We start from the raw sequence: 57,430 nt of genomic DNA on the forward strand, positions 1-57,430 counted from the left end.
GTCAAAAATCTCACCCGCTCAACAAACCCGCGATCATCACTCAACCCGAAGGTCAAATCCTCATCAGCGCCTCGTCTGCGGTGCCGGGCTTCTAGATCAGTCAAACCAACCTGTCAACCACTTTTTTTAGAAGAAAATCACAAACTTAATCGAAGCTCTTTTCTTCCAACATCAACAGAACTTCCGCCCCGTCAACGTCGCCAGCCTACTCAAATCAAACATCGCTGCCCAACTCTTTCAACCAACTCCAAGGACGCATCAGCCTGCCGCTTGCGGCGCCGCCGCCCTCGTTGTGGAGGCGTATATAGGGGTGACCTCTCCTATCTGTCAACAGCATCGAAGAAGTTTTTTGATGTTTTTTTGACAGCTTTCCACAAGCCGTCGGATTTCCACGTATTGGACTTATATTATAGGGCCCTCATTGCCCCGCCAGTACGTGGGAGGGCCTTAAACCGGCCTTATTGCCTGAATAGCTTCTGCCCAAATCTGGTGACTGGCAATCGACAGGCCCTCCCGGGCGATTGTGGATATCGTAGTCCGGCAGGCTTGTCGTTGACTTACGTTTCTTCGGCAGGCAAAACTCGTTTACCCTTTAGGGACCCGTTTGGGAGCCTTCCGGCAGATTGGAAGACACCTTGATACCGGATTGGCGGCTTCTCCGCTTCTCCGGCAAACGATTTCAAGCACATTTTGTGCTGTCAGTTGTAAAGAAGGACCGGCTACAGCGGTATGAAAGAGATGGGGCCGAACAATCTCGATCCGGGTGACGAGCCCCCGCTCAGCGTGGGTGGACGGCGTCGTCCCCCGGATCGTCGTGAAGTTTCTGCCCGCTGGCTCGCCGGAACCTTCCTGACCGGTGTGACGTCATGCATGCTGATCGGTGTCGCGTTGTTCGCAGCTCTGGATGGGCGCGAACAGTTGGCCACCCCGCCCGAAATCCTTGCCCGAAACGATATGCCGGGCGCAACCGACGACATTGACATTACTAAGGGCGGGCGTCTGGTCAGCGCCGTTTCCCAGCAAAAACCGCGCGACCGGCGCCGTTTCGATCTTTCCACGATGCAGAAGGTGGGCGAGCGCGAGGTTATACGAAGCCGGCCATTCGAATTCGTCCGCATGGCCCTCGCCGTCGATCATCCGACGAACCGCAAATATCCGGCCTTCGACGCATTGACCGTATTCTCGGAAGGCCCGACGACCCCACAACCCGCCGATGCCGGCCAGATTTACGGCGCAAAGGTCGAAAGCGAAGTCAGCCTGCACGTCGTTGATTTCCCGATGAACAGCACGACTTTTGACGCTTCCAGCGACCTTACCGTCGACGAGGTCGAAAAGGTCGTGCGCGATACCGGCGGCCTCCTGACGGACGGCGACGTGCAGGTCGCCTCACTTCATTATGTCGACCCCGCCCGTTTTGGCGGTTCGGACTCTCCCTTCGCGCTCGGACCCGCGCTTGGCGTGAAGATTACGCAGGAGAATGTCAGCGTCGCACAGCGCGGCGATCAGGATACGGTCAGCGAAGGTTTTTCAGAAGAACTGATTCCTTTCCGCCAGACCGCCGAAATTACGCAGGCGCTCGAAGATGCGGGCTATACCGGCGACGAAGCCGGAAACATGGCCGATTCGCTTGCCAAGCTGATGAATTCCCCCCGGTTGAAGGAAGGCAGTGTCCTGCGGGTAGGCACAGAATCCCGTGACGGCGTGGACCGGATCGTGCGTGCCAGCATCTATAACCGCACCACCCATCTGGTAACAGTCGCCCTCAACGACCGCGGACAATATATACCGTCGGACGAACCGGAACAGACCCCGCTCCTGCAGACGGCTTTCGACGGCAATGCATTGCCAACGGCAATTCGTGGCAACCTGCCCAGTGTCTATGACGGGATCAGCCGGGCGGCGCTGGCCTATGGCATGTCGGAAACGATGCGCGAGCAGCTCATCAAGATGCTTGCAAGCGATGTCGACCTGCAATCACGTCTGTCGCCGAGCGACCAGATAGACGCATTCTTCTCACTGCCGGACGATCCGGATAAGCCCGAAGCCGATTCGCAGCTCCTCTATGTGGCGGCCAATTTTGGCGGGACAACCCGCAAATTCTATCGCTACCAGGCTCCGGACGGCAGCGTCGATTATTTTAACGGCGACGGAAAAAGCGCGAAGCAGTTCCTGTTGCGCAATCCGGTTCCCAATGGCGTCTTCCGCTCGCCATTCGGCATGCGCCGACATCCGATTCTCGGCTACAGTCGCATGCATACCGGCGTGGACTGGGCCGCGCCGCGCGGCACGCCGATCATTGCCGCCGGCAATGGTGTTGTGGAAAAAGCAGGCTGGACCAATGGCTACGGCAACCAAACCCTCATTCGCCATGCCAATGGCTATGTGAGCAGCTACAGCCACCAGAATGCGATAGCCCGCGGCGTTACGGCTGGCGCACGCGTGCGGCAGGGACAGGTGATCGGCTATGTGGGCTCGACGGGCCTTTCGACCGGTCCCCATCTTCACTACGAACTGATTGTGAACGATACCAAGGTCGATCCGCTGCGCATTCGCCTGCCGGACAACAAAGCGCTTTCCGGCAAGGAACTCGAAGCGTTCAAGCAGGAACGTGACCGCATCGACGCACTTTTGAACAGCGATGAGAACAGCACCAAGCTGGCTTCGAACGGATCGACCAAGAGCTGATAAAAGCCGGGGCGGTGCCCGGCTTTTTCTGTAATACTTATTCGGTAAATTCGACCGTCACGCCGGGCTTCACCAGCTTTGCCAGTTCTTCCGCATCCCAGTTGGTCAATCGCACACAGCCATGGCTCGACGTCTTGCCGATCCTCGACGGCTCAGGCGTGCCGTGAATGCCGTAGGTCGGCTTGGAAAGCGCAATCCAGACCGTGCCAACCGGGCCGTTCGGTCCGGGCGGAATGGTCAGAACCTTGTCGTTGTTACCCTGCTTGAAGTTGATCTTCGGATTATAGGTGTAATTCGGATTGATAGCGATACGTTCGACCTGAACGGTGCCGGACGGTGACGGGTTGTCCGACGAACCGATGGTCGAAGGATAGGCAACGACCAGCTTGCCGGTTTCGTCATAGCCGCGAACCTGCTTGCGCCCCTTGTCGGCAATGATGCGAGCCACTTTGGTCCGAACCGGCTTGCCGAGATTGGGAACCTTCACGACCGAGCCGGGCTGGTTGAAGTTGACGCCGGGATTGATCTCTTTCAGATAGGCCTCGTCGATATGAAACTTCTCGCCCAGCATTTCTGCGACCGATGTGTAGGCCATCGCAGGAAGCTGCGCCTTGTGGGCGTAATCTTCCGGAATGGAGGCGACGTATTGGCGCCCGACATCTTCGTTGGTGATGGTGTACTCGGTGAAAGCCGGTCCGCCCGTGGCTTCAAGCTCCGCGTTGACCGCTGCTTCGTCCGTAGGATTGATCGACTTGCCGGTCAGCTCGCCATAGGCAGCCGCGGCCTTGTCGACATTGCTTCCCGAACGACCGTCGATGACGCCGGGCGATGCGCCAGCACGGTCGAGAAGCACCTGATAGGCTGCAATCTTTGCTTTTGCGCCCTGCCCTTTCGGCATTTCGATGGCAGGAGCCATATCGCTCGGATTGGGCACACCGCGCGGCTGCTCATAACCGGGCTGGCCGTAATCCTGCTGGCCGTCATAGCGGGGGTCGACACTGGCTGAGTTGGTATTGTCCGGATACTGATCGCCCGCCGGTGGCAGTTCCGACCGCTGCACCTGTCCATCCCGGTTGCCGCGATATTGCGGCGCCGCCGGAGCATCAGGATAATAGTTCGGATCTTCGGGCACATTGCCGAAACCATCATAGGGCGCACCACCATCGACCGGGCCATCCAGCGTCCAGTTGTCGTCCGGTGGCGGCGCGCGACGAACCCGGCGGTCGTAGGCATTCGGATCGTAATTGTTGGCGTCCTCGACACTGAGGATACGCCCGCGACGATCCATGGTGATGCGACGACCATACTGGTCGATGAACACCCGCACGCGGCGATCGTGATAGATTTCTTCACCGGGATCATAAAGCTGCGCAAGCTGTACCGGGCGCTCAGTGACCATTGCAGACCTGCTTTCATCAGCGTGCGCAGGACCATTGACGGCAGTTGCCGCAACGGAACCAAACAAAGCGAAACGAAGCATGCGTATGTAATGCGCCATGAAGAATGCCCTGGGTGATCGAGAGATCATGGATGCCGCGAATATGGTTAATAACTGATTAGCTGATAAAGCAGATGCCAGATGAACTGGACATGAAAATGGCCGAGATCGGCGGAAAACCGGAAAACTTGTCAGGGCTTATGTGAAAAAGGCGCCGCAACCTGTCCGGTTGCGACGCCCCTGTCTTTCAACTCATGAACGTTCAGGCGTTCTCGCTGACCTTGTGGCTTTCATCTGCTTGCGCGCCACGGATCGGACGGAAGTTGAGCCTGTCCGAACCCGCCGTGATCTTGACGATGGAACCATCCAGAATATCGCCCAGAAGAATGCGCTCGGCCAGTGGGTCCTGAACTTCCTTCTGGATGACGCGCTTCAACGGACGCGCGCCATAGGCCGGGTCGTAACCCTTATTCGCCAGCCACTCGCGTGCATCCTCCTCGAGTTGCAGCACGATCTTGCGATCGCTCAGAAGCATCTGGAGACGCTGCATCTGGATATCGACAATCGCACCCATGTCCTCGCGGCGCAGCCGGTGGAACAGGATGATTTCATCGACGCGGTTCAGGAATTCCGGACGGAAGGCTGCCCGCACCACGCCCATCACTTCTTCACGCACCGATTCGACATCGTCCTTCTCGCCAAGATTGACGAGATATTCAGCACCGAGATTGGAGGTCATGATGATGACCGTATTGCGGAAATCGACCGTGCGGCCCTGCCCGTCGGTCAGGCGTCCGTCATCCAGCACCTGCAACAGCACGTTGAACACATCTGGATGCGCCTTTTCGATCTCGTCGAACAGGATCACCTGATAGGGCCTGCGGCGCACGGACTCCGTCAGAACGCCGCCTTCCTCATAGCCGACATAGCCGGGAGGCGCACCGATCAGCCGGCTCACGGAATGCTTTTCCATGAATTCCGACATGTCGATACGAACCATGGCCGTGTCGTCCTGGAAAAGGAACGCGGCGAGCGCCTTGGTCAGTTCCGTCTTGCCGACGCCTGTGGGGCCGAGGAAGATGAACGAACCGATCGGACGGTTCGGGTCCTGAAGTCCGGCACGCGCACGGCGAACAGCCTTCGAGATGGCCTGCACGGCTTCGCCCTGTCCGACGACGCGTTTTGCAAGCTCGTCTTCCATGCGCAGCAGCTTTTCACGCTCGCCTTCCAGCATTCGGTCAACCGGAATGCCCGTCCAGCGAGAAATGATCTGCGCAACGTGATCAGGCGTAACGGTTTCCTCAAGCAGGGAGCCTTTGTTCTCCTGACTTTCCGCTTCGACGAGCTGCTTTTCCAGTTGCGGAATTGTGCCATAGGCAAGCTCACCCGCCTTCTGGAATTCCCCGTTGCGCTGCGCAATGGCAAGAGCGTTGCGCGCCTCTTCAAGCTGGCGCTTGAGATCGGCGGCAAGCCCGAGCTTCTGCTTCTCCGCCTGCCATTTCGAGGTCAGTTCCGCCGATTCTTCTTCCAGATCGGTCAGCTCCTTTTCCAGGCGCTGGAAACGATCCTTGGAAGCCGCATCGGTTTCAACTTTCAGCGCTTCACGCTCGATCTTCAGCTGCATGATGCGGCGATCAATTTCATCGAGCTCTTCCGGCTTGGAATCGACCTGCATGCGCAGGCGCGACGCCGCCTCATCGACAAGATCGATGGCCTTGTCCGGCAGGAAGCGGTCGGTGATGTAGCGGTTCGACAAGGTTGCCGCTGCAACCAGAGCCGAATCCGAAACGCGCACCTTGTGATGCTGCTCGTATTTTTCCTTCAGGCCGCGCAGGATCGAAATCGTATCCTCAATGGTCGGTTCGTCCACGAATACCGGCTGGAAGCGGCGAGCAAGCGCTGCATCCTTCTCGACATATTTGCGGTATTCTTCCAGCGTCGTCGCGCCGACGCAGTGCAGCTCGCCACGCGCAAGGGCAGGCTTCAACAGGTTCGACGCATCCATCGCGCCATCGGACTTGCCCGCACCGACGAGCGTATGCATTTCATCGATGAACAGGATGATCTGTCCGGCAGCCGTCTGCACTTCCGAAAGCACTGCTTTCAGACGTTCCTCAAACTCGCCACGATATTTGGCACCGGCAATCAGCGCGCCCATGTCGAGCGCCATCAACTGCTTGTCCTTGAGCGATTCCGGCACGTCGCCATTGACGATGCGCAGCGCCAGACCTTCCGCGATTGCGGTCTTGCCGACGCCCGGCTCGCCGATCAGAACCGGATTGTTCTTGGTGCGGCGCGACAGAACCTGGATCGTGCGGCGGATTTCCTCGTCGCGGCCGATCACCGGGTCGAGCTTGCCCGAGCGCGCATCCTCGGTCAGATCGCGGGCATATTTCTTCAACGCATCATAATTGCTTTCAGCAGACGCCGAATCGGCGGTGCGGCCTTTGCGCATGTCGTTTATGACCTTGTTGAGCGCCGTCGGCGTCACACCGGCAGCGGAAAGAATTTCAGACGTCTTTGCGGATTTTTCCATCGCCAGCGCCGTAAGAAGGCGCTCGACAGTGACGAAACTGTCACCGGCCTTGCTGGCAAGCTCCTCGGCAAGCGAGAAGACCTTGGCAAGGGGCTGCGAAAGATAAAGCTGATCGTTGCCGCCCGACACTTTGGGCAGCTTTTCGAGCGCGGCCTGCAAGCCGATGCGCACATCGGCAATCCGTCCGCCTGCACGCTCGATCAGCGACGCGGCAAGTCCCTCGTCATCATCGACAAGAACTTTCAGCACATGTTCCGGCGTAAACTGCTGGTTGCCGGACGACAGCGCGAATGTTTGTGCAGACTGAATGAAACCGCGAACGCGTTCCGTGTATTTTTCGATATTCATGATGTCTCCTTTGCCTTCCGGCCCGTCATGCGGCACCAGAAGATTTATGGTGACGAAGCCCCCACATTGGGCGAGCTTCTTTCCAAGACAGATATGGGACGAGGCCCGGGTTTCGGCAAGGGTTACAGGCACTTGCAAAACCAAATAAAAATGGCGCGGAAACCGCGCCATTTTGAATTCAATCCGAAGAAGCAATCAAGCGTCGGAATTCGCCGTTTCCGTTACCGGCGTTTCGTCACCGCTATCCTTTGCGGCACGGCGCGGACGGCCCGGACGGCGCGTGGCGCGGCGCGGTGCTGCTTCTTCCGCCGGTGCTGCATCGGCAGCAGGAGCAGCCTCGGCGACAACCGGCGCTGCCTGCTCGGCAACGGCTTCAACCGGAGCCGGAGCCTCTTCAGCCGCTGGCTGAGCCTGCGTTTCCTGCGGCTGTTCGCCGGAACGCTCGTCAGCGTTGAAACGCTCACGCTGCGGACGGCGACCGCGACCGAGACGACGGTCGCGATTGTCGCGTTCACGCGGCTGCTGGCGACCTTCGCCGGATTTTACCGGTTCGCCGCTCTCTTCACCGTAGACAACCTCAGCTGGCGTGCCTTCGATAACCGGCTGCGGGCCGGAACCGTTGACGGGCTGCTGCACGGCGGCAGGCGTGAAACCTGCTTCCTCGTCGTCCGCGCCGTCATCGTCGAAGGTTTCTTCGCGCTGGAACGGCACCGGATTCTGCGCCATGGCAGCCATGATGATGCGATTGTAATGTTCAGCGTGCTGAAGATAGTTTTCTGCCATCACGCGATCGCCAGATGCCTGTGCGTCGCGGGCAAGTGCCGAGTATTTTTCTGCAATATGTTGCGCATTGCCGCGGATCTTCACATCCGGACCATTGCTTTCATAGTTGCGCGACAGAGGATTGGGGCCCTTGCGGTTATTGTTATTATTGTTATTCCCCCGTCCGCGCATGCGCCTGTTCTGCTGTGCTGGCCTCATATTCATCTCTTTTCAGATTAAAGGGCGTAGAAACTCCACAGCCATAAAAGCTGCCGGTTTCACGCTATCGAGCCATGGAGGAAGTACGCCCTAAAAACTTCCCACAAATCGACTGCTCCTGAGTTTGGCACACCCTTTGAAGGTCACCGAAACTCCGCGGTTGCATTAATGCATAACCATTCCGAAAAGCCGTGCTCTTCGAGATTATGCTTGAAAGTCGTGTACTTCCGTACAAGCCATCCCCAAAGAACCCTCCAGGGAGCATGACCAAAAATCGTCATGGAGCATTTCCGCCACCGCCCATCAGCGGGCAAAACCAATCTGGCTGTATACGGTGGCCGGAAACTAAACGGCTTCGCCGCAAATTCCAAGTGTTTTTTAGCGGTTCGCCGCATCAAAATTGCGTAATCGATCCGAGCGCGAAAAGCATGGCCCTTCTATGGCCACCGAGATCACTTGCATGTCCTGCGAGTGAAAAACCTGCGCTTTCGAACAGCGCTTCAACATCCTGGAATTGTCCGGCGCCGATCTCTACGGCAACCATTCCATCCCTATATAGGTGATCTGCCGCCTTCTGTGCAAGGGCCCGGTAGAAATTCAGCCCATCGGCGCCGCCATCGAGCGCTGCAAGCGGATCATGTTCACGCACTTCACGCGACAGTCCCGCGATGTCGTCATGCGGAATATAGGGCGGATTTGAGACGATGAGATGAAATCGGCCGCTTACATTCTGGAACCAGTCGCTTTTAAGCGCTGCGAAGCAGTCGCCCACCCCATTGGCAATAGCATTGATTCGCGCCATCGCCAGCGCGCCTTCCGCCATATCGAGACCGATGCCACGCGCACACTCGAAGCGGTGCAGAAGCGAGACGATGATCGCGCCCGTTCCGGTTCCCATGTCGAGGAGCTCAAGCGTACCCTCCTGCTCCGCAAGCACTTCCAGAGCCGGAATGACCAGTTCCACCAGCGCTTCCGTATCGGGACGCGGTTCCAGCGTTTCAGGCGAAAGCCGAAAAGGCAGCCCGAAAAATTCGCGCACGCCCATGATCCGATGAACCGGCTCGCCCTTTGCGCGCCGATCCAGCGCATCGGAAAGCGTCGCAATGGCGGCGGCATCCACCAGTTGCTCAGGCGCGGATATCAGATCGAGCCGCGTCTTGCCTGTCGCCCATTCGACCAGAAGCCGCGCGTCGATGTCCGGTGTGTCAAGGTCCGCCGCACGAAGCCTTGTCCGGGCATCGGCCATCAGGCTGTCGAGGCGCATCTCGCTCACCTTACTGGCCCAGTTCGGTAAGAAGTGCAGTCTGGTGATCGGAGATCAGCGCATCGACCAGTTCATCCAGATCGCCTTCCATGACCCTGTCGAGCTTGTAGAGCGTCAGGTTGATACGGTGATCGGTAACGCGACCCTGCGGGAAATTATAGGTGCGGATACGCTCGGAACGATCGCCCGAACCAACCTGGCTGCGCCGCGATTCCGACCGTTCGGTTTCGGCCTTCTGACGCTCCATGTCATAAAGGCGCGCGCGCAGGATCTGCATGGCGCGGGCGCGGTTCTGATGCTGCGATTTTTCAGCCTGCACCACCATGATGCCGGTCGGAATATGCGTAATGCGCACGGCCGAGTCGGTCGTGTTGACGTGCTGGCCGCCCGCACCTGATGCACGCATCGTATCGATACGGATATCCTCATTGCGGATTTCGATATCGATGTCTTCTGCTTCCGGCAAAACCGCGACCGTCGCGGCAGAGGTATGGATGCGCTCGCCAGCTTCCGTTTCGGGCACGCGCTGCACGCGGTGCACGCCTGATTCGAACTTGAGCTTGGAGAACACGCCCTTGCCCGAAACGGTAGCAATGATTTCCTTGTAGCCCCCGGCATCGCCTTCGCTGGCCGAGACCAATTCAACCCGCCAGCCCTTTTCGGCGGCATAGCGCTCGTACATGCGGAACAGGTCACCAGCAAAGAGCGCGGCTTCCAGACCGCCGGTGCCGGCGCGAATTTCGAGGATCGCATTCTTCTCGTCGGCAGCATCCTTGGGCAGAAGCAGTATCTGGACTTCCTGCTCCAATGTCTCAATGCGCTTTTCGACTTCCGGCAGCTCTTCCAGCGCCAGCGCGCGCATCTCTGCATCCGTGGCCGCATCGTCACGCATCGCCGCCAGATCAACTGCTTCCCTGCGGACGTCGGTCAGCTCGCGAATCTTGCCGACCACCTCCTGCAATTCGGAATATTCCGATGCAAGCTTCACATAGGTTTCCGAATCCGGATTGTTGGCCATCTGGCTTTCGATCATGGAGAACCGCTTCAAGAGCTGGTCCATCCGGTCCTGCGGCAATGCGATCATGTTATGTCCTAAAAATTGTCAGCAGCCTGCGAGAATGCAGAACGAAACGCCGTGCTATCCTGCACCGCGACCGTTTGGTCAGGTCAATCTGCTTCGCTATAACGGAATATCGTTGTCTTCGGCAAATCTCATCAGCAGTTCGCGGAGCGAATGCGCGCTGTTGGGCTTGTCCAGCTCTTCCTTCAGCAAGGCGGTGAGCTTGTCCGCATCCAGCGCGCCAAGCATGGCCTTGACCGGACCGATCGCCGCTGCCGACATAGAAATCGACCGGAAGCCGATACCGACCAGCGCCATGGCGGGAAGCGGCCTGCTGGCCATTTCACCGCACAGGGTCACCGGCTTGCCATGGCGATTGCCGGTCTCGACGATGTGGCGCAGCGCGCGCAGGAATGCGGGCGAAAGCTGGTCAAAGCGACCTGACATCAGCGAATTGCCGCGATCCGTCGCCATCAGGAACTGGAACAGATCGTTCGAGCCGACGGAAATGAAATCGACAAGCGACATCAGTTCCTCAAGCTGCCAGAGCAGCGACGGCACCTCGACCATCGCCCCGAGCTTCAGGCACATCGGCAACTGATGAGCAAAACGCGACAGGTGACGGACCTCCCGGTCGATGATCTCGCGCGCGGCCTTCACCTCGCTCACTTCCGTGATCATCGGCAGCAGAATTTTCAGCTCGCGCCCGCCCGCCGCCTTCAAAAGCGCCCTAATCTGGGTGCGCAGCAGGCCCGGACGATCAAGCGTCAGGCGAATGGCGCGCCAGCCAAGCGCCGGATTTTCTTCCTGCACGGTCGAACTGAAATAGGGAAGAACCTTGTCTCCGCCGATATCCAGCGTCCGGAAAGTCACCGGCTTGTCGCCTGCCGCCTCGATGACCGAGCGATAGAGGCGTTCCTGCTGCTCGGCGCGCGGGAAAGTGGAAGCCACCATGAACTGAAGCTCGGTGCGAAACAGGCCGATACCCGCCGCACCCGATGCCGACAGCTGCGGCAGATCGACGAGAAGCCCTGCATTCATCAGGAGCGAGATGTCGACGCCGTCCTTCGTGACGGAGGGCTTGTCCCGCAATTCGCGATAATGGGCCTGACGCCGTGCCCGGAAGCGAACCTTTTCGGCATAAGCCGTTTCCAGATCGGCTTGCGGGCGCAGATGCATGATGCCTTCATCGCCGTCGACAATGGCCGCATCGTTGTTTTCAGCCATGGACACAACGCCCTTGGCCTGACCGACGACGGGGATGCCCATGGCGCGGGCAACGATCACCACATGGCTCGTGGCCGCGCCATCTTCAAGAACAACACCGCGCAAGCGCTCGCGCGGATAGTCCAGAAGTTCGGCGGCTCCCATGGACCGGGCGACGATGATCGCGTCCTTGACCAGTGATTCGGCGATGGTCTTGATGTCATGGCCCATAAGCTGGCGCAGCAGACGGTTCGCAAGATCGTCGAAATCCGACAGGCGCTCGCGCATATAGGGATCGGTCAGGTGCACCATGCGCGCGCGCGTGTCGCTCTGTACCTTTTCGACCGCCGCCTCGGCGGTCAGGCCGTTATGGATGGCTTCTTCCAGCCGCCGCACCCAGCCGCGGTCATGGGCAAACATGCGATAGGCTTCCAGCACTTCGCGATGCTCGCCTTCCACCGCCACGTCGCGGCGCGAGAGCATGTCATCGATGGATATGCGCAACGAGCCGAGCGCTTCGTCCAGCCGGTTCAGTTCCGCCTGGCTGTCCTCGTTGAAAAGATTGGTGACGACGATGCGCGGCTCATGCAACACCACATGGCCAAGGCCGATGCCGTCGTTGAAAGCATGTCCTGTCACGCTCATCGGGCGACCGAGATCGAGCTCTATGCCCGGGCGAGCCAGACGCAGACCGTCGCCGGTCGCGATGATTTCGGCAAGGACCATGGCGGTGGTTTCAAGTGCTTCAACCTCGTCTTCCCGATACGCCCGCTTGGTCTTGTTCTGGACGACAAGAACGCCCAAAGTGCGGCCAGCGCGAAGGACGGGGACGCCAAGGAAGGAATTATAGGCCTCTTCACCTGTTTCCGGCAGATAGGCGAAGGCCGGATGGCTTTGCGCATCGGTCAGGTTGAGCGGACGGGCGCTTGCGGCAATCGTGCCGACGAGACCCTGGCCGAGACGAAGTTGGGCGAGGTGAACAGCCTGCGGATTGAGACCCTCGGTAGCATAGAGTTCGAGAACGCCATCGGCGCGCAATATATAGAAGGAGCAGACTTCCGCGACCATGTTCTGCGCGATTTCACGGACGATCCGGTCGAGGCGCGCCTGCGGTTCCAGCGGCTCCGCCATCAATTCGCGCAGCCGCTTGAGCAGTACGCGGGGACCGGTTGTCAGCTCACGCATGATCGTCGGGGGCTCCTTTCAGCTTGCTGGCACGCCTTCGCCAGCCGATTCCCAATACCTGCCCGCGATGCGTTACGCCAATCCCTTTGTGAGCATTTTTGACACCCGCGTCCAGAACAAATAGTCGCGCATGGCAAAATGTTGCAATGCCGCGCACCCTTTCGGCTGCGCGGCATTGCTCAAAAGCGGATGCTAATCCTGTTGATTATTTGTCGAGACCGTAGACCGCGTGCAGTGTGCGAACGGCGAGTTCCGCATATGGACCGTCGATCAGGATCGAAATCTTGATTTCAGACGTCGTGATGGCGCGAATATTGATGCCTTTTTCGGCAAGCGCCTTGAAGGCGGTCGCAGCAACGCCGGCATGGCTGCGCATACCGATGCCGATGACGGAAATCTTGGCGAGGCCGGTTTCCGACTGGATATTGTCAAAGCCGATCTCGCCCTTGACCTTGTCCAGCACCTTCAGCGCCTTGTCGATGTCGCCGGTCGGAATGGTGAAGGTCATGTCGGTCTTGGAGCCGTCTTCCGACACGTTCTGCACGATCATGTCGACATTGATGTGCTCTTCGGCGAGCGGTCCGAAAATTGCCGCCGATACGCCCGGCCGGTCGGCCACGCGCCGCAGCGAAATCTGAGCTTCATCCTTCGCAAAGGCGATACCTGTGACGACCTGCTGTTCCACGATTTCATCCTCGTCGCAAATAAGGGTTCCGGGCGGGTTGATCGGATCACCCATGCCCGGCGCATCTGGGTCCGTAAAGCTCGAGCGCACGAAAGTGCGTACTTTGTGCACCATGGCGAGTTCGACCGAACGCACCTGCAAGACCTTGGCGCCGAGCGACGCCATTTCCAGCATTTCCTCGAAGGAAATCTTCGAAAGACGCTTCGCCTTCGGCTCCAGGCGCGGATCGGTGGTGTAGACGCCATCCACATCCGTATAGATATCGCAGCGATCAGCCTTCACACCGGCCGCAATGGCGACGGCAGACGTATCCGAACCGCCGCGTCCAAGCGTTGCCACGCGATTGTCCGGGCCGAGCCCCTGGAAACCGGCGACAACTGCAACCTGTCCCATTTCCATGCGGCGGATGATTTCCGTACCGTCGATTTCCTGAATACGGGCGGCGCCGTGGGCGTTGTCGGTCTTGATCGGAATCTGCCAGCCCTGCCACGAACGCGCATCGACGCCGATGGACTGAAGCGCAATCGCCAGAAGACCGCTCGTCACCTGCTCACCGGAAGCGACGATGGTGTCGTATTCGCGGGCATCATAAAAGGGAGAGCTTGCGCCGCAGACTTTCGGCATGTTCTGCACCCAGCCGACCAGCTCGTTGGTCTTGCCGGACATGGCCGAAACGACGACGGCAACCTGGTTGCCCGCCTCGACCTCGCGTTTGACGTGGCGCGCCACATTATAGATGCGTTCCAGATCGGCCACCGAGGTGCCGCCGAATTTCATCACGATGCGCGCCATTTAAGGTTACGTCCCGCTGTTTAGAAAAATTACACTCTTGCCTGCCCAAACCTTATATTGTTGCGACAGGCAAACCCGGGGTCACATAGCTAAAATACGGTAGTTCCGCAAGGCCGCGATTCGCATCGGAGCTTTCGAGAGTGAATTTGATTTGTTCCCCGACTTTGGAGTACTACCTTGAAAGCAGAACTGCACGCTTCCGCCGCTGGAGAATGAAATGACCGAGACAGCCCGCACCACCATCGACGCTTCGGAAATCGAGCATTTTTCGCGCATCGCTGCGGAGTGGTGGAACCCGCAGGGCAAGTTTCGCCCCTTGCACAAGTTCAACCCGACGCGGCTTGCCTATATCAAGGAAAAGATCTGCGCCAAGTTCAATCGCGATCCCAATGCGCCGCGCCCCTTTAAAGGCCTGCGCCTGCTCGATATTGGGTGCGGCGGCGGGCTTCTCTGCGAACCGATGGCGCGTCTTGGCGCAACCGTGATCGGAGCGGATGCCTCCACCACGAACATTGAGGTGGCGAAAATCCACGCGGCACAAAGCGGCGTCGAGGTGGACTACCGCGCAACGACAGCGGAAGCGCTGGCCGAAGCCGGTGAAAAATTCGATGTGGTGCTGAACATGGAAGTGGTCGAGCATGTTTCCGATGTCGACCTGTTCATGTCGGCAACGAGCGAAATGGTGAAGCCCGGCGGACTGATGTTCGTCGCCACCATCAACCGCACGCTGAAAGCCTATGGCCTCGCCATCATCGGCGCGGAATATGTCCTGCGCTGGCTGCCGCGCGGCACGCACCAATATGAGAAACTGGTGCGCCCGGAAGAGCTGGAAGCTGCCCTTGCGAAAGGCGGCCTGCGGCTCATCGACAAGCTTGGCGTGACCTATAATCCGCTGGCCGACAGCTGGAACCGCTCCCGCGATACCGATGTGAACTATATGGTTCTGGCCGAACGGCCCGTTTGATCTGTCTTGCTCTCAGCCTCTTTGCGCGCGCGTTGTCATGGCAACGCCTGCACAGATGACCAGCGCACCGATCCAGGTCAGCGGCGGATAGTGTTCGCCCAGGAACAGGGTTCCGGAAATCAGTCCCAATGCGGCCGCGACATAGCCGATCTGGCTGAGATAGACCGGCCCACCAACCGCCTGTAGCCGGAAGAACAGGGCGAACATGCCCGCCGATGCAATCGACTGAACAAGGGCAGCCCACGGCGCAAAAGTGAGTGTTTCGATCGGAAACTGGCCTGTGAGCAGGACTATACCGGCACAAAGCATCAGCGCAGACGCCAGATGGCTTCCGGCGGCAAGCTCGGTCGGGTCGGAATTTTTCGGCCAGTCGAGCGTGCGATAGACATTGCCAATCGCCAGAAACACCGGAATGAGCAATGCGGCGGCGATCCATAGCGGATCGGCAGGCTTTCCCACTTCACCGCGCGTCATCGCCACCATCACCGCGCCGATAAAGCCCATAGCTATACCGCCGATCCCCAGCGCATTGGGGCGCCGCAACCCGAACCCCATCGACAGGACAAGCGTGATCACCGGCGAGAGCGTATACATGATGCCGGTAAAACCTGCGCCAAGCCGCGGAATAGCGGAAAGAATGAGGAGGTTGGGCAGGGCATAGGAGATGAAGGCGGTGCAGATATAATAACGCAGCCGCCCGCCTGAAAAGCCGATCTTCTTTCGCTGCAAACGAAGAACGGCGAACAGAATAATTCCGGCACTTGCCGAGAACAGAAAGGTCCAGATTGCGGGCGGGATACCCGCCTGCGCCGCGATCTTGCCAAGCGGCAGAATGAGACCAAGCAAAGTGCCGGTTGCGATCAGCAAAAAAGGCGCAGAATCCATCAGTTTCATGCGCCTCGTCTCCGTGCGGCAATCAGTTCTTGTCTTCAGGGAACACCGGCAGCGGCAGGACGTCGACACCGTCTTCAAGCAGCGAATGCACATCTTCGCGGGAGGCTTCGCCGTATATGCCACGCGTTTCGGTTTCGCCGAAATGAATCTTCCGGGCTTCCTCGGCAAATTTATCGCCGACATAGTCCGCATTCTCGCGAACCTTCCGGCTCAATTCCCGCATTTCATCCAATATCTGCTTCTGCTTGTCACCCAGCGCCATGGCAATCTTTTCCTTGCTGCGGCTTGTCGAAACAGCCGGCGCCATCAGCGATTTCTGGACAGCTTGCGAATCGCATACCGGGCAAGCGACAAGCTTCATTTTCGACTGCCGGTCGAAATCGGCATTGTCGCGAAACCAGCCCTCGAATTCATGGCCCTGATCGCAATGAAGCGAAAAGCGGATCATGGACTTATGCATCCTCATTCTGTTTGGCGGTTACCGTCTTCACGGTGAACTCGCGAGCATTCTTCAAATTCGGCACCTTGCCGCGCGCCGCAGCACTTTCGGCCACATCGATATCGGCAACGATCAGAGCCGGTTCGTCATGATTGGCTTCGGCCAGCACCTTGCCCCACGGCGAGACGATGATCGAATGACCATAGGTTTCGCGCCCGTCCTCATGCAGGCCGCCTTGCGCGGCCGAGATCAGGAATGCGCCATTTTCGATAGCCCGCGCACGCTGCAAAACGTGCCAGTGTGCCTCGCCGGTCTGCTTCGTAAATGCGGCTGGACCGGTGATCACATTGGCGCCGGCCAGTGCCTGCGCGCGGAACAATTGCGGAAAACGGATATCGTAACAGATCGCCATGCCCAGATTTGCAAAAGGCAATTGGGCAACAACGGTTTCCCTGCCCGGCTCATAGGTCGCCGATTCGCGCCAGCTTTCGCCATTGTCCAGATCGACATCGAACATGTGGATCTTGTCATAGGTTACGAGCTTTTCACCTGAGGGCGTGAAAATTCCAGCGCGATTGGCGATCTTGCCATCCCCCGCGTCAATAGCCGTCGAACCGATGTGCAGGAAGATGCCGTGCTTCGCCGCCAACGCCGAAGCCGCCCTGAAAACAAGGTCGTTGGCTTCATCGCGAAGGCTCGCCTTGAAGGCAACCCGATCGCGCATCATGGCGCCGGTCATCTCCGGCGATTGCACATAAGCCGCGCCCTTTGCCGCTGCCTCGGCGACAAATTTCTCAAGGGCCTCGACGTTGCGCACGACGTCGGTGCCCGAACGCATCTGTATTGCGGCAGCGCGGAACGTGCTCATCGGTTTCTCCTATAACCTCAGTTCAGTTGACCAGTCTTGAGCAGGCCATCCAGTTTGCCCTGATCTTCCAGCGCGTAAAGATCATCGCAACCGCCAACGTGAACCGAACCGACGAAAATCTGGGGGAACGTATTGCGGCCCGAACGCTGCTGCATTTCGGCGCGCAATTCCGGTGTTGCGCCCGCATTGATTTCGTTGAATTCCACGCCCTTGCGGGCCAGCAATTCCTTGGCCCTAGTGCAATAAGGGCAACCGGGGCGCGTGTAGATGGTAACGTCAACCATGAAAAACTCCATTCTTTGTCCCCTATATAAGCAGCAAAGCTGCTATCTGGAAGTCCCGAAGCTTTTCACGAGCCTGTGTTGCGAAGCTTAATCCGGCAGAACGCGGCTGAACGTCAGCACGTCAACGCTTCTCGCGCCGCCACGCAGCAAGGCTCGCGTCACCGCCTTGACCGTCGCACCAGTGGTATAGACATCATCGATCAGCAGGACCCGGCGCCCGCGAACATGAATCTCGTGTTCCAGCGGCACGCGGAACGCGCCGTCCACATTGCGCTTTCGTTCCTTGATGCCAAGGCCGATCTGCTGCTCGGTCCTGCGCACACGCTTCACGCCTTGCGGTGCAAAAGGTTTCTGCTCCAGTTTCGCGAGCGCGCGGGCAAGTTCCGCCGACTGGTTGAAACGGCGCTGCCAGAACCGCCAGCGATGCAAAGGAACAGGCAGGATCACATCGCATTCATCCAGTAATTCGCGGCCAGCACGCTGCATCCAGCGCGCCATCCACGGCGCCAGATCGGTCCGGTCATGAAACTTGAGCGAAACCGCCATGCGTTGCGCCGCTCCCCGATGCAGAACCGCGGAGCGGAGCCGCCGGAAAGGCGGCGGATCGGCAATCGCCTCCGCGCTCATGAAATTCTCCCCGAAATCATGACTGAACGGTATGCCGAGCACGAGACAATAGGGCTTTTCTATAAAGCGCAGTTCCGGCCAACACTTGGGGCATAGCGTCCCCGGTTCGGACACATGCGTCCGGCAGCCGATACATGTTGGCGGAAACAGCATGTCAGCCGACGAGCGAACGGCTCTTCCGGCCAGCCGTCTAAGCTCTTCGCCGGTACTGCGCAAAAAGGTTTGATGCGTTCTGTCGTCATCCGCCATTGCATTCGCCCCCGTTCGAATGCATCTATCCCCGCAACGATTGTACTGAACCTTGCTCGAAAGAGAAGACGGAATCCATGCCTGCGTCGACCGATGATAGCGCGATTTTCGATCGCGATCTCCTGCTCTCGTTTCGTCGCCGCGCTTTCGCGCGCGCCGAACCCGGCGCGGATTTCCTGTTGCAGCGCATCGCCGACGATCTCGCCGACCGCCTTGACGCGGTGGAGCGCCATTTTTCCATCGCCGTCGATCTCGCTGGCCATACCGGCGCGGCGGCTGCGGCCATTGCGCAGTCGGGCAAGGCCGACCTGATTGTCCGCCTCGAACGCGACAGGGATTTTTTGCAAGGTCCATTCCTGGCTATTGTCGGTGATGAGGAGATACTTCCGCTGAAGCCCGGCAGTGCCGATCTTGTGGTATCGCTGATGGCACTGCATGCGACGAACGATACACCAGGCACCATGGTGCAGGTCGCCCGCGCGCTGAAACCGGACGGGCTTTTTCTGGCGGCCTTGAGCGGCAGCGGAACGCTGGGAGAACTCCGCGAAAGCCTTCTTCAGGCCGAAATCGAACTAACCGGCGGTGCCTCGCCGCGCATTTTTCCGTTCCCGGACGTGCGCGATGTGGGTGGCCTTCTGCAACGCGCGGGCTTCGCCCTGCCCGTAACGGACGTCGACAATATCACTGTGCGCTATGATTCGCTGTTCAACCTGATGGCCGACTTGCGCGCCATGGGCATGCAGAACATCCTGCGCGACCGGTCCCGGAAGCCGGTTTCAAAACGTCTGTTCCTGCGCGCCGCCGAAATCTATGCAGAACGGTTCTCTGACCCGGACGGTCGCATCCGCGCCACCTTCTCCATCATCTGGCTGTCAGGCTGGGCGCCGCATGAATCGCAGCAAAAACCGTTGAAGCCGGGCTCCGCAAAGACATCGCTGGCGGAAGCGCTTAAAAAGGCGGAAGAAAAATAAAGCATGTCTCCCAAACGCGGGAACCGGTTTTGGGAGTAAGACATGCGAAAGAAAGTTAGCAATCGCCGCGATGGCTGCCGTCGGCCTCAATGATGCAGACGGAATTGGGGTTAGGTTGAAGCACGCTCTTGCGCACCGTATAGGTCTGGCCTGCTGCGTGCGGCTGGGTGTCGACACTACGCTTGATCGAACCGGTCATGGTGCGGTCGATCCCGGCTGGAAGCACTGATTGGGCTGCAACCTTGTTTGCCTGATCGTTGAGAACCGGCACGATAATAAGAGCCAGAGCGACAACGGCAGAGCCGAACAACAGAACAACGCGCAGGATTCCACGACCGGCCTTGGTTAGCGGCTTGGCCGTATATTCGTTGTGGTCGGCGCTAAAATAATTGTTGTCGAAACTCATGCTTCAAGACTCCGGGGCAACTCGCAAACGAGAATGCCTCAACGGAGTGAATCATAGATTAACCGGCCAGCGAAATCGTAAGATATTGCCAACCTTTTTCCACAGCTGGCGCAGGCAGCCGGCTCACAGAAGATCAAGCAGGAAGGGGATCAGCGGTTCGTCGGCGGGCGGCATCGGATAGTCGCGCATATCCTTCGGGCGAACCCATTTCAGCGCCTGCCCTTCGAGCCCCCTCGCAATGCCTTCATAACGGCGGCAGACATAGAGCGGCATGAGCAGATGAAAATCATCATAGGTGTGGCTCGCGAAGGTCAGCGGCGCAAGGCAGGCCGCTTTCGTGGTAATGCCGATTTCCTCCTGCAGTTCGCGGATCAGCGTTTCTTCGGGCGTCTCGCCCGGCTCCACCTTGCCACCGGGAAATTCCCACAGCCCGGCAAGCTGCTTGCCTTCCGGGCGTTGCGTGAGCAAAACCCGCCCATCCGAATCGACCAGCGCGCAAGCCGCGACCAGTAGAATGCGGCGTTCCTTCACCTCGGTCATTTCTCGCTGCTCTCCCGATAGGCATAGCGATAGGCTTCCTGAAAGCCGAAGCTCCCGTAAAGCGCAAGCCCGGCCACATTGTCCGCCTCGATTTGCAGCCACGCCGTCTTCGCGCCAAGCTTTGCCGCCCATTTGAGCGCAGAACCGACAATCGCATGCCCGTGGCCGCGACGTCTTGCGCCCGGCAGCGTTCCGACATCGAACAGACCCGCCATCACGCCGTCCTGCACGCAAAGCAGGTTGGATACGGCCCGCCCGCCTTCTTCCAGCACGAACATGCCCTTGTTCGGACGAACATTGGTAAGAAGCTCGGAAAAACCGGGGCGCATATCCTCGGGCCTTTCGTGGATGGAAAGCGAGGCATCCACGAAACGGCCAATGTCTTTCAGGGGAATCTGGTCAACGGCGTTCGACAGATCGAGTTCCTCGAGATTTGCGGTCATCACGATGGTTTCGTCCCGCCGCTTCCAGCCGAGCCCTTCGAGATAATCCTCGAGCTCGCGCGGTGCGAGCGGCGAAAGCCGGAAGCAGGGAACCCGGCCATAGGCGCGAAAACGCTGCGCCGCCAGTTCAACACGCGTTGGAATATCGCGTGTGTCGCCGGGATCGAGCGGATTGACCGAGTTGAGACGCCGGGACGGATGCGCAGCGGTCATGCGTATCGCCCATGTGCCGTCATAATGGACCGATGTGGCGGGCCAGGCACGGAAGCCGACGGCTTCCAGCTGGCGAACGATGGCGAGGCTTGGAGTGCTGTTTTGTTCCATCGGTTCGATCAACTTCTGTAATCGCCGTTGATCGCTACATATTCCTTGGTGAGATCGCAGGTCCAGACGGTTGCCTTGCCCTTGCCTATACCCAGATCGACACGAATGCGAATATCCTCGCCCTGCATATAGGCGGAGGTCGCTTCTTCCGAATAGGCCGGATCTCGCTCGCCCTGATGCGCAACGCGAATATCGCCGAACCAGATCGCGAGCCGGTCACGGTCGGCAGGTTCGCCAGCCTTGCCGACAGCCATGACCACGCGCCCCCAATTTGCGTCCTCTCCGGCGACGGCCGTCTTGACCAGCGGCGAATTGGCGATGGAAAGCGCGATCTTCTTGGCGGAACCCGCAGACTTTGCGCCTGTCACTTCCACTTCCACCATCTTGCGCGCGCCTTCGCCGTCGCGCACGACCTGCAACGCCAGCGATTTCAGGAGGCGGCCGAGCGCCTTCTTGAACTCTCCGAGCCGCTTGTCGGCAGGATCGGTGATTTCCGGGGCACCACGCTCCGCCGCCGTGCCGGTGGCAAACAGCATCAGCGTATCCGATGTGGATGTGTCGCTATCCACCGTCACGGCATTGAAGGTCGAGCCGACCCCCTTCGACAGAAGGCTTTGCAGCACATGCGCCTTGATCGGCGCATCGGTGACAACAAAGGACAGCATCGTCGCCATATCCGGCGCAATCATGCCTGCGCCCTTGGCGATACCGTTGATGGTGACCGGGACCTGACCGAGCAGCACCGTTTCGGTCGCAACTTTCGGATAGGTATCGGTGGTCATGATTGCCTTGGCGGCTTCGATCCAGAAATCCTCGACCGCATCCTTGTTCATGTCGCCAAGCAGATGGGCGAACTTGGCAGCATCGAGCGGTTCGCCGATCACGCCGGTTGAAGCGAGAAACACATCAGTCGTGGCGCAACCGACCGCTTCGGCGGCGGCTTCAGCCGTTGCCTCCGTCGCCGCGCGACCCTTGATGCCGGTAAAGGCATTGGCATTGCCGGAGTTGACGACGACGGCGCGGGCTTTTCCGTGCACGAGATTGCGGCGGCAAAAATCGACCGGCGCCGACGGGCAAAGCGAACGCGTGAAGACGCCGGCGGCTTCGGCTGGCCGGTCGAAGACCATCAACATCACATCCGTTCGCCCCTTATACTTGATCCCGGCGGCGGCAGTGGCAATGCGCACGCCATGGACAACCGGCATGGTGGGATAGTGTTTTGGTGCGAGCGGAGAAACTGACGCGGACATATGTGCCTCAATGGGATGCGGTTTCGTAGAAAATCCGGAAATCGCAATGCCATCAAATGGCTGTTACGTGTTTTCGGATTCAAAAGCCTGACGCGCGCATTGGAAAGGTTTGCGGTCTAAAATCAAGCGGGAAACGCAAGATGGAAATAAAAAACGCCCCGGCGAGCCGGGGCGTCGATGCTTGAAGCGTGATTTTACTGCTGCGGAGCAGCGTCTTCCGGCCCGTCATCCGTGTCCGCGCCTTCCTGGGCAGCGGCAGCATCCTTCATGGCCTTCTCGACGGCCGGGTCCTTGTAGTCAATCTTCATGCCGTCACGCAGCTTCTTGACGGTTTCGACATAACGCTCGCGCATGATGATCGAGCGGATCTGGTCCTTGACCTGATCGAATGCCGGAGGCTGCTTTGTGCGACGGTCTTCCAGCTGGATGACATGGAAGCCGAACTGGGACTGTACCGGTTCCTTGGTGTATTCGCCGGGCTTCAGCGCAAAGGCAGCCTTTTCAAATTCCGGCACCATCTGGCCTTCGGTGAAATAGCCGAGGTCGCCGCCGTTGGAAGCCGTGCCGTCGGTCGAGCTTTCCTTGGCAAGGTCCTCGAACTTGGCGCCGCCTTCAAGCTTCTTGATGATGGCTTCGGCTTCTTCCTTGGTCTTCACGAGGATGTGACGCGCCCGCACTTCCACCTGCGGCGGCATGGCTGCAATTTCCTTGTCGTAGCGCGCACGAACGTCGTCATCGCTGATCTTGTCGACAACGGCATCCTTGAAATATTCGTTATGGAGCGCACGTTCACGGAGGAACTCCATGCGATCCTTGAATTCCTTCGACTGATCGAGCTTTTCCTTTTCCGCTTCGCCAGCCATTGCCTTGATGTCAATCAGGGCAGCGAGCGCGGCCAGGCGGCGCTGCTCGGCAGGAAGGCGAGAGAACTGCGGATCGAGATCGCCAGCAGCCTGATCGACCTCACCAACGGTGATGTCCTTGCCGTTGACGGTCGCCAGAACCTTCGATGGGTCTTCCTTTTCTGCGGGCGCTGCAGCCGGTGCAGCAGCAGGCTTTCCGGCATCCTGTGCGAATGCGGCGCCTGTGTAGCCTGCCAGTGCCACCGAGGCCGCCAGAGACATGCCGACAGCAGCGAGAGCCTTGCGATAAGGGACTTTCAGAATGGCTTTCATATGGAATTCTCCCCTTCGTGACCGCTTACCGGCCCGATGAATGCGGCGGAATTTGGCCCGGATACCTTCAATATTGCAACAAAGGAAAGGATTTCGAGCCTTTAGAGCAACGTTGACATCGCCCGAAGCCCCTCTTATCTGTCCTTCGGCTTTACGTCCAGTAAGGGGCGGGGGAATTGCGCCGGAAATGCGCCGTATCTGGCAGCTTTCGCAGCGCAGTTTTCTTGCAATTGTTTCAATACGCGTGAATAAAGCATTCGACATTGCCGGAAGCGCTTCCGGCTGAACGGACAGGAAAGGACCAGTGATGGTCAGCTTTGGCGGCCTCGCCCGCAAGATATTCGGTTCATCCAACGACCGCCGCGTGAAAACCCTGCGCCAGCGGGCTAATCAAATTACTGCTATCGAGAAGAATTACGAAAATCTTACCGATGAGCAATTGCAGGCCAAGACCGCCGAATTCCGTGCGGCGCTGGCTGAAGGCAAAACGCTCGACTCTCTTCTGCCTGATGCTTTCGCAACGGCGCGCGAAGCCGCAAAGCGTGTGCTGGGTATGCGCCCGTTCGACGTGCAGCTGATCGGCGGCATGGTTCTGCACGAGCGCGGCATCGCCGAAATGCGCACCGGTGAAGGCAAGACCCTCATGGCGACGCTGCCGGTCTACCTCAACGCGCTTGAGGGCAAGGGCGTGCATGTGGTGACGGTCAACGACTATCTCGCCAGCCGCGACGCCGAAACCATGGGCAGGCTCTACAACTTCCTCGGCCTGACTGTGGGCGTCATCAAGCACGGCCTCGACGACGATGAGCGCCGCGCCGCCTATGCCTGCGACATCACCTATGGCACCAACAACGAGTTGGGCTTCGACTATCTGCGCGACAACATGAAATATGAGCGCGCCCAGATGGTGCAGCGCCCGCACAATTACGCCATTGTCGACGAAGTGGATTCGATCCTCATCGACGAGGCCCGCACGCCGCTCATCATTTCCGGCCCGCTGGAAGATCGCTCGGATTTCTACAATCTCATCGACACCTTCATTCCTGCCCTTGAGCCGGAAGATTTTGAAATCGACGAGAAGCAGAAGACCGCCATCTTCACCGAAGTCGGTACCGAGAAGGTCGAGCAGCTTCTGGAAGCTGCGGGCCACCTCAAGGGTGAAAGCCTGTACGACATCGAGAATGTCGCGGTCGTTCACCACCTCAACAACGCGCTGCGTGCCCACAAGCTGTTCCAGCGCGACAAGGACTATATCGTCCGCAATGACGAAATCGTCATCATCGACGAATTTACCGGCCGCATGATGCCGGGCCGCCGTTATTCGGAAGGCCTGCACCAGGCGCTGGAAGCCAAGGAACATGTGACCATCCAGCCGGAAAACCAGACGCTGGCCTCGATCACCTTCCAGAACTACTTCCGCATGTACAACAAGCTGTCGGGCATGACCGGTACGGCGGCGACGGAAGCGGAAGAATTCGGCAATATTTACGGCCTCGAAGTGCTCGAGATCCCGACCAACCTGCCGGTGCAGCGCATCGACGAAGACGATGAAGTCTATCGCACCGTCGAAGAAAAATACCGCGCCATTGTGCGCGATATCCGCGCTTCCCACGAAAAGGGCCAGCCGATCCTCGTCGGTACGACCTCGATCGAAAAGTCGGAACAACTGGCCGAACGCCTTCGCAAGGAAGGTATCAAGGAATTTCAGGTTCTGAATGCTCGCTACCACGAGCAGGAAGCCTACATCATCGCTCAGGCCGGTGTGCCGGGTGCCATCACGATTGCCACCAACATGGCCGGTCGCGGCACCGACATTCAGCTCGGCGGCAACTTGGAAATGCGCGTCCGGCAGGAACTTGCCGATGTGCCGGAAGGTCCGGAACGCGATGCCAGAATTGCGGCGATCAAGGCTGACATCGCCCAGTTGAAGGAAAAGGCCCTCGCCGCAGGCGGGCTTTACGTTCTCGCCACCGAGCGCCATGAAAGCCGCCGCATCGACAATCAGTTGCGCGGCCGTTCGGGCCGTCAGGGCGATCCGGGTCGCTCAAAATTCTTCCTGTCGTTGCAGGATGACCTGATGCGCATCTTCGGTTCCGACCGTATGGACAGCATGCTGCAGAAGCTCGGCCTCAAGGAAGACGAAGCCATCGTCCACCCCTGGATCAACAAGGCGCTTGAAAAGGCACAGAAGAAGGTCGAAGCCCGCAACTTCGAAATCCGCAAGAACCTTCTGAAATACGATGACGTGATGAACGATCAGCGCAAGGTGATCTTTGAACAGCGTCTGGAAATGATGGATGAGGAAGACCTGACCGAGACCGTCGGCGAAATGCGCCATGAGGTCATCGAGGACATGGTTGCGCTCCGCATTCCGAAAGACGCTTATGCGGAAAAGTGGGATATCGCCGGACTGAAGGAAGACATCATCTCCAAGCTCAATCTCGACCTGCCGGTCGAGGAATGGGCCAAGGAAGAAGGTATCGCGGAAGAAGAGTTCGAGAACCGCATCAAGGAAGCCGCCGACAAGGCTGCTGCCGAAAAGGCCGAACGTTTTGGCCCGCAGATCATGACCTATGTCGAAAAGTCGGTCATCATGCAGTCGCTGGACAATCTCTGGCGTGAGCATCTGGTCAATCTCGACCATCTGCGTTCGGTTGTCGGTTTCCGCGGCTATGCACAGCGCGACCCGCTGAACGAATACAAGACCGAAGCATTTGAACTGTTCCAGTCGATGCTTGCCAACCTGCGCGAGGTCGTTATCTCGCAGTTGATGCGCGTAGAGATCGTTCGCGAAGCGCCGCCCGAACCGGAATTGCCACCGATGACCGGCCGTCATATCGATGGCACGACCGGTGAAAACGATTTCGACGAAGCGGCCTGGTCGGAGCACCAGCATGACAATCGCAGCGTGCCTCCCGCCGAACGCGATCCCACCGATCCGCGCACCTGGGGCAAGATCAGCCGCAACGAAGCCTGCCCATGTGGCTCCGGCAAGAAGTACAAGCATTGCCACGGCGCCTTCGAGTGATGTGAGCCAAGCTCGACCATCGTTTCAATGAACGAACCCCGGCAAGCAATTTGCCGGGGTTTCTCGTTCAGCCAGCGATCTGCGCTGACAGATGGAACCAACTCTATGTTCGCTTTAATTTAGATGACTCAAATATAGATGGCGTTTAGAAAATACTCACTATTCCTTGATGTCTCGCGATCTTGGAAAGATTAGACTTTTTCTTTTCCTCTTTATAAAGAACTCTTGCCTAAGGTCTCCATGCGGACGAGCAACAAAGCGCGGATGCGAAAAGCCGGGTTGCCCGGTATAAAATGAACAGGCCCGAAGAGGCCTGCAAAGACAGGGTTGGCAAACAGTGCGGTTTTCGGCAGCTGAAACGGCGAGCCGGTTTTTACCCGGCAGGATCGCGGTCAGGCTTCGTCCCGTGACGGAGCGGCTGGATGCCGTGCTTATGGACAACGGACCGCAGGCGAGCGCACAGCGCTCTTCTCTCGCAGCCTTTTCAGTCCGTGTGGCAAGCGCTGGTATCGCTCTTCTGTCTCAGGTCATTCTGGCGCGCTGGATGGGTGAATTTGAATACGGCGTTTTCGTTCTCGTCTGGCTGGCCATGATTATCATGGGCGATCTGGCCTGTTTCGGACTGCATACGACGATCATCCGCTTCGTGCCGGAATATGTGCAGCGCCAGTCATTCGGCCTTGTACGAGGCATCATTGCGACCGGACGCATTTTTGCTTTCACAGCCGCCACATTGCTCGCGCTTCTGGGGACGAGCCTGTTGCTTCTGCTCAAGGACCATGTCGCGAGCTATTATCTCGCGCCATTCATCCTTGGCTTTATATGCCTGCCGATGATCGCACTCGGCAATATGCTGGATGGCATCGCGCGCTCGCGCACCTGGGTCATGATGGCGCTGACGCCAAGCTATATCGTCCGCCCAATCCTGGTTCTCCTGTTCATGATCATCGCGCATAAGGCGGGATTGCCTTCAACTGCAAACGTTGCGCTAGCTCTGTCGATCGCAGCGACCTGGATCACCACAGCGGGCCAGTTTTTGACAGTTGACCGTTCGTTGAAAGCGGATATCCCCGCCGCAGCGACTGACCGGCGTTTTGGCGAGTGGATCAAAGTCTCCCTGCCGATTTTTCTCGTGGAAGGTTTTTTCTTCCTGCTCATCAATGTCGATGTTCTTATGGTCGGCCACGCGCTCGATCCCGAGCATGTGGCGATCTATTTTGCCGCAACGAAGATCATGGCATTGGCCCATTTCGTCTATTTTGCGGTGAAGGCCAGCGTCGCCCAGCGTTATTCCGACTTGCTCCACAGTGGCGACCGCGCCGAGTTTGCAAGCTTTGCGGAAGCATCCGTTCGTTGGACATTCTGGCCCACATTGTTCCTCGGTGCCGTCATTTTGCTGACTGGGTATCCGTTGCTACGGCTTTTCGGTCCGGCCTTCACAGCCGGCTATCCGCTTCTGTTCATCCTTATCATCGGGGTAGTCGCGCGCGCCAGCGTTGGCCCGGCGGAAAGCCTTCTCAATATGTCGGGGAAGCAGAACATCTGTGCGCTTCTCTATGCAGCAACACTCGCCGTCAATGTTATTCTCAATCTGGTGCTGATACCGCAGTTCGGCCTGACGGGCGCTGCCGTCTCGACCGCCATCGCCATGCTGATGGAGGCCGCACTTCTCTCGACCGCCGTGTCAGGCACCTTGCACATAACCATGTTCATTCTCATTCCACGTGCCAAGACCTCGGAGGGAACTTCGTAATGGCCGCGAAACCTTTGCTCGAAGAATCGGCAGGCGGAAATGCTGCCCACATCGTTTCGGAACTATCCGAGAGCGGCCTGGCGCATGAAGCCCTCAAGAAGCTTGAGGAGAGCCTGCACAGTGGCGACATACCGCGCAAGCTGGCGATCTATGGCGCGGCGGCGGGCTTTGAATTGCGCGACGAGCTTGATCATCTGAGCAACCGTACCGTCGAACCGAACGTGTTCTTCAATGCGCGGTTTCTGGCGCCGGCCATGCCGCGCCTCGAAGATCGCGAAGTTCGCTTCATGGTCATGCGCGACGAGAACGAAATCCGCAGCCGCCTGCGCTTCGTCATGCCCTATACGATCGAGCGCCCCGGCCTGCCGCTTTCAACGCCCGTTATTCGTGCCTGGTCGACACCTTTCGGACCACAGGGTACACCGCTCATCGACCAGGACGATCCTGTCGGCGTATTGGAAGATCTGTTCGATATTCTTGCACGCAGGCACCTCAAGATGCCCGACGTACTTGTCCTGCCGGAGATGCGGGCCGACGGCCCGGCGGCACGACTGATCCGTTCGGTCGCGGTCGGGCGGCAATTGCCTTTGGTCGCCATAGAACAGAAGGAGCGCCCCTTTCTCGACAGCGATCTGGACGGCGACGCCTATATCCGGCAAGCCATCGGCGCACACCATCGGCGAGACTATAATCGCCTGTGGCGCAGGCTGGCGGAAAAGGGCGAACTTGCCTATCGCGTCGCCCGCACGCCCGACGAAGTGCGCCACGCCTTCGAACATTTCCTGACGCTCGAGGCAGGTGGCTGGAAAGGCAAGCGTGGCACCGCCATGGCCGTTGACCGGTTTCGCGCCGCCTTTGCCCGCGAGGCAGTAAACAATCTTGCCGAACGTGACTGCGTGCGCGTACACACGCTTGAACTTGACGGACGGGTCATTGCCATCCTGATCGTCTTCACGGTTTCAGGGGAAGCCTGGACCTGGAAGACGGCCTATGACGAGAGCCTGAACGCCTGGTCGCCCGGCGTGCTTCTGATGATTGAAGTCGTAAAGAACCATCTCAACGATCCAAACATCAACCGCACCGATTCCTGTGCGGTGCCTGACCATCCAGTTATGACGCGGCTATTTGATTCGCGCCAAACGATCGAAACTCTGGTCATCGGGCTCAATCCGGCTACCGACAAGCTGGTTCGCCAGGCCGCATCGCAGATCCACCTTTATCAGCGGACGCGCAATCTGGCCCGGATTCTGCGCAATCGCATCCGCAGTATCGCTGAAAGAAAATAGAGCCGGATTAAAGTAACCTTAAAAAAGCCCAGAATTCGCTGTCCTGAATTTCCGATCCCCGAATTTACCGGGCAATAGATGTGCGGTTGCAGCTTTTGCGGAAGCCCTGCGAAGCTCATCTATGACGGCTCCCATCGGCCGGTAGCGGCCAAATCGGATTTGAAGGTTCAGGAATGCGATTTCCACGCCCGTCCATCGCCAGCGGTACGCTTTGCGTTCTGACCGCGATCTATCTTCTGGCCTTCACGAACACTTCTTTCTGGCAGCGGCTTATCGCCTATTTTTCCGATCACCCGCTAAAGCTTGTCGTTGCTGCAGCAGCCATCCTCCTCATCCATATAGCCGTTCTGATGGCTTTTTCCGCGAAATATGTCATCAAGCCGGTTCTCATTTTCGCCGTATGGGTCGCCGCCGGCGGGTCCTATTTTACGGATACTTTCGGTACGATCATCGACCGGAATGTAGTCGAGGCAACGTTTACGACGACAAAAGCCGAGTCGGGCCATCTGATAACGACGGGCTTTCTGCTGCATATGCTGCTTTATGCCGTCATTCCCTCGCTTCTCATCGTCTGGGTCCGCGTGAAACACCGGCCCTTGCTGCAGAAGCTTATGGTCAATACCGTTTCGATCATCGCCTGCCTTGCCAGCGCTATAGCGCTGATCGGCTCCGATTATGGCAGCTTTTCGTCGATGTACCGCGAACATCGCTCCGACATCATGGAACGATTGATGCCCGGAACGCCGATCAAGAGCACGGTGCAGTATATAGCCCACGACCTGAACGATAGGCAGATCGTGATGCAGCCGCTGGGCCTTGACGCCCGACAGGCGCTGCCACCAGCGGCCTCCGGCAAAAAGCTCCTGACGGTCATCGTAGTGGGTGAAACGGCCCGCGCGAAGAATTTTAGCCTTTACGGCTATCCGCGGGAAACCAATCCCGAGCTCAAGCAGCAGGATATCGTCACCTTCACGAATACGACGAGTTGCGGCACAGACACTTCCGTTTCCGTGCCATGCATGTTTTCGCCCTTTCCGCGCAAGGAATATTCGAGCTCAAAGTTCCATGGTTCGGAAAATCTGATGGATTTGCTCAATCATGCGGGCGTGCAGGTTTCGTGGTATGAAAACAACACCGGCAGCAAGGGCGTTTCAGACCGCATACCGACGGCAGATCTGCAGAATTCGAACAATGCGCAATATTGCGAAGGCGGCGAATGTCTCGACCAGATTCTGGTCGATCAACTGCGCGATCACCTGAAGGACGTAAGCGGCAATGCCACGATCGTCCTCCATATGACGGGCAGTCACGGGCCATCCTATTATCGCCGCTATCCGGCGGAATTCGCGAAGTTCAAACCGGAATGCCGCACGAGCGAATTTTCAGACTGCACCACGGACGAGATCGTCAATGCCTACGATAATTCGATCCTCTATACCGATCACATATTGTCGGAGATCATCAATGTGCTGAAAGCAAGCGAGGACCGTTTTGCTCCGGCCATGATCTATATGTCCGATCATGGCGAATCGCTGGGTGAGGATGGTCTTTATCTGCACGCAGCACCCTATTTCATCGCCCCTGACGTCCAGACCCATATCCCGTTCGTCGCGTGGTTCTCTCCAGACTATGCGAGCGCCACCGGGCTCGATACGGCCTGCGTCAAACAGGACGCTGCCGCGCCCGCCACTCACGACAATCTGTTCCACACGGTCATCGGCATGATGGGCGTGAAGACCTCGGCCTATGATCAGGCGCTCGACCGCTTTGCCAGTTGCCGGAAAGCCAATGTCGCGACGTCGAACTAGTTAGGGTCACACAAATACTGTCGATTATGCCAGCCAGACCAAGGATTTGAGCCATACGGCAAAGCGTGATACACTTCGTCTTGGGAGAGCGCATGGACAGGCGGAAGAGGAGGTCCGCACCGGTGCAATCCGGCACTTCGAGCAAGTGCCTGAAGCCCGGATAAAATAATAAGCTTCCGTCTGGCTCAAACGCTGTCGCGCCCTCCCGGGGAAGGAGATGCGCCATGGAATATTTTCACTATATCAGCACGCTGGATTATATCCTGCTGGGGTTCATTGCCTTGCTGGTCTTCTGGAATTTGATCGAGGCGAGCCTGCGCAGATAAATAGCGGCTGACTGTCTCGAAGCCGCGCCTGCCGCATAAGGCCCGTTGCGCCTCACGCTGCGGGAGCGAAGTTTTTGAGCGAGCGCGGTCACATGCGACGGCGGTCAGAAGGTTGGTTTGCCGCTACTTCCACGCCTTGATAGCCATCTGCGTCGAGACCGGTGAAAGCTGCACTTTTGAGCAATTGACCTTGTTTCGTTTAGCCGGTATATCCCAACTCGCTGTCCCTTTGGACCATATCGAACTGCTTCGGCAGCAGCGTGCGGGTGTGGTGGAACTGGTAGACGCGCCGGACTCAAAATCCGGTTCCGAAAGGAGTGTCGGTTCGATTCCGACCACCCGCACCATTCTTGTCAATCAATCAGGCAGAAAAACTGCGAAGGTAATCAGCGCACCTCCGCAGCAGGCCGTTTCAGCGCTTTAGCAATTGCTTCATTTCACTGCCATTCACGCCATATTTGCTCTCGGCGATGGAGCAGACCTTCTTATCCGGTACGTTCTGATAGCGCAGCTTTGCGCTCTTATAGCCGTCCAGCGAGCCCTCGATGAAGCTCTTCGCAGTTCGCTCTGAATTACACTCCTTGTTGTAAGCCTTGTTTGCCATACAATACACGAACACTGCGCGCTCCGCGTCAACCGCCTTATATTGAGGACAGCGAGACTGAAAATATCCCGCTTCTCCCATATGATGATCGGTTCTGAACTGCTCTGGAATGCGATTGGTCGTACAAGCTGTAAGTGCCAGTAGAATTACCACGCCAAATGTAGATTTGCCCGCCATTATAACTCCAATATATCTTCAAAGACCTATTGGACTTAGCATCAAGACACACTCCGGCAAAGCAGCGACAACCCGTCGCTGCTTTCTGTCGCATAAGGTTTTCAAGCCGCTTCGAGTGCCTGCGCGAGGTCGGCGATCAGATCGTCGGGATGCTCGATGCCGATGGAAAGCCGGATCGTCGAGTCCAGCACACCGATGCGCTCTCGCACATCGATGGGCACGCCGGAATGGGTCATCGCAGCAGGGTGGCTCGCAAGCGATTCCGTGCCGCCGAGACTGACGGCAAGCTTCAATATCTGCAGCGCGTTCAGGAAACGGAAAGCCGCCGCCTGTCCGCCCTTGATATCGAACGAGAACGTCGATCCTGCCCCCGTGCATTGGCGCTTGAACAGCGTACCAACGTCCGAATTCTCATCCTCGAATGGAAGATAGTGCAACTTCTCCACCTTCGGATGATCGCGCAGGAATTCCGCGATAGCGTGGGCGTTGCTGTTGGCCCGCTCCATGCGAAGACCAAGCGTTTCAAGCGAGCGCCCCAGCATCCAGCACGAGTGCGGATCAAGTTGCGTGCCGATGGCACCGCGCAGTGCCTTGACTTGCCTCACAACGGCCTTGGCGCCCAGCACGGCCCCGGCGATCAGGTCCGAATGCCCGCCGACATATTTGGTCAGCGAATAGACCGAAAGATCCGCGCCATGGTCGAGCGGCTTTTGGTAAACCGGCCCGAGCAAGGTATTATCGCAGGCAATGATCGGGCGATGCCCCTGCTTTTGTTCGATTTTTTCCGCGACGCGCCGGATCACGGCAATATCGACAATGCTGTTGGTGGGGTTGGCAGGCGTTTCGATCAGGATCACCGAAACACGGCCCTTGCGAACGGCTTCTTCGGCTGCCTGCTCTATCGAGGCCTCATGCACGCCATCGGCGAATGCAACGGCTTCGACGCCGAAGTTGAGAAACGTCTTGGCGAGAAGTGTTTCCGTGCCGCCGTAAAGCGGTTGCGAATGCAAAATGACATCGCCGGGGCGCACAAACGCAAACAGCGTCGTGGCGATAGCCGACATGCCGGATGAAAATAGCGCGCAGCTCTCGGTGCCCTCATAGACAGCCAGGCGGTCTTCGACGATCTCGCTGTTGGGGTGATTGAAACGGGAATAGACAAGACCGGCGCCGACGCCAGCGGGCGGTTCCTTGCGGCCGGAAACGAAATCGAAGAAATCGCGCCCGTCCTCTGCGGTCTTGAAGACGAAAGTCGACGTCAGGAATACCGGCGGCTTGACCGCTCCCTCCGAAAGTTCCGGGTCGTAGCCATAATTGAGCATCTGTGTTTCAGGATGCAGCGGATGATTGCCCAACATGGTTTTTGAAGGCCGTGGCGCAGTCATGAATACCTCCTTGAGAAAATCCTCCCGTCCGCGTTCGGACAGGAAGAGCTTAACAGAGGTTTCCGGGAATCTTCTTGCGTAGTTTCGCGCTTCCGTGAAATCGGCGCAATGCTGGAAGATACCTGATAGAAATGCCTTCGATTACTTGATGACCAAGACCGGCACTGTGCTGAGGGACAGAACCTCCGCTGCCTGACTTCCCAGCAGCAGTTTGTTCACACCGCGACGGCCATGCGATGCAATGACAATCAGATCGGCATCTCTGGCTTTCGCAGCCTCCACAATGCCCTGCGCCGGAGATTGGTTCTCGATATGGACAGCCTCCGCACTGACACCGAGTTCCGTCGCCTTCGTTTTGGCTTTCGACAGGATTTCCGTCGCCGCTTTGGTGATAGCCTCGCGATATTCCTGAAACGCCGCCGGGCTGGACGCCCATTCCGCCGCAACGACGATGCCGTAGGAAGGCAGCAACTCAGTCACGGAAACGAAGGTTACCTTCGCCCCTATTTCCTTTGCAAGCGCTACGCCCTGGTCAACGCCCTTTTCTGCAAGTTCCGATCCGTCGGTCGCGATCAATATGTTCTTGTACATTCCTGCTCTCCTGGCTGCCTGAGACCCGAAGATGCGCGCGTATCCGCCTGGGCGCATTGACGCGGATCAATCGAGATTTCTTCAAGGCTAATACGCGTCCTCCCAATTATGATGGAATTTACTCCTAATTTTCATGATTATATAGAATAAATTTCCAAACTTGTCTGATGAAGCGCACATGTCCAACTATGCTTTTGCGCAGTTTCCTCTTAAACTTCGCGTGACAAAAAGGGAGATCACGCCATGAACAAGCCCCTGAACGAACCACAAGGCCGGAAAACCGCAGGCCGTGGCCGCATTTACGATTCAATCCTCGATACGATCGGCAATACGCCTCTGGTGCGCATCGACAAGTTTGCCGAGGAAAAGGGCGTGAAAGCGAACCTTCTGGCCAAGCTGGAGTTCTTCAACCCGCTGGCAAGCGTGAAGGACCGTATCGGGCTGGCGCTGATCGAAGCGCTTGAACGCGACGGCAGGGCCGTTCCGGGCAAGACGGTCTTCGTGGAGCCGACTTCCGGCAATACCGGCATTGCGCTTGCCTTTGCGGCGGCCGCAAAGGGCTATCGCCTCATTCTCACCATGCCGGAGACCATGTCGGTGGAACGCCGCAAGCTTCTCAAGCTGCTCGGTGCAGAACTGGTGCTCACCGAAGGTGCAAAAGGCATGAAGGGCGCTATCGCGGAAGCCGAAGCCATTGCAGAAGGCAACCCTAACGCGATCATCCCGCAGCAGTTCGAAAATCCCGCCAATCCGGAAATCCACCGCCTCACGACCGCAGAGGAAATCTGGAACGACACCAATGGCGAAGCCGACATCCTGATCTCCGGCATTGGTACCGGCGGCACGATTACCGGTGTGGGACAGGTTATCAAGGGGCGCAAGCCATCCTTCAAGGTAATCGCGGTGGAGCCGAAAGATTCACCCGTTCTCTCCGGCGGCACACCCGGCCCACACAAGATTCAGGGCATTGGCGCTGGCTTTGCGCCGAAAACGCTCGACACCAGCATCTATGATGAGGTCGTCCAGGTTTCCAACGAAGATGCTTTCGCCAACGCCCGCCTCCTTGCCCGCCTTGAAGGTATCCCGGTCGGCATTTCTTCCGGCGCGGCGCTGACGGCCGCGGTCGAAATCGGCAAGCGTCCTGAGAATGCCGGCAAGAACATCGTCATCATCATTCCATCCTTTGCCGAACGCTACCTTTCAACGGCACTGTTCGAAGGCTTGGAATAATCCGCACCCAAGTTGACGACCAAAAACAAAAGCCGGAGCGGACAACCGTTCTGGCTTTACTTTTCCGATGCCGATCCGCTCGCTGGGCAAACGGAATTTCAGGCACGCATATATTAATGGTGCGTACGCGCAGCGCAAGCAGGACCTGGCCCACGCATATAATGGCGCTCGGGCCTGTAGCTCGGTGCGACGAACTCACGGATGACATTAACGCTGTCACGCAGCTGAACAAGAATGCTCATCGTCTTAACCTTCGTCAAAAACACGCTATTCGGAATGGATGCCCGTCGTGCTCGTCCAGCCGGGACGATGAAACGTTTTTCATTTCCGAACATCTTAATGAAAACTTTAACAATCAAAGATGAATAAGCCCTGAACTCATATGGTTAAGGGTAAGTTAATGGTAAGGATGCTCAAGCTTTTCCACAGCCCGCGAATTGTCGCCACAATTGAAAAAGGCCGGTTCGATCCGGCCTTTCATGCGCAGAAGAAGGAGCGACTTACCGCGTCGGGACCGGATGCTCGCCGCGATAATCGTAAAAGCCTCGGCCCGCCTTGCGACCCAGCCAGCCAGCTTCAACATATTTGACCAGAAGCGGGCATGGGCGATACTTGGAATCCGCCAGCCCGTCGTGCAGGACCTGCATGATGGAGAGACAAGTATCCAGACCGATAAAGTCGGCAAGCTGCAACGGCCCCATTGGATGATTGGCGCCGAGCTTCATGGCCGTATCGATGGCCTCGACGCTGCCAACGCCTTCATAAAGCGTGTAGATGGCCTCGTTGATCATCGGCAACAGGATACGGTTGACGATAAAGGCCGGAAAATCCTCGGCAACGGTTATCGTCTTGCCAAGCGCGGTAACGAAATCGTTCGACTTGCGGAAGGTTTCCTCGTCCGTGGCAATGCCGCGCACCAGTTCGACAAGCTTCATCACCGGAACAGGATTCATGAAATGAATACCGATGAAACGCTCCGGGCGATCTGTTGTGGATGCAAGGCGCGTGATCGAGATTGATGACGTGTTGGTCGCGAGGATCGCTTCCGGGTTCAGAACCGAACAAAGCTGCGCGAAAATCTTGCGCTTGACGGTTTCGTCTTCGGTTGCTGCTTCGATAGCCAGATCGACGCCTGCCAGATCCTCCATGGAATTTGCCGGACGAATGAGCTTCATCGCGGCTGCGCGCTGATCTTCCAGCAATTTGCCCGACGCAACCTGGCGCGCCATGTTGCCATTGATGGTGGCAATGCCCTTTTCCAGCCGGTCCGCTGCCGCATCGTGAAGAAGAACATCGAACCCGGCCAGCGCGCATACGTGAGCAATCCCGCTGCCCATCTGCCCCGCGCCGACCACCCCTACCGTCTTGATTGCCACGATCACAACTCCTTCATTCAGCCGCCCCGCAACGGAGCCGACGCCGAGAGCATATGCTCTAACTTTTGTTCTTACGCATTATCCAACGCAAAACCGCTTCGCACTTTTGCCGGAAATGCTTGAGTATACCAATTCTGTCCAAGACAGATACAGCCTCATTCAGCGAAAGCAAAATCTGCTTCGTGCCGAAATATCCTCAAACAAAAAGCGGCGGGACCAGCCCGCCGCTTTCTGATCGATTAAAGCGCTTTTTGCAGTTCCGGCAGCACGGTAAAGAGATCACCGACGAGGCCGTAATCGGCGACCTGGAAGATCGGCGCTTCCTCGTCCTTGTTGATGGCGACGATGACGCGTGAGTCCTTCATGCCCGCCAGATGCTGGATCGCGCCGGAGATGCCGACGGCGATGTAAAGCTCCGGTGCAACCACCTTGCCCGTCTGGCCAACCTGCCAGTCATTCGGTGCATAGCCCGCATCGACGGCCGCACGGCTGGCGCCAACCGCAGCACCCAGCTTGTCGGCAACCGGCAGGATCACTTCCTGGAACTTTTCCGCCGAACCAAGCGCACGGCCACCCGAGATGATGATCTTCGCCGAGGTCAGTTCCGGACGATCCGATTCCGAAAGCGCATTGCCGACGAAGCTCGACAGTGCCGGATCGGCAGCTGCATTGACGCTTTCAACCGCAGCCGAACCGCCCTCGCCCGTGGCGGAGAAGGAAGCGGTGCGCACCGTGATTACCTTCTTGGCATCCGTGGACTGAACGGTCTGGATCGCATTGCCCGCATAGATCGGACGCTTGAACGTATCAGCCGATACGACTTCCATGATTTCGGACAGCTGCATCACATCGAGAAGCGCTGCCACGCGCGGCAGGATGTTCTTGGCCGAGGTCGTCGCAGGCGCGATGATCGTGTCGTAATTCGCGGCAATATCCACAATGAGTGCTGCCGTTGGCTCAGCCAGACGGTTTTCCAGCCCATCGCTTTCAGCAAGCAGAACCTTGCGCACGCCTTTGAGCTTTGCCGCCGCATCGGCGGCAGATTTTGCACCCTTGCCAGCCACCAGAATATCGACATCGCCGCCGATCTGGGCCGCTGCCGTCAGCGCCTTGGCCGTCTGGTCGGAAAGGGTTGCATTGTCATGTTCGGCAATAAGAAGAATAGCCATTTGTCTCGTCCCTTCCGATTTCTTTACAGTACGCCGTCAGCTTTCAGCTTCTCGACCAGTTCTGCGACAGAGCCGACCTTGACGCCCGCCTTGCGGCCACCTGGCTCTTCGGTCTTCAGAACCTTCAAACGCGGTGCAATATCAGCGCCGAAATCGGCAGGCGACTTTTCATCGAGCGGCTTCTTCTTGGCCTTCATGATATTGGGCAGCGACGCATAGCGCGGCTGGTTCAAACGCAGATCAACCGTGACGATCGCTGGAAGCTTCACGTCGATGGTCTGCAGTCCGCCGTCGACTTCACGCGTGACCTTGGCCGAACCGTCGGCAAGCTCCACCTTGGAGGCAAAGGTTGCCTGGCTCCAGCCAAGCAATGCGGACAGCATCTGGCCGGTCTGGTTGGAATCGTCGTCAATAGCCTGCTTGCCGAGGAAAACCATATCCGGCTTTTCCGCCTCGACCACGCCCTTCAAAACCTTGGCGACGCCAAGCGGCTCGACCGTCTCGTCGGTCTTGACCAGGAGCGCCCGATCCGCGCCCATGGCAAGGGCCGTGCGCAGCGTTTCCTGCGCCTGCGCCGGGCCAACCGAAACCGCGACGATTTCCGTCACCTTGCCCGCTTCTTTCAGACGGATCGCCTCTTCAACCGCGATCTCGTCAAAAGGGTTCATCGACATCTTAACGTTCGAAAGCTCAACCCCCGAACCATCACCCTTCACACGGATCTTTACGTTGTAATCGACAACCCGTTTCACTGCGACAAGGACTTTCATCCGCGATTACCTCTTCAATGACTTCTGCAGCACGACTATGCCGCCGTGAACTCCCACCCGCATGTCAAAATCCGACATGAAAGCGGCACCGGCGCAACTTGGATGATGACGCAAATGCGCTGCCTAGCCGCCGGGAACCGGCACGAAACCTAAAGACGGTTGACGTGCACGTCAATCAGGCATGGGCCGCTATATCGATTAAAATCAATTTATTCTGACAACAGGTCATTCCGAATATGGGCAACCCGGCACCTCCCTTTTTCATGTCGTTTACAAGCAGCGCGCCATGCTTTAGGTAACGCTCCGCAATCCGGTCGCAGCCTACCCGGTCAAAACAAGGAACCCTGACTTATGAAAACGCTCGTCGTCTGCTCTGGCGGACTCGATTCCGTTTCGCTTGCTTACAGAATAGCAGCCGAACACCAACTCACCGCCCTGCTCTCCTTCGACTACGGCCAGCGCCACAAAAAGGAACTGGATTCGGCCAGAGCCTGTGCCGAAAGGCTGGGCGTCCACCATCAGGTCATCGATATTACCAATATCGGCGCGAGCCTGACCGGCTCGGCACTTACCGATGACGTCGATGTCCCCGACGGACACTATGCCGAAGAAACAATGAAGATCACCGTCGTCCCGAACCGCAATGCAATCATGCTGGCGATCGCATTCGGCGTCGCGGCGGCGCAAAAGGCCGAAGCGGTAGCGCTTGCCGTCCATGGCGGCGATCACTTCATCTATCCCGACTGCCGCCCCGGCTTTATCGATGCTTTTCAGACCATGCAGAACCATGCGTTGGATGGCTACGCCGACATAAAGCTGCTCGCGCCCTATGTGCATGCATCGAAAGCCGACATCGTTATCGACGGCGCAAAATATGGCACGCCCTTTGCCGCGACATGGTCCTGCTACAAGGGCGGCGAGCATCATTGCGGGCGCTGCGGCACCTGCGTCGAGCGGCGCGAAGCTTTTCATCTTGCCGGTATCGAAGACCCGACCCTCTATGAGGACCCGGATTTCTGGCGCGATGCCGTAGCACGGAGGAACGTCTGATGTTTCGTATCACTAAGGAATTTCACTTTTCCGCCTCGCATCAACTGACCGGCCTGCCAGCCGATCATCAATGCGCGCGGCTGCACGGCCACAACTATATCGTGGAAGTCGAGCTTTCCGCGCCAGAGCTGAACCAGCACGGTTTTGTCCGTGATTATCATGAGCTGGCACCGTTCAAGCGCTATATCGATGATTGTTTTGACCATCGCCATCTCAATGATGTTCTGGGCCACGACCAAAGCACGGCTGAAACACTGGCCCGGCATTTTTTCGAATGGTGCCATGCACGCTGGCCGGAAATTTCCGCCGTGCGGGTCAGTGAAACGCCCAAGACATGGGCCGAGTACAGACCGTGACACAGATACGCATCGCGGAAATTTTCGGGCCCACGATTCAGGGCGAAGGCGTGCTGATCGGCCAGCCCACGGTTTTCGTGCGAACCGGGGGATGCGATTACCGCTGCTCCTGGTGCGACAGTCTGCATGCCGTCGAAAGCCGCTTTCGCCACGAGTGGAAGCCAATGAGCGTCGAGGCGATTTGGGACGAAGTGACGGCACTTTCCCGAAACAAGCCGCTAACGGTGTCACTTTCCGGGGGCAATCCCGCCATTCAGCCGCTGGGACCGTTGATCGAGCATGGAAAGACCGAAGGCTATCGTTTCGCGCTGGAAACCCAAGGATCGATCGCACAAGACTGGTTTTCTGCGCTCGATACGCTGGTACTGAGTCCGAAGCCGCCCTCAAGCGGCATGAGCACTGATTTCGATGCGCTGGGGGCTTGTGTTGAGGCTGCAAGCAATGCGCCGCGAACAGTATTGAAATTCGTGATTTTCGATGATGAGGATTATGCATTCGCCAAAGAAGTAGCGAGACGACATTCCAGCCTGGCCGTTTATCTGCAGCCCGGCAATCACACACCGCCGCCGCCCGAAGCGCATGATGCCGCGATCGACATCGACGGCATCATGCGGCGGATGGAATGGCTGGTGGAAAAGGCGATTGCGGATGGCTGGTATGAAGCGCACGTCCTACCCCAGCTTCACGTGCTGATCTGGGGCAACAGACGCGGCGTCTGATTATCTGTTTTGACCGGGAACCCATAGCACATCCTGCGCGCCATTAGCGTTGACGGTTCGCGATGCCACAAACAGGAAATCGGAAAGGCGGTTGATATATTGCAGTGCCTCCGCCGAAACGACTTCCCCTTCGATGCGGGAAAGCGCAACCATCAGCCGCTCAGCCCGCCGTGAAACCGTGCGAGCGAGATGCAACGCAGCAGATGCGGCCGAACCGCCGGGAAGGATAAACGACCGCAACGGCTGTAGATCGGCATTGAGGAGGTCGATATCGGCTTCCACACGTGCGACTTGGGATGCGACGATGCGCAGCGGCTCATAGGCGAGCGGCTTCCCGTCATCCGGCGTGGAAAGATCGGCTCCCAGGTCGAAAAGATCGTTCTGGATACGGCCCAGCATCGCATCGATCAGCGCATGGGGATTGTCGTCGCCGCCGGTGTGAAGACGCGCCATGCCGATGCAGGCATTGGTTTCGTCCACCGTGCCGTAGGCTTCGACGCGCAGGTCCGACTTCAGCCGCCGCGGCCCGCTGGCAAGTCCGGTCGTGCCCTTGTCGCCTGTGCGGGTATAGATCTTGTTGAGCTTGACCATGCCTTACTGACCGTTTTTCACGCGGGCGTAATAGATCGCCCCGACGATCAGGACTATGGCAATGAACTGCAGGAAGACGCGCAGCTGCATCATCTTGTTCGAGAAATTGCCATCACCGCCGCGCATCATGTTGCGCAGGCCGATAATCAGAACGACAGCCACCGCAAACATGGCCACCATTGCTGCGCCCTTGAACAGAACGTCCATTTCATTTCCTTCCCATGCGCACTGTTCCGGACCTCACGACTGGTCGGACAGCATCCGGTAGAGCCAGCGTGCAGGCATCAGGCGCCGTGCCATTGACCCAAGTTTCGCCGGTCTCGTCACCACATAATGCGGGCGGGGACGCGGCGCCTCCAATGCATGAAGCAGTACAGCATAGACGGCTTCCGGTCCAAGCTTGTTCTTGGATTTTGTGCCTCCGCTTTTCAATTTCGCCATCTGGCGTTGATAAAGCTCGCGATGGACAGATGCCTCCATGTCGATATTGGCTTCCGCATGGCTGGCGGCATTATAGGTAAAGCGCGAGGCAATAGGGCCGGGCTCAATCAGCGACACATCGATACCGGAACCTTCCAGCTCCATGCGTTGCGCGAGCATCAGCCCTTCAAGCGCGAATTTGGACGCCACATAAGCGCCGCGCCATTTCATTGGCACCAGCCCCAGAATCGATGAGCAATGCACAATGCGCCCGTGCCCTTGCCGGCGCATGACGGGAACCACGCGCCGGGTGAGATCATGCCAGCCAAAGAAATTGGCCTCGAACTGCTGGCGCAAGGCTTCGACCGGCAAGTCCTCTATCGCGCCGGGTTGGGCATAAGCGCCATTGTTGAACAGCGCATCAAGCGTGCCGTTAGTCTGACGCAACACCTCATCGGCAAGAGCAGCAATCGACTGCGGTTCAGTATAGTCGAGATAATGCGCTTCCATGCCCTTTGCCCGGAGCGCCGCAATATCCGCATCCTTGCGGGCGGTCGCGAAAACGCGCCAGCCCTGGCTTTGAAGCGCTTCGGCGCAATAGGCGCCAATACCGGAGGAGCAGCCGGTGATGATGATACTGCGCTGTCGCTCCTGACCGGTTTTTGTCGAGATCATCTGTCTGTGTCCCACTGCCATTTCGCCAAACTTGCTTGATTCGGGTGCAGTTTAAAACGGTCCTGCCCTTGCAATTCGCGGACCGATGCTCGATTTAAGACCCCTGAAACACGGGCCGAATACGTATCGGACGCCAATCGCGACTTTGGGGACAAATCTGCGGATGCGAAAAATCAGACGTTTTCTCCGTCAGATCACCTGGGACGTCATTGGCCATTTCAGTTCGGACGACGGTTGGGCTTTCGCCAGCCATATTGCGCTTTCCGGTCTGATGGCGCTGTTCCCATTCCTCATTTTCGCCACGACGCTTGCGAGCTTTCTCGGCACCAAGGAATTTGCCGACACGGCAGTGCATGTCATTTTCGACATGTGGCCATCGAACATCGCCGCCCCCATCGCCAACGAAGTCATGAACGTGCTGACCGTGCAGCGCAGCGGGCTTCTGACCCTCAGCGTCATCGCGGCCGCCTATTTTGCCTCAAACGGCGTAGAGGCACTGCGCATCGCCCTCAACCGCGCCTATCGCGTCACCGACCAGCGCTCGATCATTTTCTGCCGCCTGCAAAGCCTGGGCTTCGTTCTCGTCGGCACGCTGAGCCTGATGGCAATCAGCTTTCTGCTGGTTCTGGCGCCGCTTGCCGTGCGGCTTGCCGAACAATGGTTTCCCGATATAGCGCCGTTCACGGGCACGATTTCCTTCTGGCGCTATACGGTGGCTGTAGCAGTTCTGGTTCTGGCGCTGTTCATGGTGCACATCTGGCTTCCCGCCGGGCGGCGCAGTCTGGGTGACATCCTGCCGGGCATATTGATCACGCTCATCGCCTGGCTTGCTGCCGCGATGGCCTTTGCCAAATATCTCGAAACCTTCGCCACTTATGTGACAACCTATGCAGGTCTGGCCTCGATCATGGTGGCGATCGTCTTTCTCTACATGCTGTCGGCAATTTTCATCATCGGTGCGGAAATAAACGCCGCCATCATGATTTTTCGCAAGCGAGAACAGCAACCCGAACTTAACTCATAAAAATAACGCATGATCCCGTCCGAAAACCGGTTCCCGCTTTTCAGGATCATGCCCGGCGCAAAGTAGTCAGCGCCACGCCAAGTGTCGTCACCGCCATGCCTGCAATCTGGATTGCCGTCAGTGTCTCACCGAAAATCAGATAGGCCATGATCGCAGCCGTTCCGGGCACCAGGTAAAACAGCGACGCGACTTTCGACATTGCTCCTTCACGGATCATCACCAAAAGAGCCAGAATGGCACCGATGGAAATGGCAAGCGTCAGCCAGACCAGCGCGAAGATCAGTGACGGCGACCAGATTATCACGCGTGTTTCAAAGGCAAAAGCACAGATAGCCGTCAGAATAGCGGCGGCAACATACTGCACCGCCGTTCCGGCCTTGAGATCGCCAGCCGTGCCGAACCGTTTCTGCCAGACCGTGCCGGTACTGATTGCCAGCACCGCCACGAAAGCCGCCGCAAGGCTTTTCGGATCGACGCCGCTGCCCGCCGAAAACTTTGGCCATACCACCATGGTGACACCACAGAAACCGATCAGCAGCCCTGCCCATTGCCGCCCGCTCGCTCGTTCCCCCAAAAGGACAGCGGCGATCAGCGTGGTGAGCATCGGCTGTAGACCAGCCACCAGACCCGACATGCCCGCTGGCAAGCCGTGGTGAACCGCCCAAAACAAGGCAGAAAGATAGACGCCGTGGATGAGACACCCGGCAATCGCCGCATGAAGAAGCACATCGCCTTTCGGCCAGATGCTTCGGCTGGCCAGCGCCCAAAGCGTCATGATGACAGCCGCAATGGAAAAACGCACCGCCATGAAAGTGAACGGCTCTGCATAAGGCATGGAAAGTCCCGCGCCGATGAACCCTGTGGCCCACAGCAGGACAAACATGATGGGGAAGAAACGGGCAGCCATGGCGGAACTCTCATTTTTGCAGCTCGCCTTATACTGTTTTGCGCCGATCACCTATCGCATAATACTGATTGCAGCGTTGAATTTGCCAAACAGCTGCCCGCATTTTATGAAGCGGCATGAATATGGGAACCGAAACAATCCGCATTCTCGTCGATGCCGACGCCTGCCCGGTGAAATCTGAAATCTATCGCGTGGCAGAACGGCACAATCTGCCGGTCGTGCTGGTAGCCAACAGTTTCATGGCCATCCCACGCGATGCGGAGCGCGTGGAACGGGTTATCGTATCGGGCAAGCTCGATGCCGCGGATGACTGGATCGCTGAAAATTCACGGCCAGGCGCAATCGTGATTACTGCCGACATTCCTTTGGCCAGCCGCTCGCTCGAAAAAGGCGCGTCGGTGATCGCCCCGAATGGGCGCGTTCACACCCAAAGCACCATCGGCAATACGCTGGCGACACGCAATCTGATGGATAGCTTGCGTTCCGCGGGCGAAATTACAGGCGGGCCTGCTCCCTTTTCGCCCAGGGACCGCTCTGCGTTCCTCTCGGCGCTCGATCTCGCTATCGTTCGGCTGAAGCGCGCCGGTTTCGTCTCAGGTTGACCGCATCGATGCGGTTGCTACACCCGCACCAATCAGCAATGTCCCGCCAGCCCGATTGAAGATGCTGAGCGCCCGTTCGCTTGAAAAGAAGCGGCGTGCGCGGGTTGCCAGAAGCGCATAGGCAAAGGCATTGAGGAAAGCGAGCGCAAGGAAAGTGCTTTCAAAAACCAGCATCTGGGTCAGGAAATCCCGGTGCGGGCTGAGAAACTGCGGGAGAAAAGCCACAAAAAATGTAATGCTCTTCGGATTGAGCGCGGTCACCAGCCATGCATGAACCAGCATCCGCATCGGATGCGCCTTATCGTGCCGCGCACTGGCTTGAAATGCGCCGCCAGCGCGAAACAGTTTTATGCCAAGCCAGACCAGATAGGCCGCACCCGCCCATTTGACTGCGGTGAACACGGTTGCCGATGCCGCCAGCAGTGCGCCCACACCGAGCATGGACAGCGTCATTGCGGTAAAATCGCCGAGCGCGACGCCGACAGCCATCGGAAAAGCCGCCTTCCAGCCTTGCCCCAAAGCATAGGAGACAACGAGCAGAACGGTTGGCCCCGGAATGACCAGAAGCACGATGGATGCGGCGGAAAATGCAAGCCAGACTTCAAAACTCATAGATTGCTCCCTCTTTTGAAGAGGAAACAAGCCACTGATTCCCGACTTTGTCGAGTATTAAAACTTCTGCGCCGCTTCGATGAGTTTTTTCGCTTCGGGACTGTCCCACGGCGCAGGACCGTTCATGGCCGCAATCTGGCACCCTTCCTTGTCGACAAGCAGTGTCACCGGAAGGCCGAACGCCAGGTTCTTGCGCTTCAATTCATTGAAGCTCGACATGGAAGCATCCCGGTGCAGGGTCAGGTTCTTGACGCCGATTTCGCCGAGAAAGCCCTTGGGCTTGTCGTCGGAGCCGGTATCGATATTGATAGCAACAACGTCGAAATCGCTGCCGCCTTCTTTCCCTTGCAGCTTGTCGAGCGCCGGCATTTCCTCACGGCAGGGAGCACACCATGTCGCCCAGAGATTGACCAGCAGCGTCTTGCCCTTGTAGTCGCCCAGCGTCATCTGCTTGCCGTCCGGGCCGGTAAAGGCGATATGCGAGACGGAAATCGGTTTTTCGGCAGCGCGCATGGCTGCCACGCCACCGGTCGCAGCTGCATCCAGCGCCTTCAGCGCATCAGCTTTAAGAGCGCACTGCGCCGATGCTCCGTCGCTTTCGGCTGCAACATTCGTTGAAACATTCTGGTCAACGACATTGCCAGAAGGCCGCTCCATCACGTATACCGCCCCGATACCGGCAATGACACCGGCAAGGGCGGCAAGAAGGACGATCTTGCGATTTCCCGATTTCGTCTGCTGTTCGGAATTCGCCTTTTCGCTGTCTTCTGCCATGTCGCGTCACTTCTTTCCAATTATTCCGCCAAATCGTCACCCGGGGCATATGAGCATGAGCGAACAAAAATCAAGCAACCAGATGTGGGGCGGCCGTTTTGCCTCAGGTCCCGATGCGATCATGGAAGAGATCAATGCATCGATCGGCTTCGACCGCAAGCTCTATGCGCAGGATATTCAGGGCTCGCTTGCCCATGCAGCCATGTTGGCAAAGACAGGCATTATTGCGGCGGAAGACCACAGAAAAATCGAGGACGGCCTCAGAACCATCCTGAAGGAAATCGAGGATGGCAAGTTCACCTTCTCGCGCAAGCTCGAAGACATTCACATGAATATCGAAGCGCGGCTTGCCGATCTGATCGGCCCTGCCGCCGGACGGCTTCACACCGCCCGTTCGCGCAATGACCAGGTGGCTGTCGATTTCCGCCTCTGGGTCAAGCAGGAACTGGAAAAGACTGCCGTAGCTCTCAAGAACCTTATCGAAGCCTTCCTTGAACGTGCCGAGGAACATGCGGCAACCGTTATGCCGGGCTTTACCCATCTTCAGACCGCGCAGCCCGTCACATTCGGCCACCATTGCATGGCCTATGTGGAAATGTTCGGTCGCGATCTGTCCCGCGTGCGTGATGCCATCGAGCGCATGGACGAATCGCCTTTGGGTGCAGCGGCTCTTGCGGGAACCGGCTTCCCGATCGACCGCCATATGACCGCCACGGCGCTTGGCTTCCGCGAACCGACCCGCAACTCGCTCGACAGCGTTTCAGACCGCGACTATGCGCTGGAATTTCTGTCGCTTGCCGCGATCTGCGCAGGCCATCTTTCGCGTCTTGCCGAAGAGATCGTCATCTGGTCTACGCCGCAATTCAACTTCGTGCGCCTCTCCGATGCCTTCTCGACCGGCTCGTCGATCATGCCGCAGAAGAAGAACCCCGACGCCGCCGAGCTGGTTCGCGCCAAGACGGGCCGCATTAACGGCTCGCTGATCGCTCTTCTGACCATCATGAAGGGCCTGCCGCTCGCCTATTCCAAGGATATGCAGGAAGACAAGGAACAGGTCTTCGACGCCGCCGAAAATCTGGAACTCGCCATCGCCGCCATGGCCGGCATGGTGCGCGACCTGACGGTCAATGTCGCATCGATGAAAAAGGCCGCAGGCTCCGGTTATTCCACTGCGACCGACCTTGCCGACTGGCTGGTGCGTGAACTGGGACTTCCCTTCCGCGAGGCCCACCATGTTACAGGTCGCGCCGTCGCTCTGGCAGAAGGCCGCAAGGTCGATCTGGCAAAGCTTTCGCTTGAGGAATTGCAGTCGATCCATCCAGGCATCACGGATGCCATCTTCGGCTATCTGACGGTTGAAAAGTCGGTGAAGAGCCGTCAGTCCTTCGGCGGCACCGCTCCGCAGGAAGTGCGCCGTCAGATCCGTTACTGGAAGAAGCGCATCGTAAAAGCCTGATGGCCAATTAACATGATGTCATGTGGAATCATCTCGCAATGGGGTGATTTCACTTTCAGATATTATGCGCTAGACCTAGCATGCAGACATATTTCGGGAACCAAAGCTGATGACAGGCCGCTCCGCCATTTCTTCCGTGCTTCTGATAGCCGCGCTCAGCGCCACGCTTGCCGCTTGCGGCCGCAAGGGGCCGCTCGAGCCGCCGCCATCCGCCGTCGTGACCGACGAGCAGGGCCACACCAAGCCGAAACCGAAGGAAGACAAGCCGATCATCCTCGACAAGCTGTTGTAAGTTTCCGCTGTAGGGCCTCTTCCGTGAACCATTTCGAATATCGCAACGGCGTCCTTCACGCCGAAAATGTCAGCCTGCCTGAAATCGCACAGGCCGTCGGCACGCCGTTTTACGTCTATTCCCGCGCAACCGTCGAGCGCCATTTCCGCGTATTCAGCGAAGCCTTCGCTGGCATGGAAACGCTCGTTACCTATGCGCTGAAGGCCAATTCCAATCAGGCTGTCCTCAAGACACTGGCCAAGCTTGGCGCGGGCGCAGACACCGTTTCAGAAGGCGAGATTCGCCGGGCACTTGCTGCGGGCATCCCGGCAAACAAGATTGTCTTTTCCGGCGTCGGCAAGACACCGCAAGAAATGGATTTCGCGCTGGAAGCAGGCATCTACTGCTTCAACGTGGAATCCGAGCCGGAACTGGAAATCCTTTCCGCCCGAGCGGTTAAGGCAGGCAAGGTCGCATCCGTATCGCTGCGCATCAATCCCGATGTGGACGCGAAGACCCATGCCAAGATTTCAACCGGAAAATCCGAAAACAAGTTCGGCATTCCGCGCGTCAAGGCGCGCGAGGCCTATGCGCGTGCGGCAAGCCTGCCGGGTCTCGACGTGGTTGGCATCGATATGCATATCGGCAGCCAGATCATCGACCTGGAGCCATTTGACAATGCATTTGCCCTCATGGCGCAACTGGTCAAGGAATTGCAGGCCGACGGCCACAATATCCGCCACGTCGACGTGGGCGGTGGGCTCGGCATTCCTTACCGCACCGACAATACGCCGCCGCCCCTGCCCGTTGCCTATGCGGAAATCGTCGCCAAGCACATCAAGCCGCTGGGTCTGAAAACCGTGTTCGAGCCGGGTCGCCTGATTGTCGGCAATGCCGGACTACTGGTGACGGAAGTGATCTTCGTGAAGGAAGGCGACGCCAAGAACTTCGTCATCATCGATGCGGCGATGAACGATTTGATTCGCCCTACACTTTACGATGCGTTTCACGATATCAAGCCGGTCACTCTGCCGAAAGATGACGCCCCGCGTATCCGCGCTGATTTCGTCGGTCCTGTCTGCGAGACCGGCGATTATCTCGGCCTTGATCGGGAAGTGGCGAAACCTGCTCCGGGCGACCTGATTGCCGTCTGCACGACCGGCGCTTACGGCGCCGTTCTTTCCAGCACCTACAACAGTCGCCTGCTCATTCCCGAAGTGCTGGTCGATGGCGACCGCTACCATGTCGTGCGCCCGCGCCGGACTTATGAAGAACTGCTCGCGCTCGATTCCGTGCCGGAGTGGTTATAATCCCGCGAGTATAATTATCATGGCAAAGCCTCGCCTTTGCCATGATGCGTGTTATCCTGTTGCAAGATGAAAACGTGATACACGCCAGAAAGCCGAGATGACGGATCGCAGCAACGACAGAAAAGACACGCCGCGCCGCGCGCGAGATGCTTTTCTGCGGCTATTTTCTGGCGATGGGGCGAACCTGCGCCGTTTACGTCTGCGCGCCTCTCTCTCAATCAGCTTCGAGCGGTTCTGGCCACTCATTCTACCGTTGATACTTCTGATCGGCCTGTTTCTGAGCTTGGGCTGGTTTGGCCTGTTCGGCATGATGCCGCGTTGGCTGCATATCGGCGTGCTCGCTCTTTTCGGGCTAGCTGGCCTCCTATCGATCTACCTGCCGTTCCGCTTTCGATCCCCGACAGAAGGTGACATCACCAGCCGTATCGAGGCGATCAACGGCCTCGTTCACGAACCGCTGGCCGTCCAGACAGGCCATATGGCCACAGGAGAACACGATCCGTTTGCCATCGCCCTGTGGCGGGAACACCAGCGCCGCATGGCCGACCGGTTGAAAAATCTGCAATCCGGCCTGCCTCATACGCGTGTTCCCGAACACGATCCTCTTGGCATTCGAGCGGTGATCGCCCTCCTTTTCGTAACCGCCTTTGCCTATAGTTTCAGCCCGAACAGCGGCCACATTGCCGATGCGTTTCGCATCCGCCCCGGCGACGGCGCCGCCGTTGCGCGCATCGATGCATGGGTGACGCCACCGCGCTACACCGGCCGCGCTCCCGTTTTCCTGACCGCCACGAATGAGGGCGGCGATACCGCAATCAATGTGCCGCAAGGTAGCATTCTTTCGGTCCGTATTATCGGGGGGGGATCTGAACGTCTCACTGCAACTGACGCGAAAGGCGAGCGCCGCGACGTCCAGCCAGTAGATGCCAAGGAAGACCAGAAGGCCCCTGCAGAACAGGCTGTCGTCGATGGAAGCCGCAATTTCCGCTATGATCTTCAGCAGGACGAGACCCTGGCGCTTTCCGGCACCGAGGCCCGCTGGAAGTTTTCCGTTACGCCGGACGCCCCCCCGACGATCCGTTTCACCAAGGAGCCGGGGCGTGCATTGAACGGCACATTGCAGCTCTCCTATCAGATTGATGACGATTATGCGCCGGTAAAGGCCGAAGGGGAGATCGTCCCGCTCAACGATGACGAGGACGAGGAAGCCGTTCCTCTTTACGACGCACCGGAACTGCCGCTTGCCTTGCCGCGCCGCGGCGTGAAGGACGCCACGACGTCGAAGGACCTGACCGAGCACCCGTGGGCAGGCGAAAAAGTTGCACTCACGCTGGTTGTTACCGATGCCGCAGGACAAACGGGCCGCAGTGAAACCAAGGTCATCACGCTGCCGGAGCGTCCTTTCAGCAATCCGCTTGCCCGCGCCGTGGCGGAGCAACGCCGTGTCCTGGCGCTCGATGCAACGCAACGTGAGCATGTGCTCGACATGCTATCGGCTATTACGCTACGTCCGGAAGAAACCATCAAGAACGCCGCCCATTATCTGGGGCTTGTTACGATTGGCACGCGTCTTCGGCTCGCCAGAAGCGATGATGACTTGCGCGGTGCGGCGGATTATATGTGGCAGGTTGCGCTCGGCATCGAGGACGGCAATTTGTCCGCCGCCGAAAAACGCCTGCGGCAAGCCCAGGAAGCCCTGAAGAACGCTTTGCAGAACGGCGCGTCTCAGGAGGAAATTGAAAAGCTCTCGGCGGAGTTGCGCACGGCAATGCAGGATTTCCTGCGTGAATTCGCACAACGCCAGCAGCAAGATCCGAACGCACGCCGCGCCGCCCCCGATCCCAATGCGCGGATGCTGACGGAAAAAGACCTCCAGCGTATGATGGATCAGATCGAAAATCTGGCGCGTCAGGGCTCACGCGATCAGGCACAGGAACTGCTGTCCCAATTGCAAAACCTGATGGACAACCTGCAGATGGGACAGGCACAGCAGGGCCAGCAAGGTCAGGGACAAGGCCAGCAGGGCCAGATGCAGCAGCAAATGAACAAGCTCGGCGAATTGATGCAGCGCCAGCAAAAAACCCTGAACGAAACCTTCGATCTCGATCAGAAGATGCAGCGCCAATTCGGCGGCAGCGATGGCGAGGGCGAATTCGGCGACAACATGTTCCCCGGCGATGACGGCTCTATGAACGGTGAAGCCGAAAACGGACAAGGCCAGGGTGGAAAGGGCGATGTTCCGCCCGATATGGCGGAAGCCATGCGCAAGCTGCAACAGCAGCAGAAGGACCTCCAGTCCGATCTGCAAAAGCTGATGGACGATCTGAAGGGCATGGGCATAGAACCCGGCAAGGATTTTTCGGATGCCGGAAAATCAATGGGCAATGCCACAGATGCGCTGGGACGCAGCGAAGGCGCGGAAGCAAGCCATCAGCAGGGCAACGCGCTGAACGCGCTGCGTCGTGGCGGGCGCGACATGATGCAGAAGATGCAGCAGGCCATGGGTCAGGGCGGGCCGGGGCAAAGCGGAGCCAATGGCAGCAAGGGGCGCGATCCGCTCGGGCGTCAGCCGGGCACGGGGGACAGTCTTAACGATGACGTTAAAATTCCGGGCGAAATCGACATTCAGCGCGCGCGTGAAATTCTCGATGAAATCCGCCGCAAGCTCGGTAATGCGCTGACGCCGCAGATGGAAAAGGAATATCTACAGCGCCTGCTGAAATTCGATTGAGAAACTGGCTCTATTCCATCACCCGACCGACATAAGGCAACTGGCGGAAGGCATGCCCAACGTCCATTCCGTAGCCGACAACAAAGTAATCCGGGCACTCGAAAGCCACGAAATCAGCATTGAGATCGACTTTGCGCCGCACGCTCTTGTCGAGAAGAACAGCGATGGAAACACTGCGCGCGCCGCGTTCCAGCATGAGTTCGCGAACGAACTTCAATGTCTTGCCCGATTCCAGGATATCATCGATCAGAAGCACATCGCGGTCGCGCACGTCACTGTCGATATCGCGCAGCAGGCGAACTTCCGTGCTGGTCGTCCCTTTGCCATAGCTCGAAACCGTAATGAATTCCACATCGGGCTCCACACCGGCATCATGCATGGCGCGGATAAGATCGGCTGCAAAAATGAAGGAGCCTTTCAGGATCGAAATCGTCAGCAGATTGTGGAACTTGCGTTCGGCAATGGCCTTGGCAAGCTCAAGATTGCGGCCTGCAATCTCGTCCGGGCTAAAGAGCACTTCGATTGACTTGCCACCGACTTCGGGCATCTGCTGCTTCTCCTGATCGTTCGCTTTCGCGCAGACTTGGACGGCGCACAAAGGCGCCGGAAAGGCACGCTCTATAACATGGTTTACGGAAATTGCACCCCACCAGTTGAAGATGCTCAGGCTTCTCCATTTCCCAACGTCGAGATTTCATATAGCGTGGCGTTCATGCATCCAGACATTATCGAACTGCGATCATTTTACGACACGACATTGGGTCATCTCGCGGAACGCGCCATCCGCATGGCGCTTGCCGGACTTTGGGACCGTGTGCCGGGGGAACGGCTCGTCGGCATGGGCTACAGCCTGCCTTATCTCGACCGTTTCAGCGCCGATACGGAGCGAACTTTCGCCTTCATGCCTGCCGGTCAGGGAGCCGTCGCCTGGCCTTCGGTGGAAAAAACCGCGACAGCGCTCGTTTTCGATGAGGAACTGCCGCTTCCCGATTCCTCAATCGACCGCGTGCTGATGGTGCACGCGCTGGAATATGCGGAAAATCCGACGGAAACGCTCAAGGAAATGTGGCGTGTCCTTGCTCCCAACGGGCGCCTCGTCATCGTGGTACCGAACAGGCGGGGTCTCTGGGCCCGCTTCGAACATACGCCGTTCGGCAGCGGGCGGCCCTACAGCCGCACCCAGCTTGCCACCTTGCTGCGCGAGGCGAACTTCACCGTCAGCACGGTAAGTGACGCCCTGCATTTCCCGCCCGCCACACGGCGATGGATGATGCGTCCCTGTCTTGCGCTCGAAGGCATGGGGCGGCGGCTGTGGCCGGTCTTTTCAGGCGTTCTTGTGGTGGAAGCGCAGAAACGACTCTATCAGGGGCTGCCCGTTGCCCAGCGCTCGTCGCGCCGCGTTTTCGTCCCTGTTCTTGCACCGCAAGGAACACCTGTCGGCGGATTGCGGAAAGTCCCGGCGCGACCGAATTCGCCAGATCGCAAAACATAGCAGCGGGCGCCAGGACATTTACGCATCAGCCCCCGCTAAAACGTACAGTTGCCGCAGCCGACAATTAATATCGGCCAAGGTTTTTCTCGACTTGGACGCATTGGCGGGATATGCCGCATCATACCTTTAACATTGACCTTTTGGCGGAGCCAAAATCATGACCGATACGCAGAACCTTACCCGTCCCCAGCCCAAGGCCGGCCTGCTCGACATCGCAGCTTACGTCCCCGGCAAGGAACATGTGGAAGGCGTTGCCAAGGTCTATAAGCTCTCCTCCAACGAAACGCCGATCGGTCCGAGCCCGCATGCCGTCGAAGCCTATCGACGCGCAGGTGAAAAACTGGAGCTTTATCCCGACGGGCAGGCGCTGGCCCTGCGTCAGGCGATTGCCGAAACGCAGGGGCTCAACGTGGCCAACATCCTGTGCGGCAACGGCTCCGATGAGCTGCTCGGCCTGCTCTGCCAGACCTATCTTGCTCCGGGCGATGAAACCATCATCACCGAACACGGTTTTGCCGTCTACAAGATCCAGACGCTGGGCGCCGGCGCGACGCCGGTCACCGTCAAGGAGAAGAACGAGCGTATCGATGTAGACGCCATTCTGGCTGGCCTGTCGCCGCGCACCAAGATCGTCTTCATTGCCAATCCGGCCAATCCGACCGGAACCTATCTTCCTTTCGAGGAAGTCCGCCGCCTTCATGCGGGAATGCCGAAGCATGTGCTTCTGGTTCTCGATGCAGCCTATGCGGAATATGTCCGTCGCAACGATTATGAATCCGGCCTCGAACTCGTTTCTTCCAACGAGAACGTCGTCATGACCCGCACTTTCTCGAAGATCCATGGACTGCCTGGCCTGCGCATCGGCTGGATGTATGCTCCGCTTCACATTGTCGATGCCGTCAATCGGATTCGGGGGCCGTTCAACATGAACTCGGCTGCCATTGCAGCGGGCGCTGCCGCTATTCGGGACCGCGCCCATGTTGAGAAGTCGGTCGCATATAATGAAAAATGGCTTGGCTGGCTGACCGAGGAGTTCAACAAGCTCGGACTTCGGGTAACGCCTTCGGTCACAAATTTTCTGCTGATCCACTTTCCGGACGATGCCGAGCATTCGGCCGACAAGGCTGACGAATGGCTCTCCAAGCGCGGCTATATCCTGCGTCGCGTTGGCGGTTACGGTTTCCCCAATGCATTGCGCATGACGGTTGGATCGGAAGAAGCCAATCGCGGTGTTGTCTCCGCCCTGACCGAATTTTTGAAGTAGAACGATGTCCACGGTCCATTTCAACAAGATCGCACTGGTCGGTATCGGCCTTATCGGTTCATCGCTAGCCCGCGTCATTCGGCGTGAAAAACTGGCCGATCACATCGCGATCGCCACGCGCAGCAGCGAAACGCTAAAGCGCGCCGAAGAGCTGGGGCTTGGCGACAGCTACACCACGGACAGCGCCGAGGCCGTCAAGGATGCCGATCTGGTCATCGTGTCGGTGCCGGTTGGCTCGTCAGGCACGGTCGCGCGCCAGATCGCGGCTAATCTCAAAACCGGCGCCATCGTAACCGACGTTGGCTCCACCAAGGCTTCCGTGATTGCGCAGATGCAGCCGGAATTGCCCGGCAACGTTCATTTCATTCCCGGCCACCCGCTGGCGGGCACGGAATATTCCGGGCCCGACGCGGGCTTTGCAGAGCTCTTCACCAATCGCTGGTGCATTCTGACGCCCCTGCCCGATACGGATGAAGCGGCGCTGGAAAAGCTGAGCGACTTCTGGACCGCCTGCGGCTCGCGGCTCGATCGCATGGACCCGCAGCACCACGACCTGGTGCTGGCCATCGTCTCGCATCTGCCGCATATCATCGCCTACAACATTGTCGGCACGGCTAGCGATCTGGAACAGGTGACAAAATCGGAAGTCATCAAATATTCCGCTTCCGGCTTCCGCGATTTTACACGTCTGGCTGCATCCGACCCGACAATGTGGCGCGACGTATGCCTGCACAACAAAGATGCCATCCTGGAAATGCTCGGGCGTTTTTCGGAAGACCTTGCCTCGCTGCAGCGCTCGATACGCTGGGGCGACGGTGAAGCACTGTTCGACCTTTTCACCCGCACGCGCGCCGTGCGGCGTGGCATCATCGATGCAGGACAGGAGGTGGACGCACCGGATTTCGGCCGTCAGGCCGCGACACGCGCATAGGGCAGCACATACTGCCCTACTCCCTTACTTGCCTTATTCCCCTACTCCGCTAAAGAGCGGGCAACCGCCCCAGCGGAATGAAGCCGGCGCTGACTTTGCCCTTGCGGATGGCGATCTCCATCACTGGGTTGCCTTTTTCGTCTTTCGGCATGGCGGAAAGAGCAAACAGCACGGTGGCTATATTGCCGCCCTGCTCCGGAAACACCGTTTGTCCAGCCTGTGCCAGCGACTGCGGATTGACCAGCGTCAGCTTCACGTCGGCATTGATCAGCCCGTCCGCATCGACGGAAAACGGTCCCGCAACCGAAACCATGGCTCCATTGGGCATGGACAGGAAAGCCTGATTGATGTTGCCGGAATGGCCGCGCAACCGTTGATGAAAAGGCGCGTCGCTCCTTGCGAGCAACGTCGCGGCATCGGCTACGTCAATATCGGCCAGACCATCGATCTCGGGGCTGGCAGCGTTGCCTATCGCGGCCTTGGCAAGCTTCAATCCGGCGAAGCGACCATTGATTTTCAAGGTGCCGTCCGCTTCGCTCATGCGGAAATCCATCTGTTCCAGCGTGCTGAGCGGCTCCGTTGTCGTCGTTTCCGTGCGAAGACCAACCGCGACCTCACGGGCGGCCAGTTCGATTTCGGTCGGGAAAGGACGCGCCAGCCGCGTGTTGGAGATAAATTTGCTCCAGTTCACTTCGAGCGGCGCGAGGCCGGGAAATTCGATAAAGGCAGGTCCCGTCAGCGCATTCGACAGGGAACGCGGCGCGTAGACAGGAGACCCGGAGGTAAATCGCCCGGCGCGGAACGACATGCCTTCGGACGGACGCTGCCATGAAATACTATCGCAGACGACATTGACGCGCAGCGGATAACCGCCCATGCGGAGGTCTTCGCATTTTACCCCGACGCCCTGCGCAGCAAGCCTGGCCATGTCAGCCGTGGCCCGTGCTTCAAGCTTGTTTGCAACATAGAACCAGCCTGCCGTGTAGCCAGCGACCAAGACAGCAAGAATGACGAGGAGCGTTATAGGACGCTTTCTGGCTTTCGGTGCGTTCATTCCACTATGCGCCATTTCAAAAGCCTTATTTATCAGTCAGTTGTTTCGAGGAACCCGCGCCGGATTCGGACCAG

General features: G+C 58.1%; 51 protein-coding genes and 1 tRNA gene. 21 read left to right on the forward strand and 31 right to left on the reverse strand.

Features of this window, described 5'->3' with window-relative positions; genetic code table 11:
- Positions 1-729: 729 nt before the first annotated feature.
- Positions 730-2,685 (forward strand): M23 family metallopeptidase, encoded by a 1,956-nt coding sequence (locus F9K78_RS12515; RefSeq protein WP_121984868.1) that lies wholly within the window; start codon positions 730-732, stop codon positions 2,683-2,685.
- A 37-nt stretch (positions 2,686-2,722) separates the two neighbouring features.
- Here the strand turns inward: F9K78_RS12515 and F9K78_RS12520 are convergent, their stop codons facing one another.
- The 7 genes from F9K78_RS12520 to F9K78_RS12550 all read right to left on the reverse strand — a co-directional run bounded on the left by F9K78_RS12520 (position 2,723) and on the right by F9K78_RS12550 (position 14,180).
- On the reverse strand, positions 2,723-4,165 hold the full coding sequence (locus F9K78_RS12520) for a L,D-transpeptidase (RefSeq protein ID WP_376903298.1): 1,443 nt from the start codon (positions 4,163-4,165) through the stop codon (positions 2,723-2,725).
- A gap of 220 nt (positions 4,166-4,385) precedes the next feature.
- Positions 4,386-7,007 carry an ATP-dependent chaperone ClpB gene (gene clpB, locus F9K78_RS12525; RefSeq protein WP_121985001.1) on the reverse strand — a complete coding sequence of 874 codons (2,622 nt, stop codon included), beginning with the start codon at positions 7,005-7,007 and terminating at the stop codon, positions 4,386-4,388.
- 195 nt (positions 7,008-7,202) lie between these two features.
- Complete coding sequence (locus F9K78_RS12530) at positions 7,203-7,988, reverse strand: DUF4167 domain-containing protein (protein ID WP_121982391.1); 786 nt, start codon at positions 7,986-7,988, stop codon at positions 7,203-7,205.
- Between the two features lie 394 nt (positions 7,989-8,382).
- Positions 8,383-9,252, reverse strand: a complete 870-nt coding sequence (gene prmC / locus F9K78_RS12535; RefSeq protein ID WP_121984870.1) for a peptide chain release factor N(5)-glutamine methyltransferase — start codon at positions 9,250-9,252, stop codon at positions 8,383-8,385.
- Positions 9,253-9,262: 10 nt separating this feature from the next.
- On the reverse strand, positions 9,263-10,336 hold the full coding sequence (gene prfA / locus F9K78_RS12540; protein ID WP_121984871.1) for a peptide chain release factor 1: 1,074 nt from the start codon (positions 10,334-10,336) through the stop codon (positions 9,263-9,265).
- 96 nt (positions 10,337-10,432) lie between these two features.
- Positions 10,433-12,703: a phosphoenolpyruvate--protein phosphotransferase gene (ptsP, locus tag F9K78_RS12545; RefSeq protein WP_121982299.1), complete on the reverse strand. Its 2,271-nt coding sequence runs from the start codon at positions 12,701-12,703 to the stop codon at positions 10,433-10,435.
- Between the two features lie 205 nt (positions 12,704-12,908).
- Complete coding sequence (locus tag F9K78_RS12550; RefSeq protein ID WP_121982300.1) at positions 12,909-14,180, reverse strand: aspartate kinase; 1,272 nt, start codon at positions 14,178-14,180, stop codon at positions 12,909-12,911.
- A gap of 217 nt (positions 14,181-14,397) precedes the next feature.
- Between F9K78_RS12550 and ubiG the strand changes: the two genes are divergently transcribed.
- Complete coding sequence (gene ubiG, locus F9K78_RS12555; protein ID WP_121984872.1) at positions 14,398-15,144, forward strand: bifunctional 2-polyprenyl-6-hydroxyphenol methylase/3-demethylubiquinol 3-O-methyltransferase UbiG; 747 nt, start codon at positions 14,398-14,400, stop codon at positions 15,142-15,144.
- A 12-nt stretch (positions 15,145-15,156) separates the two neighbouring features.
- Here ubiG and F9K78_RS12560 read toward each other — a convergent pair whose 3' ends face one another.
- The 5 genes from F9K78_RS12560 to F9K78_RS12580 form a co-directional block, all read right to left on the reverse strand.
- Positions 15,157-16,038: a DMT family transporter gene (locus F9K78_RS12560; RefSeq protein WP_121984873.1), complete on the reverse strand. Its 882-nt coding sequence runs from the start codon at positions 16,036-16,038 to the stop codon at positions 15,157-15,159.
- Positions 16,039-16,060: 22 nt separating this feature from the next.
- The gene (locus tag F9K78_RS12565; RefSeq protein WP_121985002.1) at positions 16,061-16,486 is read right to left on the reverse strand and encodes a DUF1178 family protein; all 426 of its coding nucleotides are present in this window, start codon (positions 16,484-16,486) and stop codon (positions 16,061-16,063) included.
- A gap of 4 nt (positions 16,487-16,490) precedes the next feature.
- A complete protein-coding gene (locus F9K78_RS12570; RefSeq protein WP_121984874.1) occupies positions 16,491-17,345 on the reverse strand; it encodes a carbon-nitrogen hydrolase family protein in 855 nt (284 codons plus the stop codon).
- Between the two features lie 17 nt (positions 17,346-17,362).
- Positions 17,363-17,629, reverse strand: a complete 267-nt coding sequence (gene grxC / locus F9K78_RS12575; protein ID WP_121982393.1) for a glutaredoxin 3 — start codon at positions 17,627-17,629, stop codon at positions 17,363-17,365.
- 87 nt (positions 17,630-17,716) lie between these two features.
- Positions 17,717-18,505 (reverse strand): ComF family protein, encoded by a 789-nt coding sequence (locus F9K78_RS12580; protein WP_121984875.1) that lies wholly within the window; start codon positions 18,503-18,505, stop codon positions 17,717-17,719.
- 77 nt (positions 18,506-18,582) lie between these two features.
- Between F9K78_RS12580 and F9K78_RS12585 the strand changes: the two genes are divergently transcribed.
- Positions 18,583-19,476: a methyltransferase domain-containing protein gene (locus F9K78_RS12585; RefSeq protein WP_121984876.1), complete on the forward strand. Its 894-nt coding sequence runs from the start codon at positions 18,583-18,585 to the stop codon at positions 19,474-19,476.
- Between the two features lie 55 nt (positions 19,477-19,531).
- On the opposite strand, the gene F9K78_RS12590 is transcribed toward F9K78_RS12585, so the two are convergent.
- The 5 genes from F9K78_RS12590 to F9K78_RS12610 all read right to left on the reverse strand — a co-directional run bounded on the left by F9K78_RS12590 (position 19,532) and on the right by F9K78_RS12610 (position 23,614).
- A complete protein-coding gene (locus F9K78_RS12590; protein WP_121982306.1) occupies positions 19,532-19,882 on the reverse strand; it encodes a hypothetical protein in 351 nt (116 codons plus the stop codon).
- A gap of 123 nt (positions 19,883-20,005) precedes the next feature.
- Positions 20,006-20,422, reverse strand: a complete 417-nt coding sequence (mutT, locus tag F9K78_RS12595) for an 8-oxo-dGTP diphosphatase MutT (protein WP_121984877.1) — start codon at positions 20,420-20,422, stop codon at positions 20,006-20,008.
- On the reverse strand, positions 20,419-21,189 hold the full coding sequence (locus F9K78_RS12600) for a GNAT family N-acetyltransferase (RefSeq protein ID WP_121985003.1): 771 nt from the start codon (positions 21,187-21,189) through the stop codon (positions 20,419-20,421). The genes mutT and F9K78_RS12600 overlap by 4 nt, the downstream gene beginning before the upstream one ends.
- A gap of 8 nt (positions 21,190-21,197) precedes the next feature.
- Positions 21,198-22,439 (reverse strand): bifunctional glutamate N-acetyltransferase/amino-acid acetyltransferase ArgJ, encoded by a 1,242-nt coding sequence (argJ, locus tag F9K78_RS12605; protein ID WP_121984878.1) that lies wholly within the window; start codon positions 22,437-22,439, stop codon positions 21,198-21,200.
- Positions 22,440-22,633: 194 nt separating this feature from the next.
- The gene (locus F9K78_RS12610; protein ID WP_121984879.1) at positions 22,634-23,614 is read right to left on the reverse strand and encodes a peptidylprolyl isomerase; all 981 of its coding nucleotides are present in this window, start codon (positions 23,612-23,614) and stop codon (positions 22,634-22,636) included.
- A gap of 307 nt (positions 23,615-23,921) precedes the next feature.
- On the opposite strand from F9K78_RS12610, the gene secA reads away from it, so the two are divergent.
- The 5 genes from secA to F9K78_RS12640 all read left to right on the forward strand — a co-directional run bounded on the left by secA (position 23,922) and on the right by F9K78_RS12640 (position 32,162).
- Positions 23,922-26,642 carry a preprotein translocase subunit SecA gene (gene secA, locus F9K78_RS12620; protein ID WP_121984880.1) on the forward strand — a complete coding sequence of 907 codons (2,721 nt, stop codon included), beginning with the start codon at positions 23,922-23,924 and terminating at the stop codon, positions 26,640-26,642.
- A gap of 337 nt (positions 26,643-26,979) precedes the next feature.
- The gene (locus F9K78_RS12625; protein ID WP_235925419.1) at positions 26,980-28,395 is read left to right on the forward strand and encodes a lipopolysaccharide biosynthesis protein; all 1,416 of its coding nucleotides are present in this window, start codon (positions 26,980-26,982) and stop codon (positions 28,393-28,395) included.
- Positions 28,395-29,681 carry a type IV secretion system effector crotonyl transferase BspF gene (bspF, locus tag F9K78_RS12630; RefSeq protein ID WP_121984881.1) on the forward strand — a complete coding sequence of 429 codons (1,287 nt, stop codon included), beginning with the start codon at positions 28,395-28,397 and terminating at the stop codon, positions 29,679-29,681. The genes F9K78_RS12625 and bspF overlap by 1 nt, the downstream gene beginning before the upstream one ends.
- Positions 29,682-29,854: 173 nt before the next feature.
- On the forward strand, positions 29,855-31,489 hold the full coding sequence (locus F9K78_RS12635; RefSeq protein WP_121984882.1) for a phosphoethanolamine transferase: 1,635 nt from the start codon (positions 29,855-29,857) through the stop codon (positions 31,487-31,489).
- Positions 31,490-32,077: 588 nt separating this feature from the next.
- Positions 32,078-32,162 (forward strand) — tRNA-Leu (locus tag F9K78_RS12640).
- A gap of 65 nt (positions 32,163-32,227) precedes the next feature.
- Here F9K78_RS12640 and F9K78_RS12645 read toward each other — a convergent pair.
- The 3 genes from F9K78_RS12645 to F9K78_RS12655 form a co-directional block, all read right to left on the reverse strand.
- A complete protein-coding gene (locus F9K78_RS12645; protein ID WP_121984883.1) occupies positions 32,228-32,596 on the reverse strand; it encodes a hypothetical protein in 369 nt (122 codons plus the stop codon).
- A gap of 101 nt (positions 32,597-32,697) precedes the next feature.
- A complete protein-coding gene (locus F9K78_RS12650; RefSeq protein ID WP_121984884.1) occupies positions 32,698-33,981 on the reverse strand; it encodes a cystathionine gamma-synthase family protein in 1,284 nt (427 codons plus the stop codon).
- Between the two features lie 141 nt (positions 33,982-34,122).
- Positions 34,123-34,572: a universal stress protein gene (locus tag F9K78_RS12655; RefSeq protein ID WP_121984885.1), complete on the reverse strand. Its 450-nt coding sequence runs from the start codon at positions 34,570-34,572 to the stop codon at positions 34,123-34,125.
- A 243-nt stretch (positions 34,573-34,815) separates the two neighbouring features.
- Here F9K78_RS12655 and cysK point away from each other — a divergent pair, with 243 nt between their 5' ends.
- Positions 34,816-35,802 (forward strand): cysteine synthase A, encoded by a 987-nt coding sequence (gene cysK / locus F9K78_RS12660; protein WP_121984886.1) that lies wholly within the window; start codon positions 34,816-34,818, stop codon positions 35,800-35,802.
- Positions 35,803-36,302: 500 nt separating this feature from the next.
- Here cysK and F9K78_RS12665 read toward each other — a convergent pair whose 3' ends face one another.
- From F9K78_RS12665 to F9K78_RS12680, 3 genes are all read right to left on the reverse strand, one after another.
- Positions 36,303-37,178 (reverse strand): 3-hydroxybutyryl-CoA dehydrogenase, encoded by an 876-nt coding sequence (locus tag F9K78_RS12665; protein ID WP_025092165.1) that lies wholly within the window; start codon positions 37,176-37,178, stop codon positions 36,303-36,305.
- Between the two features lie 239 nt (positions 37,179-37,417).
- On the reverse strand, positions 37,418-38,347 hold the full coding sequence (locus F9K78_RS12675) for an electron transfer flavoprotein subunit alpha/FixB family protein (protein WP_121984888.1): 930 nt from the start codon (positions 38,345-38,347) through the stop codon (positions 37,418-37,420).
- 23 nt (positions 38,348-38,370) lie between these two features.
- Entirely contained in the window at positions 38,371-39,117 is a 747-nt protein-coding gene (locus F9K78_RS12680) for an electron transfer flavoprotein subunit beta/FixA family protein (RefSeq protein WP_121984889.1), read from the reverse strand.
- Between the two features lie 351 nt (positions 39,118-39,468).
- Between F9K78_RS12680 and queC the strand changes: the two genes are divergently transcribed.
- Genes queC through queE form a run of 3 tightly spaced genes read left to right on the forward strand, consistent with a single transcriptional unit; the run spans position 39,469 to position 41,242 of the window.
- Positions 39,469-40,167 (forward strand): 7-cyano-7-deazaguanine synthase QueC, encoded by a 699-nt coding sequence (queC, locus tag F9K78_RS12685; protein WP_121984890.1) that lies wholly within the window; start codon positions 39,469-39,471, stop codon positions 40,165-40,167.
- Positions 40,167-40,523: a 6-carboxytetrahydropterin synthase QueD gene (gene queD / locus F9K78_RS12690; protein ID WP_121982320.1), complete on the forward strand. Its 357-nt coding sequence runs from the start codon at positions 40,167-40,169 to the stop codon at positions 40,521-40,523. Before queC ends, queD begins: the two co-directional genes overlap by 1 nt.
- Positions 40,502-41,242 (forward strand): 7-carboxy-7-deazaguanine synthase QueE, encoded by a 741-nt coding sequence (queE, locus tag F9K78_RS12695; RefSeq protein ID WP_121984891.1) that lies wholly within the window; start codon positions 40,502-40,504, stop codon positions 41,240-41,242. Before queD ends, queE begins: the two co-directional genes overlap by 22 nt.
- Here the strand turns inward: queE and F9K78_RS12700 are convergent, their stop codons facing one another.
- Genes F9K78_RS12700 through F9K78_RS12710 form a run of 3 tightly spaced genes read right to left on the reverse strand, consistent with a single transcriptional unit; the run spans position 41,243 to position 42,928 of the window.
- Positions 41,243-41,833 (reverse strand): cob(I)yrinic acid a,c-diamide adenosyltransferase, encoded by a 591-nt coding sequence (locus F9K78_RS12700; RefSeq protein WP_121984892.1) that lies wholly within the window; start codon positions 41,831-41,833, stop codon positions 41,243-41,245. It abuts the gene before it with no gap.
- Positions 41,834-41,836: 3 nt separating this feature from the next.
- Positions 41,837-42,040: a twin transmembrane helix small protein gene (locus F9K78_RS12705; RefSeq protein WP_112592831.1), complete on the reverse strand. Its 204-nt coding sequence runs from the start codon at positions 42,038-42,040 to the stop codon at positions 41,837-41,839.
- 33 nt (positions 42,041-42,073) lie between these two features.
- The gene (locus F9K78_RS12710) at positions 42,074-42,928 is read right to left on the reverse strand and encodes an SDR family oxidoreductase (RefSeq protein WP_121984893.1); all 855 of its coding nucleotides are present in this window, start codon (positions 42,926-42,928) and stop codon (positions 42,074-42,076) included.
- A 163-nt stretch (positions 42,929-43,091) separates the two neighbouring features.
- Here F9K78_RS12710 and F9K78_RS12715 point away from each other — a divergent pair, with 163 nt between their 5' ends.
- Positions 43,092-43,952, forward strand: coding sequence for a YihY/virulence factor BrkB family protein (locus F9K78_RS12715; protein WP_121982324.1), 861 nt, complete (start codon positions 43,092-43,094; stop codon positions 43,950-43,952).
- Between the two features lie 46 nt (positions 43,953-43,998).
- Here the strand turns inward: F9K78_RS12715 and F9K78_RS12720 are convergent, their stop codons facing one another.
- Positions 43,999-44,859: a DMT family transporter gene (locus F9K78_RS12720; RefSeq protein WP_121984894.1), complete on the reverse strand. Its 861-nt coding sequence runs from the start codon at positions 44,857-44,859 to the stop codon at positions 43,999-44,001.
- A gap of 116 nt (positions 44,860-44,975) precedes the next feature.
- Between F9K78_RS12720 and F9K78_RS12725 the strand changes: the two genes are divergently transcribed.
- Positions 44,976-45,461 carry a YaiI/YqxD family protein gene (locus tag F9K78_RS12725; protein ID WP_121984895.1) on the forward strand — a complete coding sequence of 162 codons (486 nt, stop codon included), beginning with the start codon at positions 44,976-44,978 and terminating at the stop codon, positions 45,459-45,461.
- On the opposite strand, the gene F9K78_RS12730 is transcribed toward F9K78_RS12725, so the two are convergent.
- A complete protein-coding gene (locus tag F9K78_RS12730; protein ID WP_121984896.1) occupies positions 45,453-46,073 on the reverse strand; it encodes a LysE family translocator in 621 nt (206 codons plus the stop codon). The genes F9K78_RS12725 and F9K78_RS12730 overlap by 9 nt on opposite strands.
- A 57-nt stretch (positions 46,074-46,130) precedes the next feature.
- Positions 46,131-46,847 carry a thiol:disulfide interchange protein TlpA gene (gene tlpA / locus F9K78_RS12735; protein ID WP_121984897.1) on the reverse strand — a complete coding sequence of 239 codons (717 nt, stop codon included), beginning with the start codon at positions 46,845-46,847 and terminating at the stop codon, positions 46,131-46,133.
- A 55-nt stretch (positions 46,848-46,902) separates the two neighbouring features.
- On the opposite strand from tlpA, the gene argH reads away from it, so the two are divergent.
- The 4 genes from argH to F9K78_RS12755 all read left to right on the forward strand — a co-directional run bounded on the left by argH (position 46,903) and on the right by F9K78_RS12755 (position 52,615).
- A complete protein-coding gene (argH, locus tag F9K78_RS12740; RefSeq protein ID WP_121984898.1) occupies positions 46,903-48,303 on the forward strand; it encodes an argininosuccinate lyase in 1,401 nt (466 codons plus the stop codon).
- A gap of 109 nt (positions 48,304-48,412) precedes the next feature.
- Positions 48,413-48,595 carry an LPS translocon maturation chaperone LptM gene (gene lptM, locus F9K78_RS12745; protein WP_021587436.1) on the forward strand — a complete coding sequence of 61 codons (183 nt, stop codon included), beginning with the start codon at positions 48,413-48,415 and terminating at the stop codon, positions 48,593-48,595.
- 23 nt (positions 48,596-48,618) lie between these two features.
- Entirely contained in the window at positions 48,619-49,884 is a 1,266-nt protein-coding gene (gene lysA, locus F9K78_RS12750; RefSeq protein WP_122066345.1) for a diaminopimelate decarboxylase, read from the forward strand.
- Between the two features lie 97 nt (positions 49,885-49,981).
- On the forward strand, positions 49,982-52,615 hold the full coding sequence (locus tag F9K78_RS12755) for a TIGR02302 family protein (protein WP_151682226.1): 2,634 nt from the start codon (positions 49,982-49,984) through the stop codon (positions 52,613-52,615).
- A gap of 10 nt (positions 52,616-52,625) precedes the next feature.
- On the opposite strand, the gene hpt is transcribed toward F9K78_RS12755, so the two are convergent.
- Complete coding sequence (gene hpt, locus F9K78_RS12760) at positions 52,626-53,162, reverse strand: hypoxanthine phosphoribosyltransferase (protein WP_121982332.1); 537 nt, start codon at positions 53,160-53,162, stop codon at positions 52,626-52,628.
- 165 nt (positions 53,163-53,327) lie between these two features.
- Here hpt and F9K78_RS12765 point away from each other — a divergent pair, with 165 nt between their 5' ends.
- The 3 genes from F9K78_RS12765 to F9K78_RS12775 all read left to right on the forward strand — a co-directional run bounded on the left by F9K78_RS12765 (position 53,328) and on the right by F9K78_RS12775 (position 56,302).
- Positions 53,328-54,107, forward strand: coding sequence for a class I SAM-dependent methyltransferase (locus F9K78_RS12765; RefSeq protein ID WP_121982333.1), 780 nt, complete (start codon positions 53,328-53,330; stop codon positions 54,105-54,107).
- Between the two features lie 157 nt (positions 54,108-54,264).
- Complete coding sequence (gene hisC / locus F9K78_RS12770) at positions 54,265-55,371, forward strand: histidinol-phosphate transaminase (RefSeq protein ID WP_121984901.1); 1,107 nt, start codon at positions 54,265-54,267, stop codon at positions 55,369-55,371.
- A gap of 4 nt (positions 55,372-55,375) precedes the next feature.
- The gene (locus F9K78_RS12775) at positions 55,376-56,302 is read left to right on the forward strand and encodes a prephenate/arogenate dehydrogenase family protein (RefSeq protein WP_121984902.1); all 927 of its coding nucleotides are present in this window, start codon (positions 55,376-55,378) and stop codon (positions 56,300-56,302) included.
- 49 nt (positions 56,303-56,351) lie between these two features.
- Here the strand turns inward: F9K78_RS12775 and F9K78_RS12780 are convergent, their stop codons facing one another.
- Complete coding sequence (locus tag F9K78_RS12780; protein WP_121984903.1) at positions 56,352-57,371, reverse strand: DUF2125 domain-containing protein; 1,020 nt, start codon at positions 57,369-57,371, stop codon at positions 56,352-56,354.
- Positions 57,372-57,430 lie beyond the last annotated feature (59 nt).

The sequence above is a fragment of the Brucella pseudintermedia genome (assembly GCF_008932435.1).
Taxonomy (GTDB): domain Bacteria; phylum Pseudomonadota; class Alphaproteobacteria; order Rhizobiales; family Rhizobiaceae; genus Brucella; species Brucella pseudintermedia.

Coding starts and splice junctions, on each gene's coding strand:
- F9K78_RS12755 (WP_151682226.1), top strand. CDS start 49,982: ATGACGGATCGCAGCAACGACAGAAAAGACACGCCGCGCCGCGCGCGA.
- F9K78_RS12565 (WP_121985002.1), bottom strand. CDS start 16,486: ATGATCCGCTTTTCGCTTCATTGCGATCAGGGCCATGAATTCGAGGGC.
- F9K78_RS12635 (WP_121984882.1), top strand. CDS start 29,855: ATGCGATTTCCACGCCCGTCCATCGCCAGCGGTACGCTTTGCGTTCTG.
- clpB (WP_121985001.1), bottom strand. CDS start 7,007: ATGAATATCGAAAAATACACGGAACGCGTTCGCGGTTTCATTCAGTCT.
- queC (WP_121984890.1), top strand. CDS start 39,469: ATGAAAACGCTCGTCGTCTGCTCTGGCGGACTCGATTCCGTTTCGCTT.
- F9K78_RS12655 (WP_121984885.1), bottom strand. CDS start 34,572: ATGTACAAGAACATATTGATCGCGACCGACGGATCGGAACTTGCAGAA.
- F9K78_RS12560 (WP_121984873.1), bottom strand. CDS start 16,038: ATGAAACTGATGGATTCTGCGCCTTTTTTGCTGATCGCAACCGGCACT.
- F9K78_RS12700 (WP_121984892.1), bottom strand. CDS start 41,833: ATGGTCAAGCTCAACAAGATCTATACCCGCACAGGCGACAAGGGCACG.
- F9K78_RS12600 (WP_121985003.1), bottom strand. CDS start 21,189: ATGGAACAAAACAGCACTCCAAGCCTCGCCATCGTTCGCCAGCTGGAA.
- F9K78_RS12585 (WP_121984876.1), top strand. CDS start 18,583: ATGCCTGCGTCGACCGATGATAGCGCGATTTTCGATCGCGATCTCCTG.
- hisC (WP_121984901.1), top strand. CDS start 54,265: ATGACCGATACGCAGAACCTTACCCGTCCCCAGCCCAAGGCCGGCCTG.
- F9K78_RS12530 (WP_121982391.1), bottom strand. CDS start 7,988: ATGAGGCCAGCACAGCAGAACAGGCGCATGCGCGGACGGGGGAATAAC.
- F9K78_RS12725 (WP_121984895.1), top strand. CDS start 44,976: ATGAATATGGGAACCGAAACAATCCGCATTCTCGTCGATGCCGACGCC.
- F9K78_RS12570 (WP_121984874.1), bottom strand. CDS start 17,345: ATGAGCACGTTCCGCGCTGCCGCAATACAGATGCGTTCGGGCACCGAC.
- F9K78_RS12765 (WP_121982333.1), top strand. CDS start 53,328: ATGCATCCAGACATTATCGAACTGCGATCATTTTACGACACGACATTG.
- F9K78_RS12705 (WP_112592831.1), bottom strand. CDS start 42,040: ATGGACGTTCTGTTCAAGGGCGCAGCAATGGTGGCCATGTTTGCGGTG.
- F9K78_RS12775 (WP_121984902.1), top strand. CDS start 55,376: ATGTCCACGGTCCATTTCAACAAGATCGCACTGGTCGGTATCGGCCTT.
- queE (WP_121984891.1), top strand. CDS start 40,502: ATGGGCCGAGTACAGACCGTGACACAGATACGCATCGCGGAAATTTTC.
- F9K78_RS12675 (WP_121984888.1), bottom strand. CDS start 38,347: ATGGCTATTCTTCTTATTGCCGAACATGACAATGCAACCCTTTCCGAC.
- F9K78_RS12720 (WP_121984894.1), bottom strand. CDS start 44,859: ATGGCTGCCCGTTTCTTCCCCATCATGTTTGTCCTGCTGTGGGCCACA.
- ptsP (WP_121982299.1), bottom strand. CDS start 12,703: ATGCGTGAGCTGACAACCGGTCCCCGCGTACTGCTCAAGCGGCTGCGC.
- prfA (WP_121984871.1), bottom strand. CDS start 10,336: ATGATCGCATTGCCGCAGGACCGGATGGACCAGCTCTTGAAGCGGTTC.
- grxC (WP_121982393.1), bottom strand. CDS start 17,629: ATGGTTGACGTTACCATCTACACGCGCCCCGGTTGCCCTTATTGCACT.
- tlpA (WP_121984897.1), bottom strand. CDS start 46,847: ATGGCAGAAGACAGCGAAAAGGCGAATTCCGAACAGCAGACGAAATCG.
- hpt (WP_121982332.1), bottom strand. CDS start 53,162: ATGCCCGAAGTCGGTGGCAAGTCAATCGAAGTGCTCTTTAGCCCGGAC.
- F9K78_RS12650 (WP_121984884.1), bottom strand. CDS start 33,981: ATGACTGCGCCACGGCCTTCAAAAACCATGTTGGGCAATCATCCGCTG.
- queD (WP_121982320.1), top strand. CDS start 40,167: ATGTTTCGTATCACTAAGGAATTTCACTTTTCCGCCTCGCATCAACTG.
- F9K78_RS12710 (WP_121984893.1), bottom strand. CDS start 42,928: ATGATCTCGACAAAAACCGGTCAGGAGCGACAGCGCAGTATCATCATC.
- cysK (WP_121984886.1), top strand. CDS start 34,816: ATGAACAAGCCCCTGAACGAACCACAAGGCCGGAAAACCGCAGGCCGT.
- ubiG (WP_121984872.1), top strand. CDS start 14,398: ATGACCGAGACAGCCCGCACCACCATCGACGCTTCGGAAATCGAGCAT.
- F9K78_RS12590 (WP_121982306.1), bottom strand. CDS start 19,882: ATGAGTTTCGACAACAATTATTTTAGCGCCGACCACAACGAATATACG.
- F9K78_RS12550 (WP_121982300.1), bottom strand. CDS start 14,180: ATGGCGCGCATCGTGATGAAATTCGGCGGCACCTCGGTGGCCGATCTG.
- F9K78_RS12520 (WP_376903298.1), bottom strand. CDS start 4,165: ATGCTTCGTTTCGCTTTGTTTGGTTCCGTTGCGGCAACTGCCGTCAAT.
- F9K78_RS12715 (WP_121982324.1), top strand. CDS start 43,092: ATGCGAAAAATCAGACGTTTTCTCCGTCAGATCACCTGGGACGTCATT.
- F9K78_RS12680 (WP_121984889.1), bottom strand. CDS start 39,117: ATGAAAGTCCTTGTCGCAGTGAAACGGGTTGTCGATTACAACGTAAAG.
- prmC (WP_121984870.1), bottom strand. CDS start 9,252: ATGCGCCTCGACAGCCTGATGGCCGATGCCCGGACAAGGCTTCGTGCG.
- F9K78_RS12515 (WP_121984868.1), top strand. CDS start 730: ATGAAAGAGATGGGGCCGAACAATCTCGATCCGGGTGACGAGCCCCCG.
- F9K78_RS12780 (WP_121984903.1), bottom strand. CDS start 57,371: ATGGCGCATAGTGGAATGAACGCACCGAAAGCCAGAAAGCGTCCTATA.
- F9K78_RS12730 (WP_121984896.1), bottom strand. CDS start 46,073: ATGAGTTTTGAAGTCTGGCTTGCATTTTCCGCCGCATCCATCGTGCTT.
- F9K78_RS12610 (WP_121984879.1), bottom strand. CDS start 23,614: ATGAAAGCCATTCTGAAAGTCCCTTATCGCAAGGCTCTCGCTGCTGTC.
- mutT (WP_121984877.1), bottom strand. CDS start 20,422: ATGACCGAGGTGAAGGAACGCCGCATTCTACTGGTCGCGGCTTGCGCG.
- argH (WP_121984898.1), top strand. CDS start 46,903: ATGAGCGAACAAAAATCAAGCAACCAGATGTGGGGCGGCCGTTTTGCC.
- F9K78_RS12645 (WP_121984883.1), bottom strand. CDS start 32,596: ATGGCGGGCAAATCTACATTTGGCGTGGTAATTCTACTGGCACTTACA.
- secA (WP_121984880.1), top strand. CDS start 23,922: ATGGTCAGCTTTGGCGGCCTCGCCCGCAAGATATTCGGTTCATCCAAC.
- lptM (WP_021587436.1), top strand. CDS start 48,413: ATGACAGGCCGCTCCGCCATTTCTTCCGTGCTTCTGATAGCCGCGCTC.
- bspF (WP_121984881.1), top strand. CDS start 28,395: ATGGCCGCGAAACCTTTGCTCGAAGAATCGGCAGGCGGAAATGCTGCC.
- argJ (WP_121984878.1), bottom strand. CDS start 22,439: ATGTCCGCGTCAGTTTCTCCGCTCGCACCAAAACACTATCCCACCATG.
- F9K78_RS12580 (WP_121984875.1), bottom strand. CDS start 18,505: ATGGCGGATGACGACAGAACGCATCAAACCTTTTTGCGCAGTACCGGC.